At 67.3% G+C, this 57671-nt stretch carries 45 protein-coding genes (1 of these 45 running past the window's edge); 23 read left to right on the forward strand and 22 right to left on the reverse strand.

Features of this window, described 5'->3' with window-relative positions; translation table 11 throughout:
• Positions 1-59: 59 nt before the first annotated feature.
• The 3 genes from U5798_RS25910 to U5798_RS25920 form a co-directional block, all read right to left on the reverse strand.
• Positions 60-1850, reverse strand: a complete 1791-nt coding sequence (locus U5798_RS25910) for an acyl-CoA dehydrogenase (protein ID WP_322083642.1) — start codon at positions 1848-1850, stop codon at positions 60-62.
• Between the two features lie 553 nt (positions 1851-2403).
• The gene (locus U5798_RS25915) at positions 2404-3450 is read right to left on the reverse strand and encodes an AraC family transcriptional regulator (protein ID WP_311767320.1); all 1047 of its coding nucleotides are present in this window, start codon (positions 3448-3450) and stop codon (positions 2404-2406) included.
• Between the two features lie 127 nt (positions 3451-3577).
• The gene (locus tag U5798_RS25920; protein ID WP_322083643.1) at positions 3578-5212 is read right to left on the reverse strand and encodes an AMP-binding protein; all 1635 of its coding nucleotides are present in this window, start codon (positions 5210-5212) and stop codon (positions 3578-3580) included.
• 124 nt (positions 5213-5336) lie between these two features.
• Here U5798_RS25920 and U5798_RS25925 point away from each other — a divergent pair, with 124 nt between their 5' ends.
• The 3 genes from U5798_RS25925 to U5798_RS25935 all read left to right on the forward strand — a co-directional run bounded on the left by U5798_RS25925 (position 5337) and on the right by U5798_RS25935 (position 7654).
• Positions 5337-5462: a hypothetical protein gene (locus tag U5798_RS25925; RefSeq protein ID WP_260435026.1), complete on the forward strand. Its 126-nt coding sequence runs from the start codon at positions 5337-5339 to the stop codon at positions 5460-5462.
• 110 nt (positions 5463-5572) lie between these two features.
• Complete coding sequence (locus U5798_RS25930; protein WP_322083644.1) at positions 5573-6265, forward strand: SGNH/GDSL hydrolase family protein; 693 nt, start codon at positions 5573-5575, stop codon at positions 6263-6265.
• A gap of 282 nt (positions 6266-6547) precedes the next feature.
• Positions 6548-7654 (forward strand): AraC family transcriptional regulator, encoded by a 1107-nt coding sequence (locus U5798_RS25935; RefSeq protein ID WP_124457107.1) that lies wholly within the window; start codon positions 6548-6550, stop codon positions 7652-7654.
• A 25-nt stretch (positions 7655-7679) separates the two neighbouring features.
• Here U5798_RS25935 and U5798_RS25940 read toward each other — a convergent pair whose 3' ends face one another.
• The 3 genes from U5798_RS25940 to U5798_RS25950 all read right to left on the reverse strand — a co-directional run bounded on the left by U5798_RS25940 (position 7680) and on the right by U5798_RS25950 (position 11582).
• Complete coding sequence (locus U5798_RS25940; protein ID WP_322083645.1) at positions 7680-9170, reverse strand: HAMP domain-containing sensor histidine kinase; 1491 nt, start codon at positions 9168-9170, stop codon at positions 7680-7682.
• The gene (locus U5798_RS25945; RefSeq protein ID WP_124457109.1) at positions 9170-9889 is read right to left on the reverse strand and encodes a response regulator transcription factor; all 720 of its coding nucleotides are present in this window, start codon (positions 9887-9889) and stop codon (positions 9170-9172) included. The genes U5798_RS25940 and U5798_RS25945 overlap by 1 nt, the downstream gene beginning before the upstream one ends.
• 346 nt (positions 9890-10235) lie before the next feature.
• On the reverse strand, positions 10236-11582 hold the full coding sequence (locus U5798_RS25950) for an MFS transporter (protein ID WP_322083646.1): 1347 nt from the start codon (positions 11580-11582) through the stop codon (positions 10236-10238).
• A 296-nt stretch (positions 11583-11878) separates the two neighbouring features.
• Between U5798_RS25950 and U5798_RS25955 the strand changes: the two genes are divergently transcribed.
• From U5798_RS25955 to dctA, 9 genes are all read left to right on the forward strand, one after another.
• Positions 11879-12916, forward strand: a complete 1038-nt coding sequence (locus tag U5798_RS25955) for a LacI family DNA-binding transcriptional regulator (protein ID WP_322083647.1) — start codon at positions 11879-11881, stop codon at positions 12914-12916.
• Between the two features lie 191 nt (positions 12917-13107).
• Positions 13108-14889 carry an IlvD/Edd family dehydratase gene (locus U5798_RS25960; protein WP_322083648.1) on the forward strand — a complete coding sequence of 594 codons (1782 nt, stop codon included), beginning with the start codon at positions 13108-13110 and terminating at the stop codon, positions 14887-14889.
• A gap of 32 nt (positions 14890-14921) precedes the next feature.
• Positions 14922-16103: a fumarylacetoacetate hydrolase family protein gene (locus tag U5798_RS25965; RefSeq protein ID WP_322083649.1), complete on the forward strand. Its 1182-nt coding sequence runs from the start codon at positions 14922-14924 to the stop codon at positions 16101-16103.
• A gap of 284 nt (positions 16104-16387) precedes the next feature.
• Complete coding sequence (locus tag U5798_RS25970; RefSeq protein WP_322083650.1) at positions 16388-17329, forward strand: LysR substrate-binding domain-containing protein; 942 nt, start codon at positions 16388-16390, stop codon at positions 17327-17329.
• 74 nt (positions 17330-17403) lie between these two features.
• Positions 17404-18810, forward strand: coding sequence for an FAD-dependent tricarballylate dehydrogenase TcuA (tcuA, locus tag U5798_RS25975; RefSeq protein WP_322083651.1), 1407 nt, complete (start codon positions 17404-17406; stop codon positions 18808-18810).
• On the forward strand, positions 18797-19999 hold the full coding sequence (gene tcuB, locus U5798_RS25980) for a tricarballylate utilization 4Fe-4S protein TcuB (RefSeq protein WP_322083652.1): 1203 nt from the start codon (positions 18797-18799) through the stop codon (positions 19997-19999). Before tcuA ends, tcuB begins: the two co-directional genes overlap by 14 nt.
• 66 nt (positions 20000-20065) lie before the next feature.
• Entirely contained in the window at positions 20066-21382 is a 1317-nt protein-coding gene (locus tag U5798_RS25985; RefSeq protein WP_322083653.1) for an MFS transporter, read from the forward strand.
• A 90-nt stretch (positions 21383-21472) separates the two neighbouring features.
• Positions 21473-22384: a LysR family transcriptional regulator gene (locus U5798_RS25990; protein WP_124455620.1), complete on the forward strand. Its 912-nt coding sequence runs from the start codon at positions 21473-21475 to the stop codon at positions 22382-22384.
• Positions 22385-22418: 34 nt separating this feature from the next.
• A complete protein-coding gene (gene dctA / locus U5798_RS25995; RefSeq protein ID WP_322083654.1) occupies positions 22419-23747 on the forward strand; it encodes a C4-dicarboxylate transporter DctA in 1329 nt (442 codons plus the stop codon).
• A 25-nt stretch (positions 23748-23772) separates the two neighbouring features.
• Here dctA and U5798_RS26000 read toward each other — a convergent pair whose 3' ends face one another.
• The 3 genes from U5798_RS26000 to U5798_RS26010 form a co-directional block, all read right to left on the reverse strand.
• The gene (locus tag U5798_RS26000; protein WP_124455622.1) at positions 23773-24555 is read right to left on the reverse strand and encodes a substrate-binding domain-containing protein; all 783 of its coding nucleotides are present in this window, start codon (positions 24553-24555) and stop codon (positions 23773-23775) included.
• Between the two features lie 55 nt (positions 24556-24610).
• Positions 24611-25906: an MFS transporter gene (locus U5798_RS26005; protein ID WP_124455623.1), complete on the reverse strand. Its 1296-nt coding sequence runs from the start codon at positions 25904-25906 to the stop codon at positions 24611-24613.
• Positions 25907-26287: 381 nt separating this feature from the next.
• Positions 26288-27826, reverse strand: a complete 1539-nt coding sequence (locus tag U5798_RS26010; protein ID WP_322083655.1) for a methyl-accepting chemotaxis protein — start codon at positions 27824-27826, stop codon at positions 26288-26290.
• Between the two features lie 239 nt (positions 27827-28065).
• On the opposite strand from U5798_RS26010, the gene U5798_RS26015 reads away from it, so the two are divergent.
• The 3 genes from U5798_RS26015 to U5798_RS26025 all read left to right on the forward strand — a co-directional run bounded on the left by U5798_RS26015 (position 28066) and on the right by U5798_RS26025 (position 33460).
• Positions 28066-29586 carry a GGDEF domain-containing protein gene (locus U5798_RS26015; protein WP_322083656.1) on the forward strand — a complete coding sequence of 507 codons (1521 nt, stop codon included), beginning with the start codon at positions 28066-28068 and terminating at the stop codon, positions 29584-29586.
• 137 nt (positions 29587-29723) lie between these two features.
• Positions 29724-31310 carry a methyl-accepting chemotaxis protein gene (locus tag U5798_RS26020; protein WP_322083657.1) on the forward strand — a complete coding sequence of 529 codons (1587 nt, stop codon included), beginning with the start codon at positions 29724-29726 and terminating at the stop codon, positions 31308-31310.
• Positions 31311-31498: 188 nt separating this feature from the next.
• Positions 31499-33460: a phosphatase PAP2 family protein gene (locus U5798_RS26025; RefSeq protein ID WP_322083658.1), complete on the forward strand. Its 1962-nt coding sequence runs from the start codon at positions 31499-31501 to the stop codon at positions 33458-33460.
• Here the strand turns inward: U5798_RS26025 and U5798_RS26030 are convergent.
• From U5798_RS26030 to U5798_RS26070, 9 genes are all read right to left on the reverse strand, one after another.
• Complete coding sequence (locus U5798_RS26030; protein WP_124455628.1) at positions 33441-33734, reverse strand: hypothetical protein; 294 nt, start codon at positions 33732-33734, stop codon at positions 33441-33443. The two genes, U5798_RS26025 and U5798_RS26030, sit on opposite strands and share 20 nt — an antisense overlap.
• A gap of 55 nt (positions 33735-33789) precedes the next feature.
• Positions 33790-35313: an altronate dehydratase family protein gene (locus tag U5798_RS26035; RefSeq protein ID WP_322083659.1), complete on the reverse strand. Its 1524-nt coding sequence runs from the start codon at positions 35311-35313 to the stop codon at positions 33790-33792.
• Positions 35310-36488 carry a mannitol dehydrogenase family protein gene (locus tag U5798_RS26040; RefSeq protein ID WP_322083660.1) on the reverse strand — a complete coding sequence of 393 codons (1179 nt, stop codon included), beginning with the start codon at positions 36486-36488 and terminating at the stop codon, positions 35310-35312. Before U5798_RS26040 ends, U5798_RS26035 begins: the two co-directional genes overlap by 4 nt.
• Before the next feature lie 31 nt (positions 36489-36519).
• Entirely contained in the window at positions 36520-37530 is a 1011-nt protein-coding gene (locus U5798_RS26045; protein ID WP_322083661.1) for a zinc-binding alcohol dehydrogenase family protein, read from the reverse strand.
• A gap of 22 nt (positions 37531-37552) precedes the next feature.
• Complete coding sequence (locus tag U5798_RS26050; RefSeq protein ID WP_322083662.1) at positions 37553-38428, reverse strand: amidohydrolase family protein; 876 nt, start codon at positions 38426-38428, stop codon at positions 37553-37555.
• A complete protein-coding gene (locus U5798_RS26055; protein WP_322083663.1) occupies positions 38425-39441 on the reverse strand; it encodes an aldo/keto reductase in 1017 nt (338 codons plus the stop codon). Before U5798_RS26055 ends, U5798_RS26050 begins: the two co-directional genes overlap by 4 nt.
• A 73-nt stretch (positions 39442-39514) precedes the next feature.
• A complete protein-coding gene (locus U5798_RS26060) occupies positions 39515-40462 on the reverse strand; it encodes an ABC transporter substrate-binding protein (RefSeq protein WP_124455634.1) in 948 nt (315 codons plus the stop codon).
• Between the two features lie 42 nt (positions 40463-40504).
• Positions 40505-41536, reverse strand: a complete 1032-nt coding sequence (locus U5798_RS26065; protein ID WP_011549867.1) for an ABC transporter permease — start codon at positions 41534-41536, stop codon at positions 40505-40507.
• Positions 41529-43073 carry a sugar ABC transporter ATP-binding protein gene (locus tag U5798_RS26070; protein ID WP_322083664.1) on the reverse strand — a complete coding sequence of 515 codons (1545 nt, stop codon included), beginning with the start codon at positions 43071-43073 and terminating at the stop codon, positions 41529-41531. Before U5798_RS26070 ends, U5798_RS26065 begins: the two co-directional genes overlap by 8 nt.
• A gap of 234 nt (positions 43074-43307) precedes the next feature.
• Here U5798_RS26070 and U5798_RS26075 point away from each other — a divergent pair, with 234 nt between their 5' ends.
• Positions 43308-44015 (forward strand): FadR/GntR family transcriptional regulator, encoded by a 708-nt coding sequence (locus U5798_RS26075; protein WP_124455636.1) that lies wholly within the window; start codon positions 43308-43310, stop codon positions 44013-44015.
• Between the two features lie 24 nt (positions 44016-44039).
• Here U5798_RS26075 and U5798_RS26080 read toward each other — a convergent pair whose 3' ends face one another.
• A complete protein-coding gene (locus U5798_RS26080) occupies positions 44040-45368 on the reverse strand; it encodes an MFS transporter (protein WP_322083665.1) in 1329 nt (442 codons plus the stop codon).
• A gap of 545 nt (positions 45369-45913) precedes the next feature.
• Between U5798_RS26080 and U5798_RS26085 the strand changes: the two genes are divergently transcribed.
• From U5798_RS26085 to U5798_RS26110, 6 genes are all read left to right on the forward strand, one after another.
• A complete protein-coding gene (locus U5798_RS26085) occupies positions 45914-46858 on the forward strand; it encodes a helix-turn-helix domain-containing protein (RefSeq protein WP_322083666.1) in 945 nt (314 codons plus the stop codon).
• A gap of 289 nt (positions 46859-47147) precedes the next feature.
• Complete coding sequence (locus U5798_RS26090; protein ID WP_322083667.1) at positions 47148-48587, forward strand: APC family permease; 1440 nt, start codon at positions 47148-47150, stop codon at positions 48585-48587.
• 262 nt (positions 48588-48849) lie between these two features.
• Positions 48850-50295 carry an aldehyde dehydrogenase family protein gene (locus tag U5798_RS26095; protein ID WP_322083668.1) on the forward strand — a complete coding sequence of 482 codons (1446 nt, stop codon included), beginning with the start codon at positions 48850-48852 and terminating at the stop codon, positions 50293-50295.
• A gap of 55 nt (positions 50296-50350) precedes the next feature.
• The gene (locus U5798_RS26100; RefSeq protein ID WP_322083669.1) at positions 50351-51715 is read left to right on the forward strand and encodes an aspartate aminotransferase family protein; all 1365 of its coding nucleotides are present in this window, start codon (positions 50351-50353) and stop codon (positions 51713-51715) included.
• A 149-nt stretch (positions 51716-51864) separates the two neighbouring features.
• Complete coding sequence (locus U5798_RS26105; protein ID WP_124455642.1) at positions 51865-52428, forward strand: cytochrome b; 564 nt, start codon at positions 51865-51867, stop codon at positions 52426-52428.
• A 195-nt stretch (positions 52429-52623) separates the two neighbouring features.
• Positions 52624-53772, forward strand: a complete 1149-nt coding sequence (locus tag U5798_RS26110) for a porin (RefSeq protein ID WP_322083670.1) — start codon at positions 52624-52626, stop codon at positions 53770-53772.
• Between the two features lie 62 nt (positions 53773-53834).
• Here the strand turns inward: U5798_RS26110 and U5798_RS26115 are convergent, their stop codons facing one another.
• Positions 53835-54890, reverse strand: coding sequence for a porin (locus tag U5798_RS26115; RefSeq protein ID WP_322083671.1), 1056 nt, complete (start codon positions 54888-54890; stop codon positions 53835-53837).
• 314 nt (positions 54891-55204) lie between these two features.
• Here U5798_RS26115 and U5798_RS26120 point away from each other — a divergent pair, with 314 nt between their 5' ends.
• Complete coding sequence (locus U5798_RS26120) at positions 55205-55933, forward strand: IclR family transcriptional regulator (RefSeq protein WP_124455645.1); 729 nt, start codon at positions 55205-55207, stop codon at positions 55931-55933.
• 54 nt (positions 55934-55987) lie between these two features.
• Here the strand turns inward: U5798_RS26120 and U5798_RS26125 are convergent, their stop codons facing one another.
• A complete protein-coding gene (locus U5798_RS26125) occupies positions 55988-57445 on the reverse strand; it encodes an NAD-dependent succinate-semialdehyde dehydrogenase (RefSeq protein WP_322083672.1) in 1458 nt (485 codons plus the stop codon).
• A gap of 83 nt (positions 57446-57528) precedes the next feature.
• Positions 57529-57671, reverse strand: partial view of an NIPSNAP family protein gene (locus U5798_RS26130; protein ID WP_322083673.1) — the 3' portion only. 190 nt of this gene lie beyond the right edge of the window; 143 of the gene's 333 nt are visible here — the last part of the coding sequence; the start codon falls outside the window, past its right edge; the stop codon is at positions 57529-57531.

Below are 57671 nucleotides of genomic sequence, written 5' to 3' on the forward strand. Positions count from 1 at the left end.
GCGAGCAAGTCCTGTGTGGTCAAAATCCTGTCTCCTCCTGCGTCCCGACCGTCAACCGGTCAGAACTGGTCTTCCGTCAACGCGAGCACGCTCTCGTTGCCCTTCGCGCCGACGATCGACGCTTCGAGCGCACCGGCCTGCACGAGAATGTGCTCCGCATAGCATTGCGCGATCGCGATCTTCGCGTCGAAGAACGCCGGGTCGCTCGCGCGGTTCGCCTGCGCGGCCACCAGCGCGCGCGCCATCTGCCACCCGCACAGCACCACGCCCGCCAGCTTCAGGTACGGCACGCTGCCCGCGAACACCGCGTTCGAGTCCTGCTTCACGTTCGCCACCACGTAATCCACCACCGATGCCAGCGCGCGGGCGCCCTTCTCCAGCTGCGCCTTCATCGATGCGGCCGCCGCGCCGTCCAGCTTGCCCAGCGCCGCGACCGTGTCGCCGATTTCCGCGAGCAGCGCCTTCGCCACCGCGCCGCCGTCACGCATCGTCTTGCGCCCGACCAGGTCGTTCGCCTGGATCGCCGTCGTCCCTTCGTAGATCGCCAGGATCCGTGCGTCGCGGTAGTACTGCGCCGCGCCCGTTTCCTCGATGAAGCCCATCCCGCCATGCACCTGCACGCCCAGGCTCGCCACGTCGTTCACCATCTCCGTGCTCCAGCCCTTCACCACCGGCACCAGATATTCGTAGATTGCCTGATGACGGCTGCGTGTCGCCTCGTCCGAATGGCGGTGGGCAATGTCGCTGTGCGCCGCTGCCACGTATGCCAGCGCCCGCGCGCCTTCGGTCAGTGCACGCATCGTGCCGAGCATGCGGCGCACGTCCGGGTGATGGATGATCGTCACCGACTGCTTGGCCGACCCGTCCACCGGGCGGCTCTGCACGCGTTCCTTCGCGAATGCCGCGGCCTTCTGGTACGCACGGTCGGCCACGCCGATCCCCTGCATCCCGACGCCGAAGCGCGCCGCGTTCATCATGATGAACATGTATTCGAGGCCGCGGTTTTCTTCGCCGACCAGGTAGCCGATCGCACCGCCGTGGTCGCCGTACTGCAACACCGCCGTCGGGCTCGCCTTGATCCCCAGCTTGTGCTCGATCGACACGCAGTGCACGTCGTTGCGCGCACCCAGCGAGCCGTCTTCGTTGACCATGAACTTCGGCACGATGAACAGCGAGATGCCCTTCACGCCTTCCGGCGCGTTCGGCGTGCGCGCCAGCACCAGGTGGACGATGTTGTCCGCCATGTCGTGCTCGCCCCACGTGATGAAGATCTTCGTGCCGAACACCTTGTAGGTGCCGTCGCCCTGCGGCTCGGCGCGCGAGCGCACCAGCGCGAGATCGGAGCCCGCCTGCGGCTCGGTCAGGTTCATCGTGCCCGTCCATTCGCCCGAGATCAGCTTCGGCACATAGCGCTGCTTCTGCTCGTCGGTGCCGGCCGTCAGCAGCGCCTCGATCGCGCCGTCGGTGAGCAGCGGACACAGCGCGAACGACAGGTTCGATGCGTTCAGCATCTCGATGCACGGCGTCGCGATCAGCTTCGGCAGCCCCTGGCCGTCGTACTCGGCCGGATGCTGCAGCCCCTGCCAGCCGCCTTCGACGAACTGGCGGAATGCTTCCGCGAAGCCCGGCGTCGCGGTCACGACACCGTCCTTCCAGCTGCTCGGGTTGCGGTCGCCTTCGACGTTCAGCGGCGCCAGCACCTCGCCGCAGAACTTCGCGGACTCGTCGAGCACGGCCTGCGCCGTGTCGTAACCGGCATCCTCGAAACCGGGCAACTGCGCGACGGCGTCGATGCCCGCGAGTTCCTTCAGCACGAACAGCATGTCCTTGACAGGGGCGTTATAGCTCATGGTCGATGTTCCAATCAGGCGGTGAAAGAGGTGCGCCACGGGCTCGATGCGGCAAAACCGGCCAGGCCCGGGGCGACGTGATGACCCATCGTACTGCCGCGGTCACGGATTCCTATTGTCATATCCGGCCCACATGGTGACAAAATCGGCCACGGGATGGGGGCGCGTTGCCGGGAACGGCCGGCTGGACAGGGGTTTGACCGGAACACGTTTCCGGAATTCGGCCAGCAAAAGGTGTGCCGCGAAATGGGGCCACTTCATGGGCTTTCCTCCGGGCGCGGGCACTTGCAGCAGCGCTGTGTACGGCACTTCTTCTGCATCCAGTCCCGCAAGCACGTGTTTGCCTTGCCGCAAAATGTGGGGCCGCGATTCGATACCCGATTCGATTATGCGCGCAGTGCGGACAACCTCCTGACGGGCGGCGTGTTGCTGCCGGCGTGTGAAACAGCGCGTAGCTTTCGCTGAGACATACGTCAAAAGGGAGCCGACTATGGGATCCAGCGAGGGAAGCCGGTTATGGGAACCGTCCTCGAACCGCGGCTGCCCCTGTGCATCAGACCTGCCGCCTGTAAGTCCCCGGCGTACTCCCCGTCCAGTGCCGGAACGCGCGATGGAACGCGCTCGGATCGTCAAAGCCGATGTCGGCGCCGATCGCCGCGATCGTGTCGGGCGTGTCGGTCAGCCGCTGGATCGCGATGTCGCGCCGCAGCTCGTCCTTCAGCACCTGGAACGTCGTCCCTTCGGCGGCCAGGTGCCGGCTCAGCGTGCGTACCGAACAATGCAGGTGCTCGGCCGCCTGGTCGATCGCGGGCAGGTCGGGCAGCGCCGCCGACAGGTACTGCCGCACGCGATGGCACACGAGCTGTTCGCTGAACGATTCGAAGATCCAGTCGCCGGGGGCACGCGCGAGAAACTTGCGCAGGTTGCGCTTGCTCTGCCGGATCGGCGCGTCGAGGTAGTCGGCGCTGAAACGCATCAGCGTACGCTCGCAGTCGAATTTCACGGAGCCGGTGAAGAAATACAGATGCTCGACCGCATGGCGCGGCCGCGGACACGCGAACTCGATCTGCAGCAGCGGGATCTTCTGCCCGATCAGCCAGGAACACACGCCGTGCACGAGCTTGAGCATCAGCTCCTGGCCGAGCGCGCCGATCGGGCCGATCGCGTCGTTCGGGCGCAGCAGCACCTGCGCGACGAGACCGTCGCGCTTCGATTCGACGAAGAAGTCGTCGAGCAGGATATGGAAGAATTGCCCGAAACGATGCAGCGTCGTTTCGAGGTTGCGCGCATCGAGCAGGCTGAGGCACAGGTACTTCAGCGTGCCGCCGCGCAGCGGGCGCGAGAAGATGCCGGGCATCTCGTCGTCGAGGTCGATCGCGAGCGTGCGGTACAGCGTCGAGAACTGCTCTTCCGTCACGCGCGCATGCGGCTCGCCGAGCAGCTCGACCGGGATGCCGGCACCGCGCAGATAGCGTTCGACCACGTCGCGCTGCACGCCCGCGCTCGCGAGGAAGCCGTTGACGAGCGAGATCGGCACGGTCGCGCTCGGTGACGGCAGCGCCTGCCCTGCCCGGGCGGAAAGTGAGTCTGAACCGGTCATCGCGTCCCCGTCGGTCGAACCGCTCGCATTGTACTTGAGCAGCCCGCGCGGGGCTTTCGGGGCCTTCACGGTCTTCGGCACGCCGGGCCGCGCCGCGGCGGCCGCGCGGCGCGGCGCGTGGTCGCCATCAGTCGGTGCGGCTCAGTTCCCGCCGCAGGATCTTGCCGACCGTCGACTTCGGCAGCCGGTCGACGAAGCGGACGATCTTCGGCACCTTGTATGCCGCGAGGCTCGCGCGGCAATGCTCGACGAGTTGCGCCTCGTTCACGTCGGCATCGGCCGCGAGCACCACGAACAGCTTGACGGCCTCGCCCGTGCGCTCGTCCGGCACGCCGATGCACGCGCATTCGGCGACGCCCGGCAGCGCGGTCGCGACGGCTTCCACCTCGTTCGGGTACACGTTGAAGCCCGACACGATGATCATGTCCTTCTTGCGGTCGACGATCCGCAGGAACCCCGCCTCGTCGAACACGCCGACGTCGCCGGTGCGGAAATAGCCGTCCGCCGTGAATGCGGCCGCGTTCGCGTCCGGCTTCTGCCAGTAGCCGCCCATCACCTGCGGCCCCTTCACGCAGATCTCGCCCGCTTCGCCGATCGCCACCTCGCGATCCTGCTCGTCGAGCAGCTTCACGTCGGTCGACGGCAGCGGCAGGCCCGTGGTGCCCGTGAACCTGTCGATCGACTGAGGGTTGAACGACACGACCGGCGACGTTTCCGACAGCCCGTAGCCCTCGCGGATGAAATTGCCCGTCACGGCCTTCCAGCGCGACGAGATCACGTCGATCACCGCCGCACCGCCGCCGGCCGACAGCTTCAGCCGCGACCAGTCGACTTCCTTCAGGCGCGGATGGCCGGCGAGCCCCGCGTACAGCGTGTTCACGCCGACGAACACCGTCGGCCGCGCGGCCTTCAGCACGTCGATGAACCCGTCCATGTCGCGCGGGTTCGCGACGAGCCAGTTCTGCGCGCCGATCGCGAAATAGGACAGGAAGTTCACCGTCAGCGCGAAGATGTGATACAGCGGGATCGCCGTGACGACGACCTCCTCGCCCGGCTCGCGCGCCGCCGCCACGATCGCAGCGAACTGTTCGATGTTCGCGACGAGGTTGCGGTGCGACAGCGCCGCGCCCTTCGACAGGCCGGTCGTGCCGCCTGTGTATTGCAGCAGCAGCAGGTCCGCGCCGCTCAGCGCGACCGGCTCGCACGCGAGCGATTCGCCGGCGGCGATGGCTTGCGCGAGCGCGGTCGAACCGGGCGGCAGTGCGTCGCATGTGCCGGCCGGCGCATCGACGACGCCGAGATCGCCGCGCCCCACGCTCAGCACGGTGCGCACGCGCGTGCTGCCGACCACGTCGGCGAACGTGCCCATCGAACCGCCGCAGACGACGGCCACCTCGACACCCGCGTCGTTGAGCTGATGCTCGAGCTCGCGCGCGGTGTAGTGCGGGTTCACGTTGACCTGGATGGCGCCGATCTTCGCGACGGCGACGAACACGACCGGAAACGCGAGCACGTTGGGCAGCATCACGGCCACGCGATCGCCCTTGCGCACGCCGACGACCTGCTGCAGATACGCGGCCAGCGCGGTCGACTGGCGGTCGACGTCGGCATAGGTGAGCGTGCGGCCGTACGCATGGAACGCCGGACGATCGGCGAAGCGGCGCATCGCGTCGTGCAGCAGCGCGCTGACGGAAGGATGGCGATCGGCATCGATCTCGGCGGGAATCGAGCCGTACGACCCGGTCCAGTGTCTTTTCGTCATGTCTCGCTCCTAGGCTCGGGGGACGGTGCGCTCGCAGCGCGTCGTTCGCACGGCGGCCTGCACGCCGGAAGGACGCGGGCCGTCGCCTGATCGTCGACTATCGCCCGCGCGACGCGCTTTGCAAATGATCCGGGCGGCCGAAAAGATGATCGAAACGGACATGCGGGTCGTTCGCGCGCTTTACCGCGCAGCGCGCAACGCCCTGCCGCGTATCGCGGCCACGCTGGCCTTTCTGAACGAAGTCGCGTAGCCTCCGTCGAGATTCTTCACTGCGAAAGCGCATCACCTCGATCCTCTTGCTCCATGTTGACGCTATATAAATACGCGCTTGGTCCGATCCTGCTGGCTCAGGCGAACTAGTTGCGCAGAACCGCGCTGCGCCTGCCCGAGGCCAATGGTCCCCGCGAGGGGGCCGAGGGCGAGGATGACGGCTCGACGGCGCCCTTGCGTATTCTGGTGGTCGGCGATTCGTCGGCGGCGGGCGTGGGCGTGGACGAGCAGGAACGTGCACTGGCGCAGCCGGTTGCGCGGCTCCTGGCACAAGCCACGGGCCGGCGGGTCGAATGGCAGCTGATCGCGAAATCCGGCATCAATACGGATGAGGCGTTGAAACTGTTGATGAGCAGCAAGATCGGGCCGGCCGATTATCTCGTCACGGCGCTCGGCACGAACGACGTCACGTCACAGCGCAAGCCGCGGCAATTCGTCCGCGACTATGTCGCGCTCGCGGATCATCTCGAACGGCACACCGGCGCCGCCGGCATCGTCGTGACAGGGTTGCCGCCGTTGCGCATCCTGCCGGCCGCACCGCATCCGCTGCGGTGGTACCTCGGCCGCTACGCCGTTCGACTCGATCGGGCCTTGCAGCGCTGGGCCGGCCTCCATCCCGCGCGACGCTACGTGTCGCTCGAGTGGGCCGCGAATCCCGCCGAGATGGCAATCGATCGGTACCATCCCGGGCCGAGTCAATATCGTCGATGGGCCGAACTCGTCACCGAGAAAATCCTGACGTTGCTCAGCGAGACGAAAGCGCCTTTACACGCGGGAAAATAGTCGACATCGGGCAGTACGGATCGCCGGAGGGCGATTCCGGGTGGCCTGCAGGCGTCCGAAGATCGGCTGCGGCGATTCGCCCGATCGACATGGCACCAGCGCAGAAGCAGCTCATTCAGCCATGGTGCCCGATTGTGTTGCCGCCGCCAGCTGTACGGACAACTGCCGGCGGCGGTCGCACTCAGGGTGAACCCTGTGGCAACCCGGCGCATTCGGAGGCAGAATCGCGTACCCGGAACCGGTATCAAATCGGACTCAAGACTCAGGACTCAGGACCCGCTCATGCTGCGCGATGCGCTGTCGAAACCGGCGGATTCACGGCGCTCCGGCGATCGGTCGCCCGACGTCGCGCTGCCCGCCATGCTGCGCGAGAAGTGCTTCTCGCCGGCCAAGCTCGCGGTCCTGCTGCAGGTCGCGTCGGACCTGGGGCTCGACACCGGCGCAGTGCTGGCGGGCACCGATCTCGATCCCGCCGCGGTCGCCGATCCGTTCACGGTGACCTCCTCGCAGCAATTCCTGACCGCCGCGGGCAACGCGATCCGCGCATACGGCAACCCGGACCTCGGCGTGCGCGTCGGGCGCCGGCTGCACGCGTCGAGCTACGGGATGTACGGCTATGCGATGCTGTGCTCGGAATCGATGGGCCACGCGTTCGACTCGGCGGTCAAGTATCACCAGCTCGCGAACCGCATGCTCGAGATCCGCTGGGTCGTGCAGGACGACACGGTGTCGTGGCTGTTTCCCGATCGGGAAAGCCTGCCGCTGCCCTGCCTCGACGAGCCGCTGTACCGCTTCCTGATCGACATGCAGTTCGCGCTGCACGTGACGATCATCAAGGACGTGATGGGCGCGTGGTGCGTGCCGGCGCGTGCGCAGTTCACGCAGCCGGAGCCGCCGCACGCGGCCATGCTGTCCGACGCGCTCGAATGCCCGCTCGCGTTCGGGCAGCCGGGCAACGTGCTCGGCTATCCGGCCGCGTGGCTCACGCGCGCGCCGCAGCTCGCGAACCCGATCACCGCCGCGCAGGTGTCGTCACACTGCGCGCGGCTGCTCGAGGAATTGCGCAGCCAGGCCGGCGTCACGCGGCGCGTGTACCAGGAACTCACGCGCACGCCCGGGCAGTTTCCGGACATCGACGCGATCGCGGACAGCCTGTGCATCACGTCGCGTACATTGCGCCGCAAGCTCGAAGCCGAAGGCACGTCGTACAGCGAACTGCTGACGAGCGTGCGCAAGGCGCTGGCGATCGACTACCTCAGCACGACCACGCTCAGCACCGAGGACATCGCACTGACGCTCGGCTTCAGCGATGCGGTCGGCTTCCGCCACGCATTCAAGCGCTGGACCGGCACGACGCCGAGCGAGGTGCGGCGCAAGCGCGGCGGGTAAGCGCGGCAGATGCCGACGGCGACGGTCAACATGCGTCGCCGGCCGCCGGCGACGCGACCGCCAGCGCAAACTCGAACACCGCGCCGCGCCCGGCCCGGTCGACGAGCCGGATGTCGCTGCCGTTGAGCACGAGCATCCGGTGCACGATCAGCAGGCCGAGCCCGCCGCTCGTCACCGTGCCGCCGCTCATCGGCCGCTGCGGTCGCTGGAACAGCCCTTCGCGCCGCGCAGCCGGGATCCCTTCGCCGGTATCCGCCACCGTCACGACCACGCGGTCGCCCTGCGGCTCCAGCGCGACCTCGACCTCGCCGTGCGGCGGCGTGTGCCGCAGCGCATTGTCGAGCAGGTTGGTCAGCACGCGCTCGATCATCCCGAGATCGGCGGATACGACCGGCACGCGCGGCGGAATTCGCGCATGCAGCGCGACGCCGCGCGACTGCGCGGTCAGCTCGAACTTCTGGAACACGTCCTGCACGAGATCGACGAGCGAGAACGGCTCGCGCTCGGCCTGCACGCTGCCCGATTCGAGCCGTGCGAGCTCGAACAGCGCCTGCGCGAGCCGGCCGACCTTCGCGCTCTGCGCGAGCGCGATCGACAGGTAGCGCCGCCGCTCGGGTTCGGCGAGCGCATCGGCCTTCAACGACAGCGTTTCCAGATAGCCGTGCAGCGACGTCAGCGGCGTGCGCAGGTCGTGCGAGATGTTCGTGATCAGTTCGCGCCGCTGCTGGTCCTGGCGCGTCAGCGCGCGCCACTGGTCGCCGATCCGGTCGGCCATCTGCGCGAACGCGGATTCGAGCACCACGATGTCGTCGCCGCGCCGGCCCAGCGAGCGCGGCACCGGCGGCTGCGTATCGGGCGCACCGTTTGCGTCGAAGTCGCGCATCGCATCGGTCAGCCGGCGCAGCGGGCGCGTGATGAAGCTGAACGCGGTCAGGCCCGCGAGCAGGCCGAGCAGCGCGACGACCGCCATCGACCACAGCGTCGTGCGCAGCACGTTGCCGGCATCGACGCGCGCGGCGAGCCGGTCGTGGGCCTCGCCGAGCAGCACCACGTAGATGTAGCCCGACGGCGGCTGCCCCGCGCGCTGCAGCGGCGCGGCGCTGAACACCTTGCGCGCGTCCGGGCTGCGCGGGTCGTCGCCGAGGATCGGCAGCGGCTGGCCCGCGATGAATTGCTGCACGGGCGCGAGATCGATGCGGTCGCGCTTCACGTGGCCGGGCGGCGCATCGTCGCCCTTGATGCGCCCGGCGTTGTCGAGCAGGTACACCTCGACGCTCGGGTTCACGCCCATCAACTGGCTGAACAGCGTGCGCACGGCGTCCGGGCGCAGCCCGTTCGCGTCCATCAGCGGCGCGCTGTTGGCGATGTTGGCGGCCAGGTCGCGCGACAACGCCTGCACGACCTCCTTTTCCCGCATGTCGTTCGCGCGGATCTGCAGCCACGCGGACGCGCCCGAGCACGCGAGCAGCAGGATCGAGAACACGAGCGACAGCCGCTGGGTGAGCGTGAGCTTCATCATGCGTCCCGCTGGCCCGGCGCGGCGAGCTTGTAGCCGCGTCCCCACACGGTGAGGATCCGCACGGGCTCGGCCGGATCGACCTCGATCTTCGCGCGCAGCCGGTTGATGTGGGTGTTGACCGTGTGCTCGTAGCCTTCGTGCTGGTAGCCCCACACTGCATTGAGCAGGTCCATCCGCGAGAACACCTTGCCCGGGTGCCGCGCGAAGAAATACAGCAGGTCGAATTCGCGCGGCGTGAGGTCGATGCGCGCGCCGTCGACGCTCGCCTCGCGCGCGATCGGGTCGATCGCGAGCCCCTCGACGTCGAGCGTGCCCGCGTCGATGCGCGAATCGCGCGCAAGCGCGTCGACGCGCCGCAGCAGCGCCTTCACGCGCGCGACGAGTTCGAGCACCGAGAACGGCTTCGCCAGGTAGTCGTCGGCGCCGAGCTCGAGACCGAGGATCCGGTGCACCTCGCTCGACCGCGCGCTCGTGATGATGATCGGCGTGTAGCGCGTCATCGCGCGGGCGCGCCGGCAGATTTCGAGGCCGTCGACGCCCGGCAGCATCAGGTCGAGGATCAGCGCATCCCAACCGCCCTGCTCGAGCAGGCGCAGCCCTTCTGCGCCGTCGGCGCTGTGCACGACTTCGTAACGCTCGTCGCGCAGGTGCAGGCTCAGCACGTCGGCGATGTCGGCGTCGTCCTCGACGATCAGGATGCGTTTCGGTTGGTCCATGGCGGTGGGCGGCGGCACGTCGAACTCGGGTTCGATAACGGTTGTCGGCGGGCGGTCGATGGCCCGGGTCGAGTCGCGGCGGAAAGCCGCGCTGTCGCCATTGTGCAAAATTTTGCGGCGGGAAGTGATCACATTTCGTTTAAATGTGGACCGTGCCCGCACCGTGAGCCAATGCCCGCAAGGCCTCGCGCTCCGGCCCTTCGAACTCGATGCCTCGCGTTCCCACGCGAACACGCAATGGTCGTCAAACAGCGGACGCGAAACGCTGCGTGCCGCCTCGCCGCCGCCCAGGCGCGACCGCACCGGTCATGCGCCGCTCGCCCCCGCCCGAGGAGCCGCGACAAACCTACTGCTCGCGTCGGGTACTCAGGATGTCGCGCGGAATCGACGCGATCAGCACGCAACTGACCAGCAGGCAGGCGCCCAGCGCGTAAGTGCCGTTGTTGATGTTGCCGGTCATTTCCTTCGCGATGCCGGTGATCATCGAGCCCGTGAAGCCCGACAGGTTGCCCACCGAGTTGATCAGCGCGATGCCGGCGGCCGCGGCCGTGCCGGACAGGATCTGCCCCGGAAAGGTCCAGTAGATCGGCATCAGCGCGAGGATGCCGCACGTCGCGATGGTCAGGAACAGGATCGACAGCGCCACGTTCTGCGCACAGGCCGCGCTCGCGATCAGGCAGACGCCGCCGATCAGCGCGGGAATCGCCGCGTGCAGGCGGCGTTCGCCGGTCCTGCGCGAGTGCGATGCGTTCCACACCATCGCGAAGATGGCGGTCAGGTACGGAATGGCCGTCAGCAAACCGATATGCACCGGGCTTTGCACGCCCGACGCGCGAATGATCGACGGCAGCCAGAAGGCCAGCCCGTAGAAGCCGGTATTGAACGTGAGCAGGATGAAGGTGAGCAGCCAGACGCGCGGGCTGCGCAACGCGGCGCCGATGCTGTGCGACTTGTGCGCGGCCTCGGATTCGAGGTTGCGCGACAGCACCGCCTTTTCGTCGGCGGACAGCCATTTCGCCGACTGCGGGCCGTCGCCGAGGCAGGCCAGCACGATGAATGCGACCACGATCGACGGCAGCCCTTCGAGCAGCAGCATCCATTGCCAGCCGCTCATGCCCGACAAGCCGTGCGTCTGCTGCATCAGCCAGCCGGACACCACGCTACCCAGCGTCAGGCTCAGCGGAATCGCCACCAGGAAGCCCGACATCGCCACGCTCTGGCGGCGCGCCGGGAACCAGTAGTTCATGTACAGGATGACGCCCGGAAAAAAGCCCGCTTCGCACAGGCCCAGCAGGAAGCGCAGCGTGTAGAACATGGTGGTCGTCTGCACGTGGAAGAACTGCGCGAGCGGCACGATGAACGCCATCGACGACGACACGATGCCCCACGTGATCATGATCCGCGCGATCCAGAAGCGGGCGCCGTAGCGGTGCAGCAACAGGTTGCTGGGCATCTCGAACAGGAAATAGCCCCAGAAGAAAATGCTGGCGCCGAGCGCATACACACCGTCGCTCAGATGCAGGTCGTCGAGCATCTGCAGCTTCGCGAAGCCGACGTTGACGCGATCCAGGTAGGCCACGACGTAGCACAGCAGCAGCAATGGCAGGATGCGCCGCATGACCTTGCGATAGAGGGCGTCTTCGGACGAGTCGGCCGCGGCAGGTGCGGCCGCGGCCTGTGTAATGGATGGCATCGGTCTGTCTCCTGATTGTGTAGGTCTTCTTCGTACCGGCGAGTCCGTTGATGCATCGATGTTACCGATAACATTTCGTGACAAAAAAAAGCCGACGAGGCGACGGGAGCGATCGGCACGCTGATACCGGTAACAAATTCGAAGGTAGCATGCAGCGACAGCCGCGTACAAGTCCCGCCCGACGAGTGGTTTCCCTAGTGCGGCCGTCGCTGCGACGGGCGCGTGTCAACCGGCCTGCACGGTATGCCGCACCGGTATGATGTAGCCTTTCCAGCTTTCTCCCGATCGCCCTTCCGATGCCCAGTCCCACCGCCGTCCGGCCTGCCGGGCCGCCCCGCATGTCCGATGTAGCGCGCCTTGCCGGCGTATCGAAGATGACGGTGTCGCGCGTGCTCGCCGGCCACAGCGTGGCCGCGGAGACGCGCGCACGGGTCTGCGAGGCCATCGACCGGCTCGGCTACGTGGCCGACGCCGCAGCCGGTGCGCTGTCGTCGGGGCGGTCGGAATTCGTCGCGGTGCTGGTGCCGTCGCTGTCGAGCTCCAACTTCTCCGACACCGTGCGCGGCCTGACCGATGCGCTCGAACCGCACGGCCTCCAGCTGCTGCTCGGCGACACCGACTACGACCTGGAACGTGAAGAACGGCTGGTACGCTCGATGCTGCGGCACCAGCCGCGCTGCATCGCGCTGACGGGTGCGCAACACACCGATGCGACGCGCAAGGTGCTCGAGCGCTCGGCGATTCCCGTGGTCGAGATGTGGGACCTGCCCACGCGTCCCATCGACACCGCCGTCGGCTTCTCGAACGTGCGCGCCGCCCGCGCGATGGTGCGCCACCTGGCCGAGCGCGGTTACCGGCGCATCGGCTTTCTCGTCGGCGCCAGCGAACTGGATCGCCGCGGCCTGGACCGGCTCAAGGGATACCAGGCGGAAATCAAGGCGCTGGGGCTGGGCGAACCGCGCGTCGTGCGGCTGGGCGAATCGCCGATCACGATGAGCCACGGCGGCCCTGCGATGGCCGCCCTGCTGGAAAAATGGCCGGACACCGATGCGGTAATGTGCGTGAGCGACATGTCGGCATTCGGCGCGATCATGGAATGTCACCGGCGCGGGCTCGCCGTGCCAGCCGACATCGCCGTGGCCGGCTTCGGCAACTTCGAAGTGGCGACATGCTGCCACCCGACCATCACGACCGTGTCGGTCGACGCGTACGGGATCGGGCTACGCACGGGCGAAGCGTTGCTGGCGGCGCTGCAGGCGCGTGACAGCGGCGCGCCGGCCGAGTCGCACAGCATCCGTATCGACTACACGATCATCGCGCGGGAAAGCGCCTGACGGGGCGACGGCCGCGCACGTCCCCAGGCGCGACGTGTGCGGCTTCGCATCGCCCCCGCGCCCTCACCTTCGCCACGCGCGCACGAAATCCCTTCCGCAACGCAAAAACCCCGTGCTAACATCCAATCGATGTTACCGGTAACTATCCGGCACGCACAAGATCACAAAGGCCCCTTCGGAGACAGCCCGCCATGTCACAGACCCCTCGCCGTCTGCGCAGCCAGGAATGGTTCGACGATCCCGCGCACGCAGACATGACCGCGCTCTATGTCGAGCGCTTCATGAACTACGGGCTGACGCGCGAGGAACTGCAGTCGGGCCGCCCCGTCATCGGTATCGCGCAAACGGGCAGCGACCTCGCGCCGTGCAACCGCCATCACATCGAACTGGCGGAACGCACCAAGGCGGGCATTCGCGACGCGGGCGGCATTCCGATGGAGTTCCCCGTGCATCCGCTGGCCGAGCAAAGCCGCCGGCCCACGGCTGCGCTCGACCGCAACCTGGCCTATCTCGGTCTGGTGGAAGTGCTGCACGGCTTTCCGCTCGACGGCGTGGTGCTGACGACCGGCTGCGACAAGACCACGCCGGCCTGCCTGATGGCGGCCGCGACCGTCGACCTGCCCGCCATCGTGCTGTCGGGCGGGCCGATGCTCGACGGCTGGCACGAAGGCAAGCGGGTCGGCTCGGGCACCGTGATCTGGCATGCCCGCAACCTGCTCGCGGCCGGCGAGATCGACTACGAAGGCTTCATGAAGCTGACCACGGCTTCGTCGCCGTCGATCGGCCATTGCAATACGATGGGCACCGCGCTGTCGATGAACAGTCTGGCGGAAGCGCTGGGCATGTCGCTGCCGGGATGCGCGAGCATTCCCGCGGCCTATCGCGAGCGCGGCCAGATGGCTTACGCGACCGGCAAGCGCGCGGTCGAGCTCGTTCGCGAAGACGTGCGCCCGTCGAGGATCATGACGCGCGCGGCGTTCGAGAATGCGATCGTCGTGGCCTCCGCGCTCGGCGCGTCGACCAACTGCCCGCCGCACCTGATCGCGATTGCGCGCCACATGGGCGTCGAACTGAGCCTGGACGACTGGCAGCGCTTCGGTGAAGCCGTGCCGCTACTCGTCAACTGCATGCCGGCCGGCGAATACCTCGGGGAGAGCTTCCACCGCGCCGGCGGCGTGCCCGCCGTGCTGCGCCAGCTCGATGCGGCCGGCCTGCTGCAGCGCGACTGCCCGACCGTGTCGGGCCGCGCGATCGGCGAGATCGCCGACACCGCGCAGGACGCCGACCGCGACGTGATCCGTACGCCCGACGCGCCGCTCAAGCACGGCGCCGGCTTCGTGGTGCTGTCGGGCAACTTCTTCGACAGCGCCATCATGAAGATGTCGGTGGTGGGCGACGCGTTCCGCCGCACCTACCTGGCCGAGCCGGGCGCGGAGAATACGTTCGAGGCGCGCGCGATCGTGTTCGACGGCCCCGAGGACTACCACGCCCGCATCAACGATCCCGCGCTGAACATCGACGAACGCTGCATCCTGGTGATCCGAGGCTGCGGCACGGTCGGCTATCCGGGCAGCTCGGAAGTCGTCAACATGGCGCCGCCCGCCGAACTGGTGAAGCGCGGCGTGACATCGCTGCCCTGCCTGGGCGACGGCCGCCAGAGCGGTACGTCGGCGAGCCCGTCGATCCTGAACGTGTCGCCTGAGGCGGCGGTCGGCGGCGGCCTGGCGCTGCTGCGCACGAACGACCGCATTCGCGTGGACCTGAATCGCCGCAGCGTCGACGTGCTCGTCGACGAAGACGAACTCGCGCGCCGCCGCGAGACCGCAAGCTTCACCGTGCCGCAGGCGCAAACGCCCTGGCAGGAGCTGTATCGCCGGTTCGTGGGCCAGTTGTCCACCGGCGGCTGCCTCGAACCGGCCACGCTGTACCTGAAGGTCATCGAGCAGCGCGGCAACCCGCGCCATTCGCACTGATCCCACCGTCCACGACTCCTGCCGAGCTGACCATGCGTACTCCTTCCGTTTCCGATTGCCTGCCGCACGACCTCGCACACGCACTGCTGATCGGCCGCGTCTGGCGGCATGACGGTGCCCACGCGGGCCCGAGCGTCGTCGCCGTGCGCGGCGGCGAAGTGTTCGACATCACGCGCACCGTGCCGACCACCGCCGACCTGTTCGACCGCCCCGATGCAGTCGCGCTCGCGCGCACCGCGTCCGGCGAATCGCTCGGCCGCATCGAGCCGTTGTTGCAGGCGACGCTGGACGGCACGCCCGGCGCCACGCGCCTGCTCGCGCCGTGCGACGTGCAGGCAATCAAGGCGTGCGGCGTCACGTTTGCGGTCAGCCTCATCGAGCGCGTGATCGAGGAACAGGCCGGCGGCGATCCGGCCAGGGCGATGGAGGTACGCGACACCATCGCCGCGACCATCGGCACCGATCTGTCGAAGATCGTGCCGGGCTCGGAAGCCGCGATGCGCCTGAAGGCGGAACTCGAGCGCCGCGGCGCGTGGTCTCAGTACATGGAAGTCGGCATCGGCCCGGATGCCGAGGTGTTCTCCAAGGCGCAGCCGATGTCCGCGGTCGGCTTCGGCGCGGACGTCGGCCTGCTGCCCGTGTCGGTGTGGAACAACCCGGAACCGGAGATCGTGCTCGCGGTCGCCAGCGACGGCAGGCCGGTGGGCGCGACGCTCGGCAACGACGTGAACCTGCGCGACATCGAAGGCCGCTCGGCGCTGCTGCTCGGCAAATGCAAGGACAACAACGGCTCCTGCGCGATCGGCCCGTTCGTGCGGCTGTTCGACGACGGCTTCACGCTGGACAGCGTACGGCAGGCCAGCGTGTCGCTGCGCGTCGAAGGCGCGGACGACGGCTTCGTCCTCGACGGCATCAGCCACATGCGCGAGATCAGCCGCGACCCGGCCGACCTCGTCGCGCAGACCTGCGGCGCGCATCACCAGTATCCGGACGGCTTCATGCTGTTCCTCGGCACGATGTTCTCGCCGATCCAGGATCGCGACGCGCCCGGCGGCGGATTCACGCATCACCTGGGCGACCGCGTCACGATCTCCACGCCCGCGCTCGGCGCACTCGTCAACACCGTGCGGCTGTGCACGGAGATCGCGCCGTGGACCTTCGGCGTGCGCGCGCTGTATGCGAACCTGGCCGCGCGCGGGCTGCTTGCCGAATGAAAACGGGAGACGCGACGCCATGCAGCCCTTCGCGAACGACATCGACCAAGCGTAGGCGGAGCGGTATGAAACGGGCGTTCGCGCCGGCACGCACGTAGCCGGCCGCCACCTCCCGCCCCGCACGATCGCCGAGCCGGCACGGCCGCGTCGAGCGGCGCCGCCGGTTGCTCCCTCGGGCCCGAAGGTCGTTCCGGCGACGCTCCACGTGTTCGACGGACGCGATTCGCCCCACCGGCGCCTCGTCGGCTGCGACAATACGGCGGCTGAGTCAATTCGAGGTGTCGATGGAACTGAGGCAACTGCGCTATTTCGTCAGCGTCGTGGAACACGGCAGCATGGGCAAGGCCGCGCTGGAACTGGGCGTGGTGACGTCCGCACTGAGCCAGCAGATCAGCCGGCTCGAGAGCGAGTTGTCCACGCGCCTGCTGCAGCGTACCTCCACGGGCGTCGTGCCGACGGACGCCGGCCTTGCATTCTGGAGACAGGCGCAACTCGCGTTGCGCCACGTCGACGATGCGGCGCTTGCCGCGCGTCAGGCGCGCCTGTCGGGGCACGTCAGCGTCGGGCTGGCGCCCAGTACGACCGGCGTACTCGGTCTCGCGTTCATGCAGGCGATGCGACAGCGCTATCCGGATGTCCGGTTGCGCATGGTCGAGAGCCTGTCGGGCTATCTCGGCGCGATGCTGAGTGCGCGGCAAATCGACCTCGCGATCCTGTTTCGTGAAGAACCCGCGCAACGCTGGAGCGTGATGCCGTTGCTCGACGAGCATCTGTTCGTGATCGGCGCCCCCGGCCTGCCGGGCATGCCCGCCGGCCCGCAGGTCCATCTGGCGAACCTCGGCGCCGTGCCGCTGATCCTGCCGAGCGGCCCGCATGGCTTGCGCGCATTGCTGGATGTCGCATTCGCCCGCACCGGCTTCACCCCGCACATTGCCGCCGAAGTCGACGGCCTCGCGATGTTGATGGATGCGGTGCGCGGCGGCCTCGGTGCGACCATTCAACCGGGCGCGGCGCTCGCGCGGCTGGAAAACGCCGCGCTCGCGAGCGTCCCGGTCGCGGACGCCCAGGCGACGAGGCCGAACCTGATCGCGAGCGTCTCCGACGACGAGTTGTCGCCCGCCGGGCTCGCCGCGCGGGTCGTCCTCGCCGACGTGGCGCGCGAGATCGTCGCGGCCGGCGGGTGGCCCGGCGCCACGCTGCGCGAGCCGCCTCTTCACAAAAACTGAAGACGTGTTGCCGCTCCGCTGATGGCGGCATGCGAAGCCGATCCGTAGAGTGCGTCTCAAAGGAGACAACTCAGATGGTCGATGTTCTCGTAATCGGCGGCGGCAACGCGGCGCTGTGCGCCGCATTGATGGCGCGCGAAGCCGGCGCCTCGGTGCTGCTGCTCGAAGCGGCGCCGCGCGAATGGCGCGGCGGAAACTCCCAGCACACCCGCAACCTGCGCTGCATGCACGACGGCCCGCAGGACGTGCTGGTCGGCGCCTATCCGGAAGAAGAGTACTGGCAGGACCTGCTGAAGGTCACCGGCGGCATTACCAACGAGGCGCTGGCCCGGCTCGCGATCCGCGCGTCGGCGACCTGCCGCCCGTGGATGCGCGCACATGGCGTGCGGTTTCAGCCGCCGTTGTCCGGCGCACTGCACGTGGCGCGAACCAACGCATTCTTCATGGGCGGCGGCAAAGCGCTCGTGAACGCGTATTACCGCAGCGCCGAAGCGCTCGGCGTGCAGATTCGCTACGACACGCCCGTCGACGCAATCGAGCTCGACGGCGAACGTTTCGTCGCCGCGCGTAGCGGGAGCCGGCGCTTCGAGGCGCGCAGCTGCGTGCTCGCGGCGGGCGGCTTCGAATCCAACCGCGAATGGCTGCGTGAGGCGTGGGGACAAAACGAGCGTGGCGAGTGGCCCGCCGACAATTTCCTCATCCGCGGCACGCGGTTCAACCAGGGCGTCCTGCTCAAGGCGATGCTCGACGCCGGCGCGGATGCGATCGGCGATCCGTCGCAGTCGCATTGCGTCGCGATCGACGCACGCGCGCCGCTCTACGACGGCGGCATCTGCACGCGGATCGATTGCGTATCGCTCGGTATCGTCGTCAACCGCGATGCTCAGCGCTTCTACGACGAGGGCGAAGACTTCTGGCCGAAGCGTTATGCGATCTGGGGCCGCCTCGTCGCGCAGCAGCCGGCGCAGACCGCCTACTCGATCATCGATGCCAAGGCCGTCGGACGCTTCATGCCGCCGGTATTTCCGGGCACCCGCGCCGATTCGCTGCCGGAACTCGCGCGCCGGCTGGACCTGCCCGAACGTGCGTTCGTCGACACGCTGCGCGCGTACAACGCCGCATGTCGGGCAGGCACGTTCGATCACACGACACTCGACGACTGCCGCACCGAAGGCATCCGTCCCGCGAAAACCCACTGGGCACGCCCGATCGATACGCCGCCCTTCTTCGGCTACGCGCTGCGTCCCGGCATCACGTTTACGTATCTCGGGCTGAAGGTCAACGAACGCGCGCAGGTCCATTTCGGCGGACGGCCGAGCGGCAACCTGTTCGTTGCCGGCGAGATGATGGCCGGCAACGTGCTCGGCAAGGGTTACACGGCGGGCGTCGGAATGTCGATCGGCACCGCGTTCGGACGTATCGCGGGCACCGAGGCGGCGAAGGCCGCGCAAACGACCGGAGTTCAACGTGCACAATATTGAAGAAAACCTTCGCGACGCCCAGGCGCTCGCGCCCGTCGGCCGGCCGTCGAAACGCGCGAGCGGTGCCGACGTGATTCGCATCGTGCCCGTCACCGACAACGAAGCGGAAGTCGCGCGCCAGATGCAGATCTGCAATGCATGCCGCTACTGCGAAGGATTTTGCGCGGTCTTTCCTGCGATGACGCGCCGGCTCGAGTTCGCGAAGGCGGACGTCAACTATCTGGCCAACCTGTGCCACAACTGCGGCGCGTGCTATCACGCATGCCAATATGCGCCCCCGCACGAATTCGCGGTGAACGTGCCGAAGGCGATGGCGCAGGTCCGGCTCGATACGTATGTCGAATATGCGTGGCCCGCCGCGCTGGGCAAGCTCTACAGGCGCAACGGCCTGACCGTCGCCCTCGCGCTGGCGATCGGCCTGGCGCTGTTCCTGATGCTCCGCGTCGCGATGCACGGCTCGCTGCTGAACGGCCCGTCGGGCGGCCGTTTCTATGCGGTCTTTCCGCACAACCTGCTCGCCGCGATGTTCGGCGCGGTGTTCGGCCTCGCCGGTCTGGCGCTCGGTGTCGGCGTGACGCGCTTCTGGCGCGACGTGTCGTCGGGCACGGCAAGCATGCCGGCGGTTGCCGAAGCGGCAAAGCACGCGCTCGCGCTGACCTATCTCGACGGCGGCCACGGCGACGGCTGCAACGAGGCGGACGATGCGTTCACGCTCGCGCGGCGCCGGTTTCACCACTTCACGTTCTACGGCTTCATGCTGTGCTTTGCCGCCACGCTCGTGGCGACCTTCTATCACTATGCGCTGGACCTGCACGCGCCGTACGCGTTCCTGAGCCTGCCCGTGCTGCTCGGCACCGCCGGCGGAATCGGCCTGCTGATCGGGCCTGCCGGCCTCCTGTGGCTCAACCTGCGGCGCGACCCCGCGCGGACCGATCCGGCGCAACGCCCGATGGACCGCGGCTTCATTGCGCTGCTGATGCTCGTGAGCGCGTCGGGGCTGGCACTGCTCGCGTGGCGCGACAGCAGCGCGATGGCGATACTGCTCGCCGTTCATCTCGGCATCGTGATGGCCCTCTTCGCGACGTTGCCGTACGGAAAATTCGCGCACGGCATCTTTCGCTGCGCGGCACTGCTCAAGTCGTCGATCGAAAAGCGCCAGGCCAACCGCCTGCAACTCGGCTCGGACTGAATCGGGCCACACGAAGCAGTCCGGTTTCCGGGCCGCTTCGCACAATACATCCAACGGAGACACCCCATGCATCCCTCACCCTCAACCGCGCCGGACGGCACGGCCGCAGGCACGTCGAAGCTCGGCGCGGTCCTGCGCGTGACCAGCGGCAATTTTCTCGAGCAGTTCGATTTCTTCCTGTTCGGCTTCTATGCGACCAGCATCTCCCGGGTCTTCTTTCCGGCGGCGAGCGAGTTCGCGTCGCTGTTGCTGACGTTTGCCGTCTTCGGCGCCGGTTTCCTGATGCGCCCGCTCGGCGCGATCGTGCTCGGCGCGTACATCGACGAAGTGGGAAGACGCAAAGGCCTGATCGTGACGCTCTCGATCATGGCGAGCGGCACGATCCTGATCGCGTGCGTGCCGGGGTACGCGACGATCGGGCTTGCCGCCCCGGCGCTGGTGCTGCTGGGACGCCTGCTGCAGGGCTTCTCCGCGGGTGCCGAGCTGGGCGGCGTGTCGGTCTATCTCGCGGAAATGGCGGCGCCCGGGCACCGGGGCTTCTATACGAGCTGGCAGTCGGCAAGCCAGCAGGTCGCGATCGTCATCGCGGCGGCCCTGGGCTATCTGCTGAATCATCTGCTGACGAGCCAGGAAATCGGTGCATGGGGCTGGCGCATCCCGTTCTTCATCGGCTGCGCGATCGTTCCGGTCATTTTCCTGCTTCGCCGGACGCTGCAGGAAACGGCCGAATTCAAGGCGCGCACCCATCATCCGCGTGCACGCGAGGTATTCGCGACGATGCTGCGGAACTGGCGCACGGTGTTGGCCGGCATGCTGCTCGTCGCGATGACCACGACGACGTTCTACCTCATCACGGTCTACACGCCGACGTTCGGCAGGGCCGTCCTGAAACTGTCCACGGCGGACAGCCTGATCGTCACGCTGTGCGTGGGCGTATCGAATTTCTTCTGGCTGCCGGTCGGCGGTGCGCTGTCGGACCGCATCGGCCGCAAGCCGATTCTCGTCGCCATCGCCGTCGCGGCCATCGTGACGTCGTATCCCGCGCTCGCGTGGCTTTCATCCGCGCCCAGCTTCGGCCGCATGCTGGCCGTGCTGCTGTGGCTCTCCTTCTTCTTCGGCATGTACAACGGCGCCATGGTCGCGGCGCTGACCGAAATCATGCCCGCCAGTGTCCGCGTGGCCGGTTTCTCGCTTGCATTCAGCCTCGCGACCGCGGTCTTTGGCGGCTTCACGCCCGCGGTGTCGACCTACCTGATCGAGGTGACGGGCGACAAGGCCGCGCCCGGCTACTGGCTCAGCTTCGCCGCATGCTGCGGGCTGCTTGCAACGCTGTCGCTGTATCGCAAGGGCGGCGCGGCACAGCGTTCGGCTTCACCTGCTTGAGCGGCACGGCACGGCCCAGCTTCATCGCAGCACGGTAACGCCGGCAGAATCATGCACAATACGCCGCATCTGACAGGCGGAGACCGGCCCGTGGCAATCAACTTCGATTTAACCGACTTGCAGGCGTTTCGCGCGGTAGTGGAAATGGGGAGTTTCCGCAAGGCCGCGGAGGCGGTCAGCCTCTCCCAGCCTGCCTTGAGTCGCCGGATCGACAAGCTCGAGGACGCGCTCGGCGTGCGCCTCTTCGAGCGCACCACACGCAGCGTCACGCTCACCACCGTCGGCCGCGTGTTCGCGCAGAGTGCCGAGCAGTTGCTCGACGATCTCGACGCAGCCCTGCTCGGCATTCGCGACGTTTCGTCGAGCCGACTGGGCCATGTGACCATCGCGTGCGTTCCGTCGGTGGCCTACTACTTTCTGCCCACCGTCATCGCGAGCTATCATCAGCGCTTTCCCCGCATCCGGGTCAAACTGCTGGACGCGAGCGCGAACGAGGTGCTGGGCGCCGTGATCAGCGGCGAGGCCGATTTCGGCGTGAGCTTCATGGGCAGCCAGGAAGCCGAGATCGAGTTCAAGGTGTTGCTGCAGGAGCGGTTCGTTGCCGCCTGCCGCCGCGACCACCCGCTCGCGCGCAAGAAGCGCGTGACCTGGAGCGAACTTTACGAGCACGACTACGTGTCGGTGGACAAGACGTCCGGTAACCGTCTGTTGCTCGACCAGGCGCTGGCCGCCGTGGCGCCGCGCGGGCCGAGCGTCTGCGAGGCGCGCCACGTCACGACGCTGCTCGGATTGATCGAGGCGGGGCTCGGCGTCGCCGCCGTGCCCTCGATGGCGATGCCCGGGCACGACCATCCGATTCTCACGAGCGTGCCGCTCGTCGAACCGGTCGTCAAACGACGCGTGGGGATCGTGAAACGACGCGGACGGCCGCTCACGCCGGCGGCCGAAGCCTTTCACCGGATGGTCATCGACGCGAAGCGCGGCGGTAGCGCACCGGTATGACAACGACAAAGAAGACGCGAAGGAAGACGGGACAGTGAGGTTGGCCAGGCTGCTTAGATCGCTTTACGTGCAGGTCCTGCTCGCGATGATGCTCGGCGTGACCGTCGGTCACGCGTGGCCGGCGGCAGGCGCCATGCTCAAGCCCCTGAGCGATGCGTTCGTCGGGCTCGTGCGGATGACCATCGCGCCCATCGTCTTTTGCACGATCGTATCGGGCATCACGTCGCTGGCGAGCGGGCAGGCAATCGGCCGGACGATCGTCCGGGCGCTGGCACTCTTCTACCTGCTGACCGCCGTCGCGCTCGCGATCGGACTCGTCACTGCGTTCGTGCTGCAACCCGGCGCCGGCATGCACATCGACGTGCACCATCTCGATTCGAGCATCATCGCCCGGTATGTGAAGCATGCGCAGCCGCCCGGGCTCGTGACCTTCGCGCTGAGCGTGATCCCCGATACGATGCTCGGCGCGTTCGAGAAAGGCGAGGTGCTGCCGGTGCTGCTGCTGTCGCTGCTGTTCGGCTTCTCGCTGAACGCACATCCGCGAGCCGGCCGGCCCGTTCTTGCGCTGATCGACGGTATCGGCCAGGTCGTCTTTCGCGTGCTCGCGATGATCATGCGGCTCGCGCCGCTCGGCGCATTCGGCGCGATGGCTTTCACGGTGGGCCGCTTCGGGATCGGCTCGGTCGGCTCGCTTGCGAAGCTGATGTTGTCCTTCTACGTGGCATGCGCGCTGTTCGTCGCGCTGGTGCTCGCACCGCTCGCGCGGCTGCACGGCTTCGCGCTGTGGCGGCTCTTGCGCTACATGCGCGAGGAGTTGCTGATCGTCCTGGCGACGTCCTCCACGGAGCCCGTTCTGCCGCGCCTGATCGTCAAGCTGGAGGCGCTCGGTTGCGACAAGGGCGTCGTGGGGCTCGTGCTGCCGGCAGGCTACTCCTTCAATCTGGACGGTACGGCGATCTACCTGACGCTCGCGGCGCTGTTCATCGCGCAGGCGTGCGACGTGCCGCTCTCCGCGTCGCAGATCGCGGTGATGCTCGCGATCATGCTGCTCACGTCGAAGGGCGCGGCCGGCGTGTCCGGCAGCGGACTGGTTGCGCTGGTCGCCACGCTCGTCGTCATGCCCGACCTGCCCGTCGCCGGCGTGGCGCTGCTGGTCGGCATCGACCGCTTCCTGTCCGAGGCACGCGCGCTGACGAGCGTGATCAGCAATGCCTGCGCGGTGATCTTCGTTTCGTTGTGGGAAGGTGCGTGCGATCGTGCGCGTCTTGCGCAGAAGCTCGCCGCAGCCGGGCCGGTATCGCGGGACGGGGCCGATGCAGACGGTTCCGCCGGCGATGCCGACGGTGACGGGAAGGCTGTCTGACGCAAGCCTTCCCGCCGATCGACGCTCAATGAGCGGAAACGGAATCCAGTCCGGTCGATTTCACGTCGGCCTGCACGTCGGGCGACGCGAGATAGTCGAGCAGCGCCTTCGCTTCCTGCGGATGCTGCGCGCCGACGGGGATGCCGGCGGCGAAGCGCGTGACCGACTGCAGCGGTTCGGGAATCTTGCCGACGAAGGTCGCCCCCTTGACGGGCAGCAGCTCGCTGACCTGCTGGAAGCCGATTTCGTAGTCGCCGTTCGCGACGACCGACGCCACCGGAATCCGCGGAATCATCTTCGCCTTCGACTTCACCTGATCCTCGATGCCGAGCTTCTTGAACAGCTCGCGCTCGATATAGACACCGCTCGCGCTATCCGAGTAGGCGATCGACTTCGCGTGCAGCAGCACCTGCTTGAGGCCTTCGGCGGTGCTGATGTCGGGCTTGGCCGCGCCGTCGCGCACGACCATGCCGATGCGCGAATCGGCCAGCTCGACGCGCGAGCCGGGGATGACCTTGCCTTGCTTGATCAGGTCGTCCAGCGCGTAGCCGACCATGATGACGGCGTCGGCGGGCTCGCCGCGCGCGAGGCGGTTCGGAATCGCCTCGGGCGACTTGCCCATCGAAGGGCCGAGCGCGGTCGCGAGCGAATTGCCCGTCGTCGACGTGAACCGGGGGCCGAGCACCTTGTAGGCGGCGGTGAAACCGCCCGAGCTCATCACGTGCAGTTCGGCGGCCTGTACGTTGGCCGCCACCGCCGCAGTGGCGACGAGCGCGGTCGCGCAGCATTTCAGGAGCAGATTTCTCATGGTCGTGGTCATGCGGATGCGTGGGTGGGAGTGAACGTTCCGGATGGGCCTGGCATCAATGCGCCGGCGTCAGCGTCGTTGCGTGGCGACGATAGAGGGCAAACGTCGCGAGCAGCGCGCACACCGCGGCGAAACTCATCCAGTAGCCCGGTGCGGCCTTGTCGCCCGTCATGTGGATGAGCCCGGTCGAGATGGCCGGCGTGAAGCCGCCGAACACGGCCGTCGCGAGGCTGTAGGCGAGCGAGAAGCCCGCGACACGCACCTGTACCGGCATCACTTCCGTCAGCGCGACGACCATCGCACCGTTGTAGATCCCGTACATGAACGAGAGCCACAGGAGGACGATCAGCATGTTCGCGAACGACGGCGCGTGAGCGAGGAACGAGAGCGCCGGGTAGGCGGTCAGGACGGTGAGCACCGTCATGCCGACCAGCAGCGGCCGGCGGCCGATCCGGTCGGACAATGCGCCGCCGATCGGCAGCCACACGAAGTTCGACACGCCGACGCAGAGCGTCACGAGCAGGCTGTCGGCGGTGCTCAGATGCAGCACCGACTTGCCGAAGGTCGGCGCGTAGACCGTGATCAGGTAAAAGCTCGTGGTGGTCATCGCGACCAGCATCATGCCCGCGATCACGACGCCCCAGTTCTGGACCAGCGTACCGAACACTTCCTTCATGCCCGGACGATGCTTGCGCGCCTTGAACTCCTGGGTTTCCTCGAGGTTGCGGCGCAGCATGAAAATGAACGGCACGATCATGCAGCCGACGAAGAACGGCACGCGCCATCCCCAGGCGGCGATCTGCGAGGCGCTCAGCCACTGATTGAGCGCGAAGCCGAGGGCCGCCGCGATGACGATCGCCACCTGCTGGCTGGCCGACTGCCAGCTCGTGAAGAAGCCCTTGCGGCCGGGCGTCGCCAGCTCGGCCAGATAGACCGACACGCCGCCCAGTTCCGCGCCCGCGGAGAAGCCCTGCAGCAGCCGGCCGATCAGCACGAGCACGGGTGCGAGCAGCCCGATCGTCGCGTAGCCCGGCACGAACGCGATCAGGATGGTGCCGCTCGCCATGATCGACAGCGTGACGATCAGGCCCTTGCGGCGGCCGACCTCGTCGATGTACGCGCCCAGCACGATCGCGCCGAGCGGCCGCATCAGGAAGCCGGCGCCGAACACGGCGAACGTCATCATCAACGATGCGAACTCGCTTTGCGCGGGGAAGAAGACGTTGGCGATCTGCGTGGCGTAGAAGCCGAACAGAAAGAAGTCGAACTGCTCGAGAAAATTGCCGGCCGTGACGCGAAAGATCGCGGCGGCCTTCGAGCGTTCGGCCGGAAGGCTGGACGAGGGGTGCATCTGGGTGTCTCCTGAAAATCCTGGAATACGCGGGTGGGGCTGGTCGATTGTCGTTTTCCGGCATGTTCCCTCGATGCCGGCCAAACGATAAGTGCAATTTTTGGAAGAATTGATGTTTATTCGTTATCAATCGGCGCGCCGGAGGCGCGCGGTGCCGGTTTCCGGTCCTGGCTCCTGGCTCCTGGCGGCAGAGCACCCTCCGTGCAGGGCGTGGCCGCCTGCGCGCTGTGCCGTAGTCGGGGATGCGCCCCGTTTGTGGCGCGCCGGGTCGCCCCGGCACGCCTGCGTTTTCGACGTGCCCGATCGACCGCTCGAGAACGGTCCGGGCCTGCGCGGCTCATCGCCCGCGCACGCCCCGATTCTTTCGTCGAAATCCGCGGATCAGGTGCCCAGCCGGAAAACCGACACCGCGGCCCTCAGCCGCGCCGCCTGTTCATCCAGCGACGAAGCGGCCGCGGCAGCCTGCTCGACGAGCGCGGCATTCTGCTGGACGACCTCGTCCATTTGCGACACGGCCTTGCTGACCTGCTCGATACCGGTGCTTTGCTCGGCGGAGGCCGCCGAGATCTCGCCCATGATCCCGGCAACCTGGTCGATCGACCGGACGATCTCCGTCATGCGCGTCCCCGCAGCCGCGACGAGCCGACTGCCGCTGCCCACCCGCTCGACCGACGCCTCGATCAGTCCCTTGATATCCTTTGCCGCCGCGGCGCTGCGCTGGGCAAGCGAGCGCACTTCCGAGGCCACGACCGCGAACCCGCGCCCTTGCTCGCCGGCTCGCGCCGCTTCGACGGCCGCATTGAGCGCAAGGATGTTCGTCTGGAACGCGATGCTTTCGATCACGACGGTGATGTCGGCGATGCGCGTCGACTCGTCCGAAATCTGCCGCATCGTTTCCACGACCTCCTGCACGGCGCCGCCGCCGAGCTCGGTCGCCGCCTTGGCACGGGTCACGAGCGCATTCGCATGATGCGCATGCTCGGCATTCTGTTTGACCGTCGAAGTGATCTGTTCCATGCTGGCGGCCGTTTCCTGCAGCGACGCCGCCTGCTCCTCCGTGCGCTGCGACAGGTCCAGGTTGCCTTGCGCGATCTCCCCGGTGCCGACCGCGATCGAATGGCTCGCGGCCTGGATCTCGGCGATCGTGTCGGTCAGCCGCGCCTTCATGTCGCGCAGCGCCACGAGCAAGCTTCCCGGCGCGGCCTTCGCCGCATCGAACTCGACGTCCAGCTCGCCGGCCGAGATGCGGGCCGCAATGCCCGTCGCATGGGCAGGCTCGCCGCCCAGCGTGCGCATGACGCTGCGCAGCACACCCCACGCGATCGCCCCCAGCACCGCGGAGATGGCAAGCGCAATGGCACCCAGTATCAACGCGAGCCGCGTGAAAGCCGCATTGATGTCGTCGTAGAAAAAGCCCGTGCCGATCCACCAGTCCCAGTCGGGAATGGCGACCACCCCCTGGAGTTTCGGCTCCAGGTCCGCTTCGGGACTGCGCTTGATCAGTACGTCGACGAGCGCGAAATGGGCCTGTGCCATCCCCGCGCGGTATGCCTCGCTATCGGTCATGCCGAGGGTCGTGCGGTTTCCCTTGGCCCGCGTGCCGATGAACTTCGCGTTCGGATGCACCAGATTGACGCCATCGGATGTCGTGACCCAGTAGTAGCTGCGCGTATCCGCGTTGAGCGCCGACAACGCGGCTTTCGCCTGCTGCTGGGCCTGCTCCCGGGTCAGCGCGCCGCTCGCCTGCAATGCGCGGTAGGAATTGACCAGATGTTCGGCTTTCGTCAGCAGGATGACGATCTCTTCGCGACGGCTGTCGATCAGCGCATCGCGCAACGTATGCAGCGACAGCGCGGCAAGCAACACGATGCCGGTCAGCGCGGCGGCGACGAGCATCATCAGTTTCGTGGACAATTTCATGCAGGGGGACTCGCGACGTTAACCATTTGGTACAGATATCGGCCGAGGCGGCCTCATCTTGAATGGCATCCCGTTGGTAATTACCCTCGATGCGGGCGCACACGTTTGCGCCCCTGCGGGCGCCGTCGCATGCGCCAGCCGGTTGCCGCGCCGGCCTCGATTTTTGGTTAACCATGCCGTTAACTCGGATTTGACCCGCGCCGGAGCAATGTCTGCCGGCTTCCCACACGAGCGCGAGCATGGCCGCATTCACTTCGATCGAGAAAATTGCCGACTGGGCCGGACGCAACCATCTTGCCGTCGGCGCGTTGGGCACACTGATGTCGCTCGCCGCGCTCGCGATCAGTGCGGCGACACTGTGGGCCGCCCGGAGCGAAGTCGTCGAGCATGCGCATGAGACGTCGCGCAACGTCGCGGCCGTGCTCGCGAGCCAGATCGGGAAGACGGTCGAAACGTCGAACAACGCGCTGGTGGCGCTGGCTGCCGACCTCGGCAAGCCCGCCGTGCAGCGCATGGACGCCGGGTTGCGGCACGACCTGCTGTTCGAGCGCACCGCGGCCCAGTATCTCACCGGCATGGGCGTGACCGACGAGCGCGGCCAGTTGATCGACGGATGCTGCGGCACGACCCATCGCTGGGACTTCAGCGATCGCGACTACTTCAAGGTCCATCGCGACGCGGACAACGTCGGCCTCTACGTGTCCGGGGCGTATCGCGCACGTTCGCGCGGCGGCAAGGAATCCATCGCGCTGTCGCGCCGCATCGAGCGGCCGGATCATACGTTCAACGGGATCGCGGTCGTCGCCATCGATCTCGCCTATTTCGAGCACCTCCTGTCCCGCCTCGATGTCGGCCCGAACGGCGTCAGCGCGATTGTGCGCGCGGACGGCACGATCCTCGCGAGAAACCCGTCGTTGAACGACGGCCAGATGAACCACCTGCGGCGCTCGAAATCCTTCGAAAGGATGGTGAACAGCGAATCGGGCTTCTATCCCGCGCGCTCGAGCATCGACGGGATCCTGCGGCTGTATACCTACCAGCGGATCCCGGGCACGCCGCTGATCGCCGTCGTCGCGCCGGCCGAGCACGACGTGCTGGCGGGCATTACACGCCTGTCGTGGACGGTCGGCGTATCGGCTACCGTGATCAGCACGCTGTTCTGCGCGGTGGTCTGGCTGCTTGCGTTTGCGCTGCGGGACAACCAGCGCAAGCAGACGCTGCTGATGGACCTCACGCGGACCGATCCGCTGACGGGCCTGCGCAACCGCCGCGCGCTCGATATCGCGCTGGCCGACGAATGGGAACGGCTGCAACGGGGCAGCCACGGCAGCCTGTCGATCCTGTTCATCGATGCCGACCACTTCAAGCAGTACAACGACCTGCACGGCCACGCCAAGGGCGACACGGCGCTGCGCTTTCTCGCCGAATGCATCCGCGCGCACACGCGGCGGCGCGGCGACCTCGCCGCGCGCTACGGCGGCGAGGAGTTCGTCGCAGTGTTGCCCGATACGGACGAAGCCGGTGCCGCGCGGGTTGCCGAGGCGATCCGCCGCGAAGTCGAGCGCAACCGGCTCGACGGGTTTGCGGAAACCGTGCCGCCCTTCACCGTCAGCATCGGCTGCACGACCGGCCATCGTGCACGCCCCGCATCCGTGCACGCGCTGTCGCATCAGGCGGACATGGCGCTTTATCGGGCGAAGCGCGAAGGCAGAAACCGGGTGTGCTGCTCGGAACCGGAGCCGCTCGCCCGCTCGGCATGACGCACGCGGATCGCAGCCAGATTATTTTTGCCGGCAGGTTGCACGCAAACGATTGCCCCTGGCCGCTGCCCTAAATTGTTCATTCACCGTTCCGATAATAAGGAAAACTATTTGATACCAACGAACGGAATATCCCCATGAATGATCGACGGTTAACGGTTCGCACGAAGCTGATCATGGCTTTCGGACTTCTTACGTGCATGGTCGTGCTCGTCTCCCTCCTCGGCATCGTGTCGCTCGGCAATGCGAACGCGGCATTCGAGAATTATGTCAACGGCACCAACGCCCGCGCGACCCTGGTGGACCGCGTTCGCGTCGCGGTCGACCGGCGCGCGATCGCCGCCCGCAACCAGGTCCTGGCGACCGGTTCACGCGATGCGGACATCGAGAAGGAAGCGGCACTGCAGGCCGACCGCGAAGTCGGCGCGCTGCTCGGCGAACTGACGAATGCGGTCCGAGAGGGAAGCGGTGCGTCCGACAAGTCTCGCGAGCTGGTTCGGCAAATCGGGGCAGTCGAGGCGCAGTACGGCCCCGTGGCGCGCGCCATCGTCGATGCGGCGGCGAACAACCGGCGCGATCAGGCAGTCACGATGATCAACGAACAGTGCCGGCCGCTGCTGGCGCAGCTTGTCGCGGCCACCGACGCGTATGCAAAGTACTCGCGCACGATGGCCGACCAGTTGGTGAAGGAATCGGACGACCGTTATACCTCGCGACGACTGATGCTGATCGCCATCTGCATCGCCGCCGCCGCAGCGGCCGCGATCTCGGGTCTGTTCATCACCCGCGACCTGCTGCGCGCGCTGGGCACGGAGCCTGCCGCGCTCAGCGACATCGCGCGTCGTATCGCCGCCGGCGATCTCGGCACCGAATCCACGGCCGGCGCCGCGCCGGTCGGCAGCGTCCTGGCTTCCATGCGGGAAATGCAGGCCAACCTGGTCCGCCTGATCTCGGAAATGCGTACGGCATCGGGCAACGTCGCGACGGGGGCCGCCGAGATCGCGTCCGGCAACCAGGATCTGTCGTCCCGCACGGAGCAGCAGGCCGCGTCGCTGCAGGAAACGGCGTCGAGCATGGAGCAATTGACATCCACCGTGCGCCTGAACGCCGACAATGCGCAGCAGGCGAGCGGGCTGGCCGACAACGCATCGGAGGTCGCCCAGCGCGGCAGCGCGGCGGTCGGGCTGATGGTCGACACGATGACGGACATCAGCACCAACTCCACCAAGATCGGCGAGATCACCGCGATCATCGAAGGCATCGCATTCCAGACCAACATCCTCGCACTCAACGCCGCCGTGGAGGCCGCCCGTGCCGGCGAGCAAGGCCGTGGCTTCGCGGTGGTGGCCAGCGAAGTCAGAAGTCTCGCGCAGCGTTCGTCGAACGCCGCGAAGGAAATTCGCGAACTAATCTCGCAATCGGTCCGGAAAATCCAGGACGGCTCGCATATCGCGAACAACGCAGGCGATACGATGAGCCAGGTCACGCACGCGATCTCCCGCGTGACCGACATCATGGGCGAGATCGCCGCCGCGTCGAACGAGCAGAGCCGCGGCATCGAGCAGGTCAACCTGGCCATCACGCAAATGGATGAAGTCACCCAGCAGAACGCGGCGCTCGTCGAACAGGCCGCCGCCGCATCGAAATCGCTCGAAGAACAGGGAAGCCGGCTTGCCGAGGCCGTCTCGCTGTTCCGGCTCGACGCGCGCCCGGCCGGCGCGTAGCGATTCGACTCGCGGCCAGGGTTGCGCGACGGGCGCATCGAACCGGCGCCCGTCATGTTCAGTATCGGAAATTAACCAGATAGTGGGAATTTTCGCGCGCCAACGATGACGCGAAACAATTCCGTAACGGCCGCGTAACGATCGTTCACCACAATCCTCCATCTTCAACCCTCAGGATGGAGTCTTGCATGTTTGCGTCACGAAGCCGTTTCCCGCTGCACGTCGCGGCATTGACGAGTGCGATCGTACTGGCTGCCTGCGGCGGCGGCGACGACGTCGCGTCGACCGGCACGATCGCCGCGGCCGTTCCGGCGCCGCCCGCCGACCCCGGCTTCGTCGACAGCGCGCCGATCCCGAGCGCGCCCGCGTTCGTCGACAACGTCGCAACCAACCAGCGCGGCGACGCGCGCTATGCGACGCTGTCGACCAATGCCGCGGTGCGCGTGACGAGCCGCTTCCTCGATCTCTGGCAGCCGGCGACGATGCTCGTCGACGCGGGCGTGACTGCGTCGGCCAACGGCGCGTTCCCGGCCGTCTCGCCATCGCCCTGCTCCGGACTGCCGAACAGCGGCGTTTCGTGCGGCACGATCGTGAACGACGCGGTGCTGTCGGCCAACGTGCAGTACGTGGTCAACGCGACGACCGCCCGTACGCCGCAGCAGGCCGATGCCGCGTACTACGACGACCGGCGCGGCAAGGGATACAGCGTGACCGACGGCATGGGCCCGCTCACCGCCGCCTGGCGCACCGCGGCCCAGCAGACGACCAGCATCACCAGCGTGCCCGCCGACGCCACGACCGTGCTGTACAACGACGCCGGCAACAACGTCGGCGTCGGCAGCAGCAGCGGCAACGCCAGCTTCGGGAAAGTCGTCGACCTGCTCAACGAAATGGGCAACAACGCGTCGACCGAGCCGACCAAGCGCTTCTACAAATACGCGCGCCCGTACCGCTGGAGCACGAGCGTGGTCGTCGCGCCGACGCTCGTGCCGGCCGAAAGCACGACGCCAGCGACCGACGGCGGGTTCATCAGCGGCCACACGGCCGAAGCGGTGCGCGATGCGACGACGATGGCGTGGCTCGTGCCGGAACGCTTCCAGGAAATGGTCAGCCGCGGCCTCGAGCTCGGCGAGAACCGGATCCTCGCCGGCATGCACTCGCCGCTCGACGTGATCGGCGGCCGCATGCTCGCGCTGGCCGTCAGCGCGGCGAACCTGACCGCCTACGCCGGCGACGCGCAGGCCGCCTACGCCCAGGCCCATCAGGCGCTGCAGCAACTGACGGGCACGAGCGCCACGACGTTCGCCGCGTTCGCGCACACCGGCACGACGGCCACCGACCGGTTCGCCGACTATGCGACGAACAAGGCGGCGTTCCTGCGCCGCATGACGTTCGGCTTCGGCGCGATCGAATCGACCAACGCGCCGCCGGTCGTGCCGAAGGGCGCGGAAATCCTGCTGCAGACGCGCTTCCCGTACCTGAGCGCCGACCAGCGGCGCGTCGTGCTGAAGACGACCGAACTGCCGTCCGGCTATCCGGTCATGGACGACGCCGAAGGCTGGGGGCGCCTGAACCTGTTCGCGGCGGCCGACGGCTACGGCGCATTCAACGGCAACGTGATCGTGTCGATGGATGCATCGCAGGGCGGCCTGAATGCGGCCGACCTGTGGCGCAACGATGTCGCGGGCGCCGGCAAGCTGACGCTGCAGGGCACCGGCACGCTGACGCTGGCAGGCAACAACACCTACACGGGCGGCACGCAGGTGAGCGGCGGCACGCTGGCGGCGGCATCGACGACGGCGTTCGGTACAGGCGACGTGTACATCGGCTCGGGCGGCAGCATGCGGATCGCGGCCGGCGCGCCCGTGACGATCGCGGCCCGCTACACGCAGCTCGACAACACGACGCTCGAACTCGACATCGACGGCAACGGCGGCGGACGCCTGCGCGTGGGCGGCCCGCTCACCGTTGCGGGCGGCACGCTGCACGTGAAGTTCGTGAACGGCTACACGCCGAAAGCCGGCGACACGATCGCGCTGATCGACGGCGCGGCAGCATCGGCCAAGTTCTCGACGGTGACGGTCGACGGGTTCAAGGCCACGCCCGTCTATACCGCGACGGGCGTGTCGATCACGCTGTCGGCAGCGTAACCGGCACCGAAGATCGATCCTGCAACGGCGCCCACGGGCGAGACCGCGTACCGAAGCGCCGTTGCAGCTCGATGATCGTGGGCAGGTTGAAGTCGTGGACGTCCGGCGCGGCGGCGCCCTGCCGCCGGCTGACCTCGACGCAGAGTTCCAGCGCCCGCGCGCGCGTCTCGGCGAGCAGCCTCAGCGCCTCGCCCAGCAACCCCTTCTCCAGTTCCGACAGCGGGCCGTCGTGGCCGGTTTCGCCGATCGCCGGCTCGCTCATGCGGGTTTTCATCGCGGGTTCTCCTTCGCTGTCCGATTGCGCGCGCGGCCGCACGCCGCCTTGCGCGTCACATGATCGCGCCGCGCTGCCACGGCACGAATTCGCGTTCGCCGATGCCGTTGTCCTCGCTTCGGGATTTTCGTCCGGATGCGACGTCGAGCATCAGCCGGAACAACCGCGCGCCCGCTTCATCGACCGTGAGCGAACCGGCGACGATCCCGCCGCTGTCGAAATCCATGTCCGATTGCATCCGCTCGAACAGGCCGCTCGTCGTCGCGATCTTGATCGTCGGCACCGGCTTCGAGCCGAACACCGAGCCGCGGCCCGTCGTGAAGCACACGAGATTCGCGCCGCCGGCGATCTGCCCGGTCGCCGACACCGGGTCGTACCCGGGCGTATCCATGAACACGAGCCCCGGCTGCCCCACCGGCTCCGCATAGTCGTAGACCGCGCGCAGCGTCGAGCGGCCGCCCTTCGATACCGCGCCGAGCGACTTCTCCAGAATCGTGGTGATGCCGCCGGCGATATTGCCCGGAGACGGGTTGTTGTTCATTTCGCCGCCGTTGTCGGCGACGTAGCGCTCCCACCACCTCAACCTGCCGAGCAGGCGCTCGGCCACGTCGCGCGAGGCCGCCCGCGCGATCAGCAGATGTTCGGCGCCGTAGATCTCCGGGGTCTCCGACAGAATCGCCGTGCCGCCGTTGCGGACCAGCAGGTCGACGGCCGCACCGAGCGCCGGATTCGCGGTGATGCCCGAGTAGCCGTCGGACCCGCCGCATTGCAGGCCGACCGTCAGCCGCGATGCCGGCACGGCACTGCGCCGCGCGCCGTCGGCCATCTCCAGCAACTCGCGCACGATCGATACTCCCTTGGCCACGGTGTCGCGCACGCCGCCCTCGTCCTGGATCACCAGCGTGCGCACGGTGCCGGGCGCTGCCGCGTCGAGCCGTTGCGCGAGCGTGCCGACCTGGTTGACCTCGCAACCGAGGCCGACGAGCAGCACGCCGGCGAAATTCGGGTTGCGTGCATAGCCGACGAGCGTGCGCCGCAGCAGTTCGATCGCGTCGCCGGTCGTCGACATGCCGCAGCCGCTCTGATGAGTGATCGCGACGACGCCGTCGACATAACCAAACGCATCGAGCGCGCCGTGCCGGTATGCATCGGCGATGGCATGACAGACGCTCGCCGAACAGTTGACGCTCGCGATCACGCCGATGTAGTTGCGGGTCCCCACGCGGCCGTCGGGCCGCACGAATCCGTCGAAGGAATCGCTGCGATCCGTGCGTTCGTCGCTCGCGCCGCCGGCCGGCCCGCCGTCGTGCGCGTGCCGCTCGGGCATCCCGACGTTGTGCACGTGAACGTGCTCGCCCGCGGCGATGTCGCGCAGCGCGATGCCGATCGGCTGGCCGCATTTGACGATCGCGTCGCCGCGCGCGATCGGCGCCGTGGCGATCTTGTGGCCTGCCGGCACCGCGGCCGCCAGCCGCAATGGCGCGCCGTGCACGTCCATCGGCACGTCGGGCGCCAGCGCGTCGAGTGCGACGGCGACATTGTCGTCGCCGTGAAGAATCACGATTGCCGGTTGCGTCACGATGCACCTCTTCCTGTCGTTGCGACGACCGCCGGTTCACCGGCCGCCGGATCATAGCGGGCGACAAGTTGCCGCAACCGCGGTTGTTCGGCCGGCAGCGCCAGCGAATCCGCGAGCGCGAGCAACGGCTCTATCCGCCGCGCGACCTTCTCGCGATGGTTGACCGCGATATCGGCGATGCGATGCGCTAGAAACGGATTGAGAAAGCGTTCGCGCACGCTGTCGACGTAGCGTTCGGCCGTCTCGCGCAAGCCCAGTGCCACGAATACCGGCGCGACTTCATCGCACCATACCGCTTCGAGACCGTCGCGCAGCCGCGCATCGTTCATCGCGTCCAGCACCGTCTCCGATGCGGCGCGCCCCGCCCCGAGCCACTGCTCGGCGAGCCAGCTGTGCCCGAGGTTGAGGAAGAACAGCTTCAGGCGCTCGTGGCTGCGCAAATCGTCGGTAACGACGATCTGCGCGTGCCGGCACGGCAGCGTCATGCCGGCACGCCGTTCGACCGCCCATAGCGCGTAGGGCTCCGCGATCGCGCCGACCGGGTGAAGCGGCTCGGACACGATGCGGTCGACGAGCGAATTGACCCACACGCACCGGTTGCGCAGATAGTCGGCGAACGTGTCGGGCAGCCGCCACCGGCACGCGAGATCCAGCACGATCTCGCGCAGCGTGTCGCCGTTGTTCGTCACCAGTTCGCACGGCAGGATGGACACGCCATCGTCGGGCCGTGCCTGCCAGCGCGCATGGAGCAGCACGAGCAGCTTCGCCGGAAAGCCGCGCGGTACCTGCCCCGGCTGATCCGGCAGGCCCGCGGTGTCGTGCGGATCGACGCGATAGCCTGCGTCGCCGGTGTTGGACACGATGACGCGCGCCGTCTCGATCGCGGCACGGCGGATCTCGGCCCAGTCGCGCTCGGCATCCCACGCGCGATGCACGGCGCGGCACTCGATGACTTCGTCGACGACGATGCCGCCGTCGCGCCCGCGGATCCGGACCGGATAGCGGCCGGATGCGCGCAGCGCGTCGATTCGGGCGCGACTGGCCGGGTTTCCCGTCGTCTGGACGATGCCGATACCGCCGACCGCGTGGCCTTCGTCCAGTGCCTGGGAAACGAACAGGTCGACGTGCGCCAGCAGGAAGCGGCTCGTGCCGAACTGCAGGATCGGCGGCGTCATCGCGTGCGCTCCGCGTGCCGGATTCGATCGATCAGCATTCGACGAGCGCCTTCACGACGGTCTGCCCCGCATCGAGCAAACGCGGCAGCGCATCCGGCACCTCGTCGAGCCGCATCCGGTGCGTATTCAGCGCGCGGTCCGGAATGCGCCCCGCGCGCATTGCGTCGAGCACCGTCGCGAAATCCTCGGCCGTGGCATTGCGGCTCGCGAGCAGCGTGGTTTCCCGCTTGTGGAATTCGGGATCCGAAAACGCGACGTGCCCGCGCACGATCGAGATCAACGTGTACTTGCCGCCGTGCGCGACGAACTCGAAGCCGCGATTCATCGCATCGAGGTTGCCCGTCGCGTCGAACACCGCATCGAAGTACTCGCCGTTCGTCAACGCCGCGAGACGCGCCGCGTCGTCCGCGCCCACCTCCACTGTCGCATCGACCGCCAGATGCTGCCGGCAGAACGCCAGGCGATCCACGCGCGTGTCGAGGCAGGTAACGTCGGCGCCGCGCAGCTTCGCGAAGATCATCGCGGCCATCCCGATCGGCCCGGCGCCGACGACCAGCGCCCGCTGCCCGGCGCGGATGTCCGCGCGCCGCACCGCATGCGCGCCGATCGCGAGAAATTCCAGCATCGCGGCCTGGTCGAGCGAAATGCCGTCGGCCTTGTGCACGAACCGTGCGGGCACGCTGAGGTATTCGGCCAGCGCGCCGTCGCGATGCACGCCGAGCACCTTGATGTTCACGCAGCAGTTCGTGTTGCCGTGACGGCATGCGACACAGTGTCCGCACGACAGGTACGGCATCACGTACACCGCGTCGCCGGCGCCGAGCCCCGACTCGGGTTCCGCCTCGACGACGACCGCGGAAAGCTCGTGGCCCATCACGCGCGGATATTCGAGGTACGGCTGGTTGCCGGTGAAGATGTGCAGGTCGGTGCCGCAGATGCCGACGCGCTGCACGCGCAACAGCACTTCGCCGCTGCCGCGCACGGGCAGTTCGCGATGCTGCACGCGCAGCACGCCGGGGGATTCGCAAATCACGCTGAGCATGTCGGGTTCCTTTCGTTCTGGTTCATTCGTCGTGGCGTGCGGTGTCGATCCGGTAGAAGCGGCGCGCGTTGCCGCCGAAAAGGTCGGCCAGCGCCGCGGAGCCGAGCAACTGCGCGCAATCGTCCTCGCACGCGGCCAGCCATTCGCCGTAGCCGCCGCATGCCGACGCCAGACGCAGCACCGGCCAGTCGCTGCCCCACATCAGGCGCGCCGGCCCGAACAGCTCGGCCAGCGCGTGGACATAGGGCCGCGTGCGCGCTCGCACGGCATCCGGGCCCGCCGACGGCCCGGCCTCCGTCCAGAGGCCGGACAGTTTGCAATGAAGGTTCGGCAGGCTCGCGAGCCGGCTCATCGACGACAGCCACGGCTGCAATTCGCCGCGCTCGATGAACGGCTTCGCACCGTGGTCGATCACGATCGGCAGATCCGGATGGCGTCGCGCGAATGCAAGCAGCGCATCGAGATGGCGCGGCATCACCAGTGCATCGAAACGCAGCCCGTGCTCGAGCATCGCAGCGACCGCACGATCCAGCCGCGCGTCGTCGATCCACGCATCGTCGGGCAGATCCTGCAGCATCGGTCGCAAGCCGCGCGCCTTCGGCGCAGACGCAAACGCCGCGATTCGCGCCGGCGCGTCGTCGGCCTTCAGGTCGACCCAGCCGACCACCGCGCCGACGGTCGGCGTTTCAGCCGCGAGATCGAGCAGAAAGCGCGTGTCGGCTTCGCTCGGCAGCGACTGCACGATGACGGTGGTATCGATGCGCGCGGCGTCTAGCAACGGCGCCAGATCGGCGGGGCCGAAATCCCGGTGAATCGCATCGAGTTCGGCCGGCGGCCAGCAGCCGGCCCGCGCGGCGATTCGCCAGTAGTGCTGATGGGCGTCGATGCGCGGCGTCATGCGCGCGCTCCCGGAACCGGCGCGTGCGCATCGATCAGACCTTCGTCGCGCAGCGCATCCCATAGCCCGGCCGGCGCGGGCCGCTCGAACCATGCGATGTTCTGCTGCAACTGGGCCACGCTGCGCGCGCCGATCACGCACGACACGACGGCCGGATGGCCGAACGGGAACTGCAACGCAGCGGCCGGCAGCGGCACGTCGAAGCGGTTGCACAGCGCACCGAGCCGTGCCGCCTTGTCGATCACGTCGGCGCTTGCGTCCGCATAGTTGAACTTGCCGTTGCCGGCGAGCAGGCCGGAGTTGAACACGCCGCCGATCACGACAGCCGTCCCTTCACGGGTACACGCGTCGAGCAGCGGTTCGAGCGCTGCCTGTTCGAGCAGCGTATAGCGGCCGGCCAGCAGCACCGCATCGAGCGCCGCTTCATTCAGCGCATCGGCCGCGACTTCCCATTCGTTCACACCGAGACCGAACGCGCCGATCTCGCCGCCCGAGCGCAGCGCATCCAGCGCGCGAAACCCGCCGCCGCGCGTCAACTGTTCCCAGTAATGGGCGTGACGATCGCCATGCGTCATCGCGCCGATGTCGTGCACGTACAGCATGTCGATCCGCGCGAGCCCGAGCCGTTGCCGGCTGTCGTCGTGCGAACGCATGATGCCGTCGTAGCTGTAGTCGTAGACGGGCCGGAACGGCAGCGGCTCGGCCCAGCCGTCGTCACCCGGACGCACGCTCGCGTCTGCACGCATCAGCCGCCCGACCTTCGTGCTGAGCGTGAAGGCGCGGCGCTCGCGCGAGGCGAGCCCCGCCCCCACGCGCCGCTCGGACAACGTGTAGCCGTAATAGGGCGCGGTGTCGAAATAGCGCAGGCCGGCGGCCCACGCGGCGTCGACGAGCGACGCGGCATCGGCGGCCGCCATCGGGCGATAAAGGCCGCCGAGCTGAGAGCAGCCGAGACCGAGCGCGGACACCGTCAGCCCGCTGCGCGGCAATGTGCGCGTATCGTTTGCGTTCATGAGTCGTGGCTGGATGCTGAAAAAAGGCACGGCCGCCGGTCGCCGCCCGCGCGCGGGCGGCAGGCTCGGCCGCTCAGTACAGGACGTTCTTCGCCGCCTCCGAATCGAGGTTCTGCTTGTCGACCATCACGACGCCGGTATCGATCAGCTTCGGTGCGGGCTTGCGCTCGATGACGTTAAGCGCCGTACGCACGCCCTGGTTCCCCATCTGCCACGAGCCCTGGACGGCGATCGCCTGCACGGTGCCGTCGCGCACGAAACCCTGCAGGTCCTCGTTGCCGTCGAAACCGATCGCCACCACCTTGCCCGCCTTGCCCGACTGCTTCAGCGCGCGCCCCATCCCCACCGCGGTCGGCTCGTTCGCACCGAAGATCGCCTTCAGGTCCGGGTTCGCCGACAGCACGTCGGTCGTCTGGTTCAGCGCGGTCGCCATTTGCGATTGCGAGTAGTACGGGCCGACGACCTGCAGCTTCGAATGACTCGCGATGTACTTGCGGAACCCGCCGACGCGGCTGACCTCGGACCCTGCGCCCGGCACGTACGACATGATCGCGATCTTGCCGGACTGCCCGACGCGGTCGATCAGCGCCTTTGCGCACAACTCACCCGCCTTCTCGTTGTCGGTCGACAGGAACGACTGGTAATACGGCTTGCCGGCATCCGAGATGGCCGAGTCGATCAGCACGACGGGAATGTGCGCTTCCCACGCCTTCTTGATCGCGGGGACAAGCGCATCGGGATCGGACGGCGCGAGCACGATGCCCGCCACATGACGCGTGACTGCGTTGTCGACCATGTTGACCTGGCCGCTGATGTCCGACTCGGCCGCCGGCCCCTGGAACGTCATCGTGTAGCCCTTGGCGCCGTCGAGCGCGGCCTTCGCGCCTTTCTGCACGTTCTGCCAGTAGTTCGAATTGACCGTCTTGACGATCACGGCGATCTCGCCGCCCGCCGCATACGCGCCGCTGCTGCAGGCCGCGAACAGGCACGCCGAGGCCGCCAGCAGGATGGATTTGTTCATGTCTCGCTCCGCTTCTCGTTGGTAGGGACTGCTTCGTGCCGGTCAGGGCCGGCGATTGCGCAACTGGTCGATCCAGACCGTGCCCAGGATCACGACGCCGATGATGATCTGCTGGATGAAGCTCGACACGCCGTTCATGTTCAGGCCGTTGCGCAGCACGCCGATCACGAATGCGCCGATCGCCGTGCCCGAAATCGTCCCGACGCCGCCCATCAGCGACGTGCCGCCGATGACCGAGCTGGCGATCGCGTCGAGTTCGTACATGACGCCTTCGTTCGGCTGCCCGGTGACGAGCCGCGACATCAGCACGCAGCCGGTCACGCCCGCGAGCGCGCCGGACAGCACGTAGGTGAACAGCTTCACGCCCTGGACGTTCACGCCCGACAGCCGGGCGGCTTCCGCGTTCGACCCGACCGCGTAGATATGGCGGCCGAGCGACGTTCTCGACAGCAGCACGGACACCACGACGAACAGCACGACCATGATCACGACCGGATACGGGATGCCGGGAAAGGTCGTGTCGGGGAACCCGTCCGCGCCGATGCGCGAGATCCGAAGCAGCGCGCCGTTGCCGAGCGCGCCGAACGCGTCGCCGAGATCCGATACTGGCCGGGCGCCCGTGATCTGCAGCGCGATGCCGCGCGCGACGAGCATCATGCCCAGCGTCGCGATGAACGGCGGCAGGCCCATCTGCGTCACGCAGATACCGTTGACGAGCCCGCACAGCGCGCCGACCAGGATGCCGGCCGCCATCGCGGCAGGCACCGGCACGCCCGCCTTGACCAGCAGCGCGGCGCACACGCCGGCCAGCGCGAGCACCGAGCCGACCGACAGGTCGATGCCGCCCGTGATGATCACGCAGGTCGCGGCCACGCCCAGATAGGCGATCGACGTGACCTGCAGGCCGACGGTCATCAGGTTGTCGACCGAGAAAAACGCCGCGCTCGATATCGAGAACGCGAACACGAGCACGACGAGACTGCCCAGCGCCGCGAACTTCTGGATCAGGTCGCGCCGGCGCTGTCGCGCCGCCCGCTCGTCGGCCTGGCTGCGATCGGATGTCATTTCAAGCATGGGAACGCCCCGACGCGTAATGCATGATCTCCTCCTGACTGGTGTGTTGGGTGTCGAGAAATGCGGTCAAGCGACCTTCGTGAAAAACAGCGATCCGGTCAGTCATGCCGAGCAGTTCCGGCAGTTCCGAACTGATCAGCACCACGCCGACGCCGTCGGCGGCGAGCCGGTCCATCAGCCCGTAGATCGCGAATTTCGCGCCGACGTCGATCCCGCGCGTCGGCTCGTCGAAGAACAGGATCTTCGAGCCGCGATAGAGCCATTTGCCGATGACGACCTTCTGCTGGTTGCCGCCGGACAGGTTGCGCACGCGCTGGTGCACGGACGGCGTGCGGATCGCGAGGTCCTGCACGTAGCGGCGCGCCACGTCGAGCTCGTCGTCGAAGCGCAGGAATCCGAAGCGCGACGCGATGCCGCGCACGTTCGCAAGCGTGAGGTTCGCCGCGACGGGCATCGGCAGCGCGAGCCCCTCCTTCTTGCGGTCTTCCGACAGATACGCGATGCCGTGCCGGATCGCCTCGCGCGGCGAACGGATCGTCACGGGCCGGCCGTGCAGCGCGATCGTGCCGCCGTCGGGGCGATCCGCGCCGAAGATCGCGCGTGCGATCTCGGTGCGGCCGGCGCCCATCAATCCTGCGAAACCGAGGATCTCGCCGCGGCGCAGCGCGAACGACACCGGCCCGAACACGCCGTCGCGGCGCAGTTCCCGCACGTCGAGCAGCACGTCGTCCGTCGGCACCGATTGCCGCGACGGGTACGCGTCGTCGAGCGTCCGACCGACCATGCGCGCGACGATGTCGTCGATGCTCACGTCGGCGAAATCGTCCGTCGAGATGTGGCGCCCGTCGCGCAGCACCGTCACGCGATCGACGATCTGCGCCATTTCGTCGAGCCGGTGCGAGATGTACAGGATCGCCACGCCGTCGGCGCGCAGTTCCTCGATGATGCGAAACAGCTGCACCGTTTCGGCTTCCGTCAGCGACGACGTGGGCTCGTCCATGATCAGCACGCGCGCGTCGTGCGACAGCGCCTTCGCGATCTCGACCATCTGCTGCTGCGCGATGGACAGCACGCCGACCTTCGTCGTCGGCGCGACATTCAGGCCGATTCGCGCGATGCAGCGCGCCGCATCCGCGTTCATGCGTTTTGTATCGACGAACGGCCCGCGCCTCGGCTCGCGCGCGAGGAACAGGTTCTCTGCCACGCTCAGGTGCGGGACGAGATTGAGTTCCTGGTGAATGATCGCGATGCCCGCCGCCTGCGCTTCGGAGGCCGAACGAAACTGCACCGGCGCGCCGCGATAGTGGACGGCACCCTCGTCGGGCAGGTACTGGCCGCTGATGATCTTCATCAGCGTGGACTTTCCCGCGCCGTTTTCGCCGCACACCGCATGCACCTCGCCGCGGCGCAGGTCGAGGCGAATCCCGTCGAGCGCGAGGACGCCCGGGAAACGCTTGCGAATCCCTTCCAGGCGCAGGATCTCCCGGTCCGCTTCGTCCTGCGCGGTCTCACCAGGCAGATTGCGAGGCATTGCCATTGCGTCTCCTTTGGGGCGGATCGACCTCGGCTTCGCTTGGTCAGTCCAATTTGGATGAATTACAGCAATCAAACCAATTTTGGTCAAGCCAATTTAACTATTCACATCCGATCTTACCAATAGTGAAAACCCGGACATCCGGACGAACCCGCCGCCGCAAGGGGCGATGTGATGGGCGTGATAGACTCCGCGACACGCGCTTGCGCCCAAAGCGCATTGATCCCTATCAATCGGATGAAATCGACAGAACCCAAGCGGCTTTACCAATCGGTCGCGGCCCAGATCGTCGCGTTGATTCGTCAGGGCGAATTCGCGATCGGCGAGCGCCTGCCGCCCGAGCGCGAGCTGGCGCTGACGCTCGGCGTATCGCGCCCGTCGCTGCGCGAGGCGCTGATCGCGCTCGAAATCGGCGGGCAGATCGAAATCCGGATGGGTTCGGGTGTCTATGTGCGCGACACGGCGGCCGACGACGTCGGCACGATGGTCACGCTCGGCGACAGTCCGTCGGAATTGATGCAGGCCCGCGCGGCCGTCGAAGGCAGCGTGGCCGCGCTGGCCGCCGCTCGGATGACGGCCGCGATGCTCGACCGCCTGCGCCGCACCGTTCAGCGCATGAAGCGGCTCGCGGAGGCCGGCAAGTCCCCCGTCGAAGCCGACCGGCAGTTCCACATGCTGATCGCGGAAGCCGCCGGCAATTCGGTGCTCACGCGCTTCGTCGGCGAGCTGTTCGACAGCCGCCACGATCCGATCGCGACCGCGATGCGCGGCCACGCGGAAAATCCTCAGACCTGGACCGCCGCCGTGCGCGAGCACGAGGACGTGCTGCTCGCGCTGCAGGCCGGCGACCCGATCGCGGCCCAGACGGCCATCCGCGCGCATCTTCGCGCGTCCGAAGCGCGCTGGATCGAGGGCGGGCTGAAAGCCGATCCCGATCCGGATTGACCGCGCACGGGTCCCGGCAACGCGCTATTCAGCGCCTTGCAACGCTGCCCGTTCGCTGGCCCTACGGCGCGGCGGCAGCGTGCGCGGCACCAGGCGCGTCACCAGCACCGAGCCGACCACCAGCAGCCCCGCGGCCACCGCGAGCCCGGCATACGGCGCGCCGGTACGCGCGAACAGGACGCCGACCAGCCACGAACTGAACGCGCCGCCGAGCGAACCCAGCATGCTGATCACCGCGATGCCCGCCGCTGCCGCCCGGCCCGTCAGTTGGGCTGCCGGAATCGTCCAGAAAACGATCGGCACGGTGAACGCGCACAGCTGCGCGATCGCCAGCAAGGTCACGGTGATCCACACATGGCCGACCGAGAAGCGCAGGAGCAGCAGACTGCACGCGGTGACGAGCATGCAGACCACGGTATGCCACCGGCGCTCGCCGTATTGGTCGGAACTCCATGCGATCGCCACGTTGCCGATCATCGTGAATACGGAAATCAGTCCGGACAACCAACCGATTCCGGTGACGCTCGCCACCCCGGCCGATTTCAGCACCGTGGGCGACCAGAACGTCACCGTACCCATCCCGACGTAGACGCAGAAATAGATCGCCGCAAGCCCGAGCACGCGACCGTTGCGAACGATGTCGAGCACGCCGACCCGGCCATGGCCGACCACGGCCGAGGCCCGCTCCGCGTCCAGATCGCGCAAGAGCGCCTGCCGGTCCGCAGGCGACAGCCATGCCGCCTGTTCCGGCCGGTCGCTCAGCATCAGCGGCGCGACCAGCCCGAGCGCGATGGCCGGCAATCCCTCGATCAGAAACAGCCACTGCCATCCGCGTAACCCCATCGCGTCCTGCAGGTGCGCCATGATCCAGCCGGACAATGGTCCGCCGATCATCCCGGCGACGGGAACGGCGAGCAGCAGCACGCTGTTGACCCGGGCGCGCACCGTATCCGGAAACCAGTACGACAGGTACAGGATCAGGCCCGGAAAGAAGCCGGCCTCGGCGGCGCCGAGCAGAAAGCGCACCACGTACAGTGACACGCTGCCGGTCACGAACATCTGCGCCACCGTGCAAAGGCCCCACAGCACCATGATTCGCATCAGCGTGCGGCGCGCGCCGATGCGCGCCAGCACGAGATTGCTCGGCACCTCGAATGCGGCGTAACTGATGAAGAAGATGGCCGTCGCGGAGCCGAATACGGCTTCGCTCAAGCCGAGGTCCTGCAGGAACTGCAGCTTGGCGAACCCGATGTTGACGCGGTCGATGAAGTTGACGACGTAGCAGAGGAACAGAAACGGAATCACGCGCAGCGCGATCCGACGATACAACAAGGCAGGGGGTGACTCGGACATGGACCGCTCCCGGTATGTGGACATGCGTCACGAGCAAGCGAGGCGTTGCGAGGTAATTATACAAATCCCGTATTTCGGGATTTATTGGTAGTTAACACGAGAGAAGCCGCCGGGCGCCGTCCAGGCCATTCCGTCGATCTAAATTCGTCAGAATTGTAAGATAATTATGAAATTCCTTGATCGCTCGGACGACTATGCCCTCATCGCAAGGTATCTCGCGACACCCTATGTATACCCCACCTCAAAAATAAATATAATCCCTTATAATGAGATTTATAAAAACATGCCGCCAACGACGGTCGTGTGTCGATATCGCCCGGTACCCCCGAATTTCTTTCGGTTCGGTTACGCACCGTCGCCTTTCGCGGCGTGCTCGCTCGACGCGCGCCAACATGGTTTTCGAACGCGTCACCCGGTGTTTTTTTCTGCATATGATCGTCGGCAGCACTGGCCGCGTTGCATGGCGCCTTCGGAAGCCATCCAGCGGGCAGCATGAGCCGGCCTCAGCCGGCATCGAATTTGAGACGGGATGCATTCGCCACGCCATGAACCTGCGCGCTGAAACACTGTGCTTCTCGGATGTGTACCTCCACTCCCAGGCGATCGTGAACTGGTCGCAGCACTACGACCAGATCAGTCCGGGCACCGCGACGACCACGCTGCGCCAGGTCGCCGGCCAGCGTTTTCACGTGTTTCGCGAACGCATCAACCAGCGCGTGATGCAGCACGGCCTCGCGCCGCGCGACCGGCTCTGCTTCGCACTGCCGATCGCCAGTGCGGTCGCGCCCGTGGTCCAGGGGCGCACCGTCGAGCGCCCGAGCCTGCTGACCCTGCGCGGCGGCGAGGAGTTCGTCGCCCACCTGCCGTGCGACACCGAGGTGCTCGCCTTCACGATCGATCGCACGCTCACCGCCGATCGCGAACTGGACGAACTCGCGAACCTGCCCGCCCGCATCCTGAAGCAGCCGGTGCTGCCGATCTCGCCCGCCCGCTACCGCAACGCACTGGACGGCCTCGAACGCGTGCTTGGCCAGGCGCTCGACAGCGGTTCGCTCACCGCGCGCGATGCGTTCGACGAACGCGTGCTCGCACACAGTGTCGTCGGCATCCTGCTCGATCTCGTGCAGTCCGACGACCCGGATGCCGGCGCGCTGCCGTCGGCGTCGACGCAAAGCTACATCGTGCGCCGCAGCCAGGAAATCGCGCTGGAATGCGACGACGTCCCGACGGTCATCGATCTCTGTCACCACCTCCGGATCAGCCGCCGCACGCTGCAATACAGCTTCCAGAACGTGGTCGGCACCACGCCGACCGCCTACCTGCGCTCGATCCGGCTGAACGCCGTGCGCCGCTTCCTGATGACGACGCCCGACACGATGCGGATCGGCGACGCGGCAGCGCAATTCGGCTTTTGCCACTTCGGACGCTTCTCCGCGTACTACCACCAGCATTTCCACGAGTTGCCGTCGCACACCCCGCGCCTGAGCTGAGCCCCCCCGGACGCATGGCGGCGTCGCATCCGGGTAATCCCCTGCCGCCCCCGCGCATGCGGATTGCCGATTACGGACAACGCCCGTTTTTTCGGCACCGTAAATTTTGTCGTCGGCCCTGCTCGCATGCGCGCTGCACCGCATCGAGCGGCCGTCCAAGCGCATACCCGTGTCGTCGACGAAGGTCGGCATCGATTGCCGGCTCGTCAGGATCGGCCGCGGCACGGGGATATCGATCAGGCATGCCGGTGTCGATTCCTGACGGACGATCCGGCCAGCGGAACCACTCATGAACGAATCGTCACCCCGGTCCGAAGCTGGGCTCAGCAAGAACGCCGTCGGACTCTCCCACATCGTTTTCTTCGTCGTCGCCGCGGCGGCGCCGCTCACCGCGATGGTCGGCGCGACGCCCGCGGCATTCTCGCTCGGCAACGGCCCCGGCGTGCCCGGCGTATTCGTGCTGGCGGGCGTCATGTACCTGATCTTCAGCATCGGCTATGCGGCGATGAGCCGGCACATCTCCAATGCGGGCGCGTTCTACGCGTACATCGCGAACGGGCTCGGACGTCCCGCCGGCGTGGGCGGCGCGTTCGTCGCAATCGTCGCGTACAACGCGGTGCAGATCGCGATCTACTGCATGTTCGGCTTCTTCCTGAACGACAGCATCCAGCGGCACTACGGCGTCGACGTGCCGTGGTGGGCGTTCGCGCTCGCGTGCGTCGTCGCGGTCCACTTCTGCGGCGCGCGGCGCATCGAGTTCAGCGGCCGGCTGCTCGGCATGCTGATGATCGGCGAAATCGCGATCGTGATGCTGCTCGATCTCGCGATCGTCGTGCACGGCGCGAGCGCCGGCGGCTTCAGCGCGAAACCGTTCAGCCCCGCGCTGGTGTTCGCGCCCGGGCTCGGCACCGCGCTCGTGTTCGTGCTCGGCTCGTACATGGGCTTCGAGGCCACGGCGATCTTCTCCGAGGAGGCGCGCGACCCGAAGCGCACGATTCCGCGCGCCACGTACCTCGCCGTGATCCTCATCATGGCGTTCTACGCGCTGTCGTCGTGGGCGATCGTCGAGGCCTGGGGCGAAGGCCAGATCGCCGCGCAGGCGGCCCACGATCCGGCCAATCTGTGGTTTGCCGTCAGCGGCCGTCTGCTCGGCGGCATCGCGACGGACGCGATGAACGTGCTGCTCGTCACGAGCCTGTTCGCGGCCATCCTGTCGTTCCACAACACGATCACGCGCTATTTCTACGCGATGGGCCGTGAACGCGTGCTGTGGCGCAAGCTCGGCCATACGTGCCCCGTGCATCGTTGCCCGGACGTCGCCGGCAAGGTGCAGACGCTGATCGCGCTCGCGGCCATCGTCGGGTCGGCCGCGTTCCGCCTCGACCCGTTCGCGGTCGTGTTCTCGTGGATGAGCGCACTGGCCACGATCGGCATCATCGCGGTGCAGATCCTGGTGGCTGCCTCGGTGATCGCGTTCTTCGCGCGCGATCACCGCGACGCCGGCGTCGTGCATCGGCTGATCGCGCCGCTCATCAGCGTGATCGCGCTCGGCGCGTGCCTCGTGCTGGTCGTGCGCAACCTGTCCGTGCTGAGCGGATCGGATTCGACCTTCGTCGCGATGTTTCCGTATTTCCTCGTCGCCGTCGGCGCGCTCGGCATCCGCGCCGCGCTGCGCTTGAAGCGCAGCGACCCCGACCTGTATCGCGAACTCGGGCGCGCCGCCCAGTAGTCGCTGCCCGGAAGGTGCCGCGCCGCACCGTCGTCTCGTTGTTCACGCCCCGCGCATTTCCCGCTGCCGGCGCGACCCGCCATGCGTCGCGCCGGCACGGGTATTCCCTATCCCGATCGTGCGACAACGATTGCCGATAGCGGACAAGGCGCGCGATTTCATCGACATACAGTGAATGCGACGTCGAAGCAGCACGGTGGCAGCAGCCCTCGCCGCTACCTCGTTTCGCCCGACGATTCGCCCCTGGGAAACACGGAACACCATGATGAAAATTCAGAATCTGATCGACGGCAGGCATTGCGACGCAGCGGCCGGCCGTACCTTCGAAAAACTGGCGCCGGCGACCGGCGACTACGTGGCCGCCGTGCCCGCATCGACCGCCGAAGACGTCGATCGCGCGGTGCGTGCCGCGCACGCCGCGCTGCACGGCGACGCGTGGGCCCGTGCAGGCGGCCCGGCCCGGGCCCGCTGGCTGCTTCGGCTGGCGGACCTGGTCGAGCGCGACCGTGACGGGCTGGCGGAATGCCTGGCCGTCGAACAAGGGCGCCCGCTTGCCGAGATGCGGATGATGGACCTGCCGATGTGCATCGACACACTGCGCTACTTCGCCGGTTGGGCCGACAAACTCGAGGGCCGCACGATTCCGACCGACGGCTTCATGGGCCGCCCGACGCTCAGCTACACGCGGCGTGCGCCGGTCGGCGTCGCCGGCCTGATCATTCCGTGGAACGCGCCGTTGATGATCGCCGTGTGGAAGCTCGCGCCGGCGCTGGCGGCCGGCTGCCCGGTGGTCATCAAGCCGTCGGAGGACACGCCGCTGGCCGTCGCCCGGCTCGGCGAACTCGTCTGCGAAGCCGGCATACCGGCGGGGGTCGTCAACATCGTCCACGGCGTGGGCGCGGAAGTCGGCGCCGCGCTGGTCGCGCACCCGCTCGTGAACAAGATCAGCTTCACGGGCAGCACCGAAGTCGGCCGCGCGATCGCAGGCGTCGCAGCGAAGACCTTCAAGCGCGTCACGCTCGAACTCGGCGGCAAGGCCGCGCAGATCGTGTTCGCGGATGCCGATCTCGACCGTGCGATTCCGTCGCTGATGGCCGGCATGTTCGCGAACCAGGGGCAGACGTGCGCGGCCGGCTCGCGCGTGCTCGCGCACCGCTCGATTGCACGCGCCCTCGAAGAGCGGCTCGCCGACGCGGCCCGGGCGATGCGCGTCGGCCCGCCGTCGGAACCCGGCGTGCAAATGGGTGCGCTCATCAACCCGCGTCACCTCGCGCGCGTGCGCGCGCACGTCGAAGGCGCGCTCGCCGAAGGCGCGGTGCTGCTCGCCGGCGACGAACAGGTGCCGCCGCGCGGCTGTTTCATGCGCCCGACGATTCTCGGCGGCGTGCATCCGGACATGCGGATCGCCCGCGAAGAAGTGTTCGGCCCGGTCGGCATGGTCATGCCGTTCGACACCGAGGACGAGGCGGTCCGCATCGCCAACGACACGCCGTTCGGCCTGTCCGCGTCGGTCTGGACCCAGGACGTCGGCACCGCGCACCGCGTCGCCGAGCGGCTCGACGTCGGCGCGGTCGCCATCAATGCCTGGAGCCCGATCGACGCACGCCTGCCGTGGGGCGGCACCAAGCAGAGCGGGATCGGGCGCGACCTGTCGAAGGCCGCGCTCGATTCGTACCTCGAGGAAAAGATCATCACCGCAGCCCTGTAATCCCGCGGCGCACGTCGCGCCGCACTGTGTTCAAGCACTTCGTGAGAGAACTACCATGGACTACCAACAGCGACAAAAGCGATTCTGGCACCCGATGAGCTCGGCGGCCGCCGGCCATACGACCCCCACCGTGATCATCGAGCGCGGCGACGGCAACTACGTATACGACGTCGAGGGCCACCGCATGCTCGACGGCGTCGGCGGACTGTGGAACGTCAACGTCGGCCACAACCGGCCGGAAGTGAAAAGCGCGATCGCCCGGCAGATGGACGAGCTGTCCTACTACCAGACCTTCGACGGCGTCGCCCATCCGCGCGTGTACGACCTGGCCGACCGCCTGTGCGCGATGTTCGCGCAGGAAGACATGCAGCGGGTGATGTTCGGCAGCGGCGGTTCCGACGCGGTCGAGACCGCGCTCAAGATGGCGCGCCAGTACTGGGTCGCCGCGGGCGAGCCGTCGCGCACGAAATTCCTGTCGCTGCGCAACGGCTACCACGGCGTGCACGTCGGCGGCACGTCGATTGGCGGTAACGGCGTCTACCATTACAATCATGGCCCGCTGCTGCCCGGCTGCGTGCTGCTCGACACGCCGTGGCTCTATCGCAACCCGTGGAACTGCGACGATCCGCAGCAACTCGTCGAGCATTGCATCGGGCAGCTCGAGGAAACGATCGCGTTCCATGGCCCGCAGACCATCGCCGCGTTCGTCGCCGAACCGGTGCAGGGCGCCGGCGGCCTGATCGTCCCGCCCGCCGACTACTGGGCGCGCGTGCGCGCCGTGTGCGACCGGAACGGCATCCTGCTGATCGCCGACGAGGTGGTCACCGGTTTCGGCCGCACCGGCAGCCTGCTCGGCAGCCGCGGATGGGGCGTCGCCGCCGATATCCTGTGCGTCGCCAAGGGCATTTCCGCCGGCTACGTCCCGCTCGGCGCGACGCTGTACAACGGGCGGATCGCCGACGCGATCGAACATGGCGCGGGCTTCTCGCACATGGTCATGCACGGCTATACGTACAGCGGGCATCCGCTCGCGTGCGCCGCATCGCTCGCGGTGCTCGACATCGTCGAAGCCGAGGATCTGCCGGGCAATGCGGCACGGGTGGGCCAGCGCCTGCTCGAGCACTTGCTGCCGCTGAAAGCCGACTTCGAGACCGTCGGCGATGTCCGCGGCAAGGGGCTGATGCTGGCGCTCGATCTCGTGACCGACAAGGCCAGCCGCACGCCGCTCGATCCGGGCAAGGGGTTCGCGGCGCGCGTGGCGGATGCGGCGCGCAAGCGCGGCGTGCTGGTCCGGGCGATCGCCAACAAGGTCGTGATGTCGCCGCCGTTGACGCTGCAGCAGGACGAGGCAGACTTCATCGCGGTGACGCTGCGCGAGGCGCTGCAGGAGTGCTGCGCGGATTCGCGATCGATCGCCTGACCGCGCGGAACAGCCGGGCGCACGGACTTTTCGTCGAAGGTTCGTGCGCCGCGATCCGGCCTCGGTTCGACGAAGATCGCCGCGGGACGTCGAAGTCGACGATCGGCATCCCGCCTGTCGCAGTTTCGTTTTAAAGGAAGACAAGTCAAATGGAAAACCAGGCCATTGCATTCTCCGTGGAGAAATATCCGCTCGCACTTCGGCTGCTTCACTGGGTCAGGGCGATCCTGATCGGCGCGCAGCTCTGGACCGGATGGACCATGGTCCGGCTCGACGACAACCTGCCGGCCAAGTTCGACTGGTACTACCCGACCCACAAGGAGTTCGGCGTGCTCACGCTGCTGGTGGTCCTGACGCAACTGGCAATTCGCTCGATGAAGCCGTTGCCGCCACTGCCGTCGAGCCTGCCGAAGCTGGACCGGAAGCTCGCCAAGATCGGGCACTACCTGCTGTACGCGCTGGCGATCATCGTGCCGCTGATGGGTTATTCGATGTCCAGCACGTATACGCAGAGCGACGGCGTGCCGTTCTTCTTTTTCCGCGTGCCCGAGTTGCTGCCGAAGAACGACCACTGGTTCGAGGCATTCCAGTGGCTGCACAAGACGCTGGCCTACACGCTGCTTGTGCTCGTCGTCCTGCATATCCTCGCCGCGCTGAAACACCGGTTCTTCGACTCGAACCGAGAAAACGACGTATTGCGGCGCATGCTGTAACGCCACGGCAATACAGGGCCGCGATCCCGGCGACGCTCCGCATTCGGGTCGCTCGACCACAGCGGCCCGGTTTCTTTCATTTCAAATATTTCGTTTTACTAATTACTGACGGACCGTTTCGAGCGTCCGGCGCGCCCGCACGCCCCGCGAAAACGGCACCGCACGGCCCTACCGGCCCTCACCTGGAGATCGACGATGAAGAAGATGATCGCGGCCGTATCGGCCGCCGGCGCCATGGGATTCAGCCTGACGGCCCATGCGCAAAGCACCGTGACGCTGTACGGCCTGATCGACGAAGGCGTCAATTTCACGAGCAACGCGGGCGGCAGCAAGGCTTACCAGATGGTCAGCGGCGACACCGTCGGCAGTAACTGGGGGCTGAAAGGCACGGAAGACCTCGGCGGCGGGCTGACAGCGCTGTTCCAGCTCGAGAACGGCTTCAACGCGAGCACGGGTGCGCTCGGCGTGACGTCCAGGATGTTCGGCCGGCAGGCGTACGTCGGGCTCGATTCGGACCGGTTCGGCACGCTCACGTTCGGCCGCCAGTACGATCCCACGCTCGACATGTGGAGCCCTTTCACGGCCACCGGAAACTGGCTCGGCGACTTCGGCGCGCACCCGTACGACAACGACAATGCCGACTGGGACTACCGCATCCAGAACAGCGTCAAGTATGTGTCGCCCGCATACGGCGGCTTCAAGGGCGAAGTGCTCTACGGGCTCGCGAACCAGGCGGGCGGCTTTGCGCGCAACCGCGTGTACAGCGCCGCCGTGCAATACCAGGCGGGCGCCTTCTCCGCTGCCGTCGCGTACCTGAAGGCCAACAATGGCGGCGCAACCGCGGGCGGTGCATTGTCGAGCGACGATACGGTGTTCAGCGGCCGCTCGCAGCAGAACATCGATGTCGGCGCATCCTACAAGTTCGGCGACAAGCTGACGCTGTCCGCCGCGTATTCACACGTCGACGTGTACAACCCCGAGTCGAACCTCTACTTCGCGAACCAGCCGGCGGCAGGCTCGCAGAACGCGTGGAAATTCGACAACTTCGAGATCAACGGCCAGTATTTCTTCCGGCCGGACGTCTGGCTCGGGGCGGCCTATACCTACACGCATGCGCATGTCGCGACGGCCGCGGGCGATGCGTCGCCGAGCTGGCACCAGGTGTCGATGATGCTCGACTACGATCTCAGCAAGCGAACCTCGACGTACATCCAGGGCGCGTACCAGCATGCGACCGGCAATACCGGCACCGGCTTCGACTACGCGCACGTGCTCGGTACGGCCGGGCAGTCGTCGAGTCGCAATCAACTGGCGTTGCGCGTCGGGATGATGCATCGCTTCTGAACCCGGCGGAAAAACACGGGCTCGCGTGCGGCATGCGCGGCAGCCCGTGTTTTCCCGCACCGTCAGAACTGATGCCGCACGCCGAGCCGAACCGCGGTCTGCGTCGAGCCGGACGCCGCCCCGCCGAGGGCCGCCTCGACCTGGGCGCCGTAGGCACTGTCGTGCCCGCGTGCGAATACGGCATAAAGGCCGGTACGTTTCGACAGTGAATAGTCGGCGCTCAACGTGACCTGATTGGCCGAGCCGATATCGCCGCCGCGCTGCTGGTACTGGAACCCGCCGCCCAGTTGCAACGACGGCGTGAGCGCATAGGTCAAGCCGCCGTCGTAGGTCGTTGCCCGCAGCGGTGCGGCGGCACTGATCCGCACGTCCGACACCATGCCGAAAACGCGGAACTGGCCGAAGTTGTAGCCGGCCCCGCCCGAGAAATTGCGCAGATTGCCGCCGGACGTCACGTCGTGCTGGCCGAAATAGGCGAGCGCGGCGCTGAACGCGCCTTGCGTGTAGGACAGCATCGCGCTTTGCACGCTGCTGCGCGCAACCGTGCCGGGCACGTTGCCGAATCCCCACATGCCACCGAACGCCACGCCGCCGAATGTCGGGCTCACGTACTTCACCGCATTGTTCACCTGGACACCCCACACGCGGTTGTCGAGCGCACCGCCTGCCGACGCATTCGCCGGCAACCCCCATGCGAGCAGGCCGGCCGGCGTGTTCGCGCCGATCGCGAAAGCCGGCAGGAGATCGCCGACGAAATCGAACTGTCGCCCGAGCGTCACGGTCCCCCAGTCGCCGCCGAGCCCGACGTACGCTTGCGAACTGAACGCGGAGCCCGGCACGGTCAGCGTGCCGTCGGAGGTCTGGAACTGGCTTTCGAGCCGGAACACCGCATAGTTGGCGCCGCCGAGATCCTCCCTGCCCGTCAAGCCCCACACGTCGTTGCGCGACACGCCGGCCTGCAACGCGAGCTGGCGCCCGCCATGCGGGGCAGACGCCACGTCGCTCGTATAGGTCACACCCGTGTCCAGCGAACCGTAGAGCGTCACGCTCGATTGCGCGAATGTCGGTGCAACGGCACCGCAGCCGCACAATGCCACCATCCGGAACCACACTTTCATCTTCTTCTCCTCATTGAAATTTCGCGGCCGATGCCCGCGTGAACCGACCGGCTCGGCAGCCACATCGATTCAATGCGACTTCATTTCGTAAAATAGGAATCCATAGCAATTGATAGAGAAACGATCCGCCTCGACGCGCCGGAACGCTTACCGCACATGCATCGATGCGGCTCCGGTTGCCGCCCGCACGACTTACGTTAGACTACGGCCTGTCGCCCGCGGCCCTCGTACTCCGTGCCGCAGTGCGGCAATCCGAAACCGCATTCGTCTTTCCCGTTCCATTGCCGCAAGCCGCCTGAATCCCGGATCACGTCATGTCGAGCCTCACCAAAATGCTGTCCATCCTCGACGTCTTCTCTTCGTCCGCGACGTCGATGACCGCCGAGGAAATCGCCGAACACATGGGCTTTTCGCGCACCACGTGCTATCGCTACGTGAAGGAACTGGCTTCCGTCGGCCTGCTCGTCGGCACCAACGGCCGCTATACGCTGGGCCCGCGCATCATCCATCTCGACTACAACATGCGGCAGTCGGACCCGACGCTCATCGCCGCGAAGCCCGTCATCCAGAAACTGGTTCAGGTCACCGGCGGCGATGCGCTCGTCTCGACGCTGTTCGACGAGCAGATCATCAACGTGATGCACGAAACCGGCGCCGAGAACCTGCAGCTGGGCTTCGGCCGCGGCCGCATCATGCCGCTGTTCCAGGGCGCTTCGTCGAAAGTGATCGTGGCTGCGATGTCGCGCGCGCGGCTGAAGCGCCTGCACGAACGGCACAACGCCGAGCTGGGCGAGTTCGCGGCCGACTGGACACAGTTCTGGCGCGCCTGCCAGCAGATTGTCGACGCGGGCTACTGGATCTCGCGGGGCGAGCTCGACGCCGGGTTCGTCGGCATCGCCGCACCGATTCGCACCGCCAGCAGCGGCGAGGTCAACAGCAGCCTGTCGCTGATCTTCCGCGCCGAACACTTCGCGCTGTTCGACGAACACGTCCTCGGCAAACTGCTGATCGACGCCACCGCGCAGATCGGCGGCGCCACCTGAGCATTCGACCGTCGTCACATCCAACGCCGCGCCCGACGGTCCACGTGCCCACGGTCAGTTCATCTGCGTGATGAACTTGGTGACCAGATAGCCGTCGAACGTCTCCGTTCCGCCCTCACTGCCGAAGCCGCTGTCCTTCACGCCGCCGAACGGGATCTCCGCCGGCCCCATCCCGAAGTGATTGATGTTGACCATGCCGGCTTCGAGCGCCCGGCCGATCCGGTGTGCATTGCGCGCCGAAGCGGTGAACGCGTACGACGCGAGGCCGAACGGCAAGCGATTGGCCTCGGCCAGCGCATCATCGAGTTCTTCGAACGGCACGATCCCGACGATCGGGCCGAACGGCTCCTCGTTCATCAGGCGCGACTCGCGCGCCGGGCCCAGCACGACCGTCGGCGCGAAGTAGTGCCCCGGCCCCGCCGCCGGCACGCGCGCCCCGCCTGCGGCAATCTCCGCCCCTTTCGCTTTCGCGTCGGCGACGAACGCGTCGATTTCGGACACGCGCCGCGCGTGCGCGAGCGGCCCCATCGTGGTCCCCTCTTCCAGCCCGTAGCCGACGCGGATCTTGCCGACCGCTTCGAGATACGCGGCGACGAACCGGTCGAACACCGGACGTTGCACGAAGAAACGCGTCGGCGATACGCACACCTGCCCGGCATTGCGAAACTTGTACGCGGCCAGCATCGTCGCCGCGCGTTCGATTTCGGCGTCCGCGCAGACCAGCACCGGCGCATGTCCGCCCAGCTCCATGGTCATGCGCTTCATGTGTGACGCGGCCAGCGCGGCCAGTTGCTTGCCGACCGGCACCGAACCCGTGAACGAGATCTTGCGCACGAGCGGCGACTCGATCAGCCGCGTGGACACGTCGCCCGGCACGCCCCAGACGACGTTCAGGCAGCCCGCGGGCAATCCGGCATCGTGAAAGATGCGCGCGAGCGCGACGATCGCGCTCGGCGATTCCTCGGGCCCTTTCAGCACCAGCGTGCAGCCCGACGCCAGCGCGGCCGCGATCTTGTGCATCGCCTGGCTGAACGGGAAATTCCACGGCGAGAACGCCGCGCACACGCCGATCGGTTCCCGCAGCACCGTCTGCGCGACGTCCGGGGAACGCGCTGGAATGACGCGGCCGTAGGTGCGGCGCCCCTCCTCCGCATGCCATTCGAGCTGCTCGGCGGACGACGCGACCTCGGCGATCGCCTCACGAAGCGGCTTGCCCTGGTCCATCGTGATGCGACGGCCGATGGTCTCGGCACGCTCGCGCACCAGCGCAGCCGCGCGGCGCAGGATGTCGGAACGGGCGAGCGGCGACTCGCGGCGCCACGTCGCGAACGCGCGATGCGCGGCGCGCACCGCCGCGTCGAGATCGTCCGGTGTCGCATGGGGCAAGTCGCCGAGCACGTCGCCGGTTCCCGGATCGAGAACGGGCTGCGTGCGCCGGCCGTCGGCCTGCAGGAACCGGCCGTCGATATACAGGTGGAGCGACGCGTAATCGCGTTGCGCATCAGACGCCATGCGGGAAGTCAGGGGCGTAAACGGGATCAAGACGGATACCTCGGTAGAAACTGCACGATGAGCCGGACGGTGCGACGATCGCATCACGCGGCCTGGCTCGGCGCACGCAGCAGGCCGCCGATTTCCTGCCGGAGGATCTGGTTGTCCTGCCGGACGAGCAGATGCCGGACCTTGCCGCGAAACGCCCTGAACTCGGGATCGGCCATCAGCACCGCACGACGCCGGG

Source organism: Burkholderia sp. BCC1972 (assembly GCF_905339605.1).
Lineage (GTDB): Bacteria > Pseudomonadota > Gammaproteobacteria > Burkholderiales > Burkholderiaceae > Burkholderia.

What these genes read in the sequence shown, in the direction of transcription:
- U5798_RS25985 (WP_322083653.1), top strand. Translation starts at nt 20,066, where the DNA reads ATGCATCCCTCACCCTCAACCGCGCCGGACGGCACGGCCGCAGGCACG.
- U5798_RS25960 (WP_322083648.1), top strand. Translation starts at nt 13,108, where the DNA reads ATGTCACAGACCCCTCGCCGTCTGCGCAGCCAGGAATGGTTCGACGAT.
- U5798_RS26005 (WP_124455623.1), bottom strand. Translation starts at nt 25,906, where the DNA reads ATGCACCCCTCGTCCAGCCTTCCGGCCGAACGCTCGAAGGCCGCCGCG.
- U5798_RS26075 (WP_124455636.1), top strand. Translation starts at nt 43,308, where the DNA reads ATGAAATCGACAGAACCCAAGCGGCTTTACCAATCGGTCGCGGCCCAG.
- U5798_RS26065 (WP_011549867.1), bottom strand. Translation starts at nt 41,536, where the DNA reads ATGCTTGAAATGACATCCGATCGCAGCCAGGCCGACGAGCGGGCGGCG.
- U5798_RS26105 (WP_124455642.1), top strand. Translation starts at nt 51,865, where the DNA reads ATGGAAAACCAGGCCATTGCATTCTCCGTGGAGAAATATCCGCTCGCA.
- U5798_RS26080 (WP_322083665.1), bottom strand. Translation starts at nt 45,368, where the DNA reads ATGTCCGAGTCACCCCCTGCCTTGTTGTATCGTCGGATCGCGCTGCGC.
- U5798_RS25915 (WP_311767320.1), bottom strand. Translation starts at nt 3,450, where the DNA reads ATGACCGGTTCAGACTCACTTTCCGCCCGGGCAGGGCAGGCGCTGCCG.
- U5798_RS26030 (WP_124455628.1), bottom strand. Translation starts at nt 33,734, where the DNA reads ATGAAAACCCGCATGAGCGAGCCGGCGATCGGCGAAACCGGCCACGAC.
- U5798_RS25970 (WP_322083650.1), top strand. Translation starts at nt 16,388, where the DNA reads ATGGAACTGAGGCAACTGCGCTATTTCGTCAGCGTCGTGGAACACGGC.
- U5798_RS25945 (WP_124457109.1), bottom strand. Translation starts at nt 9,889, where the DNA reads ATGGACCAACCGAAACGCATCCTGATCGTCGAGGACGACGCCGACATC.
- U5798_RS25940 (WP_322083645.1), bottom strand. Translation starts at nt 9,170, where the DNA reads ATGAAGCTCACGCTCACCCAGCGGCTGTCGCTCGTGTTCTCGATCCTG.
- U5798_RS25965 (WP_322083649.1), top strand. Translation starts at nt 14,922, where the DNA reads ATGCGTACTCCTTCCGTTTCCGATTGCCTGCCGCACGACCTCGCACAC.
- U5798_RS26120 (WP_124455645.1), top strand. Translation starts at nt 55,205, where the DNA reads ATGTCGAGCCTCACCAAAATGCTGTCCATCCTCGACGTCTTCTCTTCG.
- U5798_RS25925 (WP_260435026.1), top strand. Translation starts at nt 5,337, where the DNA reads ATGATCCGGGCGGCCGAAAAGATGATCGAAACGGACATGCGGGTCGTT.
- U5798_RS26025 (WP_322083658.1), top strand. Translation starts at nt 31,499, where the DNA reads ATGTTTGCGTCACGAAGCCGTTTCCCGCTGCACGTCGCGGCATTGACG.
- U5798_RS25955 (WP_322083647.1), top strand. Translation starts at nt 11,879, where the DNA reads ATGCCCAGTCCCACCGCCGTCCGGCCTGCCGGGCCGCCCCGCATGTCC.
- U5798_RS26110 (WP_322083670.1), top strand. Translation starts at nt 52,624, where the DNA reads ATGAAGAAGATGATCGCGGCCGTATCGGCCGCCGGCGCCATGGGATTC.
- U5798_RS26100 (WP_322083669.1), top strand. Translation starts at nt 50,351, where the DNA reads ATGGACTACCAACAGCGACAAAAGCGATTCTGGCACCCGATGAGCTCG.
- U5798_RS26020 (WP_322083657.1), top strand. Translation starts at nt 29,724, where the DNA reads ATGAATGATCGACGGTTAACGGTTCGCACGAAGCTGATCATGGCTTTC.
- U5798_RS25920 (WP_322083643.1), bottom strand. Translation starts at nt 5,212, where the DNA reads ATGACGAAAAGACACTGGACCGGGTCGTACGGCTCGATTCCCGCCGAG.
- U5798_RS26115 (WP_322083671.1), bottom strand. Translation starts at nt 54,890, where the DNA reads ATGAAAGTGTGGTTCCGGATGGTGGCATTGTGCGGCTGCGGTGCCGTT.
- U5798_RS26045 (WP_322083661.1), bottom strand. Translation starts at nt 37,530, where the DNA reads ATGCTCAGCGTGATTTGCGAATCCCCCGGCGTGCTGCGCGTGCAGCAT.
- U5798_RS26095 (WP_322083668.1), top strand. Translation starts at nt 48,850, where the DNA reads ATGATGAAAATTCAGAATCTGATCGACGGCAGGCATTGCGACGCAGCG.
- U5798_RS26060 (WP_124455634.1), bottom strand. Translation starts at nt 40,462, where the DNA reads ATGAACAAATCCATCCTGCTGGCGGCCTCGGCGTGCCTGTTCGCGGCC.
- U5798_RS25950 (WP_322083646.1), bottom strand. Translation starts at nt 11,582, where the DNA reads ATGCCATCCATTACACAGGCCGCGGCCGCACCTGCCGCGGCCGACTCG.
- U5798_RS25935 (WP_124457107.1), top strand. Translation starts at nt 6,548, where the DNA reads ATGCTGCGCGATGCGCTGTCGAAACCGGCGGATTCACGGCGCTCCGGC.
- tcuA (WP_322083651.1), top strand. Translation starts at nt 17,404, where the DNA reads ATGGTCGATGTTCTCGTAATCGGCGGCGGCAACGCGGCGCTGTGCGCC.
- U5798_RS26085 (WP_322083666.1), top strand. Translation starts at nt 45,914, where the DNA reads ATGAACCTGCGCGCTGAAACACTGTGCTTCTCGGATGTGTACCTCCAC.
- U5798_RS26000 (WP_124455622.1), bottom strand. Translation starts at nt 24,555, where the DNA reads ATGAGAAATCTGCTCCTGAAATGCTGCGCGACCGCGCTCGTCGCCACT.
- U5798_RS26125 (WP_322083672.1), bottom strand. Translation starts at nt 57,445, where the DNA reads ATGGCGTCTGATGCGCAACGCGATTACGCGTCGCTCCACCTGTATATC.
- U5798_RS25910 (WP_322083642.1), bottom strand. Translation starts at nt 1,850, where the DNA reads ATGAGCTATAACGCCCCTGTCAAGGACATGCTGTTCGTGCTGAAGGAA.
- U5798_RS26015 (WP_322083656.1), top strand. Translation starts at nt 28,066, where the DNA reads ATGGCCGCATTCACTTCGATCGAGAAAATTGCCGACTGGGCCGGACGC.
- U5798_RS26040 (WP_322083660.1), bottom strand. Translation starts at nt 36,488, where the DNA reads ATGACGCCGCCGATCCTGCAGTTCGGCACGAGCCGCTTCCTGCTGGCG.
- U5798_RS26070 (WP_322083664.1), bottom strand. Translation starts at nt 43,073, where the DNA reads ATGGCAATGCCTCGCAATCTGCCTGGTGAGACCGCGCAGGACGAAGCG.
- U5798_RS26090 (WP_322083667.1), top strand. Translation starts at nt 47,148, where the DNA reads ATGAACGAATCGTCACCCCGGTCCGAAGCTGGGCTCAGCAAGAACGCC.
- U5798_RS26055 (WP_322083663.1), bottom strand. Translation starts at nt 39,441, where the DNA reads ATGAACGCAAACGATACGCGCACATTGCCGCGCAGCGGGCTGACGGTG.
- U5798_RS26050 (WP_322083662.1), bottom strand. Translation starts at nt 38,428, where the DNA reads ATGACGCCGCGCATCGACGCCCATCAGCACTACTGGCGAATCGCCGCG.
- U5798_RS26010 (WP_322083655.1), bottom strand. Translation starts at nt 27,826, where the DNA reads ATGAAATTGTCCACGAAACTGATGATGCTCGTCGCCGCCGCGCTGACC.